We start from the raw sequence: 57671 nt of genomic DNA, 5'->3' as shown, positions 1-57671 counted from the left end.
ATAAGCAACACAAAATTGAATCGCTTTGGTTAAACTTAACCTAACACGCTCAATTTCGTTGGCGCCAAAGTTTTGCCCCACAATCGGCCCAACCGCACCAGATAGCGCAAATATCATTCCAAACGATACCGGGATCAAACGTCCCAATACCGCCCAGCCCGCTACATAGCTATCGCCAAAATCTGCAATGGCACGGGTTACCACCGCATTACCAATCGGAGTGGCCACGTTGGTGAGCATGGCGGGTGCAGCAATGGCAAAAATAACCCCAAGGTCTTGTTTAAACTCATCAAACGAGAATCGACCCAATAATTTATGTTTTATCACTACGCCACGGGCTGAGATTATAAACACCGCAATACGCGCCAAAACAGACGCAGCAGCCGCACCTTCAATACCCATTGATAAAGAAAAAATGAAGATAGGATCTAATATGGCATTAACGCCACCGCCAGCTAAGGTCGACATCATCGACAATTTTGCATCACCCACGGCGCGTAATGCACCACCAAGCGCCATGGCTAAACAAATAAACGGTAATGACGGCACTAAAATATACAAATAACTTTGCGCTAACTCCGCTGTGCGTCCCGTAGCACCCACCAACGCTAATAGTTCAGGAATAAACGCGATGACGATTGCAGCCACCAGCACACTGGTCAATAATGTCACGATGGCACTGTTTAAAAACAACCGTTTAGCGAGCTTAATATTTTTTGAACCCACCGCTTTTGACACCAATGCGCCTAGTGCAATAGATAAGCCAATGCCAATTGAAGTGGTAAAAAATGAAATAGTGCTGGCATAACCTGCGGCGGCGGCAAGTTCAACTTCGCCGAGCAGACTTAAGAAGAAAATATCGAGTAGATCAACGACAAACAGCGCCGAAATACCCACTGCAGCAGTAGAGCTCATGACCAATATATGGCGTAAAATTGAGCCCTCAACAAATTTAGCGGCGGTCATTAATATCCTTGAGTGTCAATAATAAGCAAACGCAAATGGGATGCTTCGGCAACAACCTATAGTTTTTCTAGTTCACTACCACAATGATTACAATAATCGGCATCGCTATCATGACCTTTTTTGCCACAATTACTGCACTTACGTAAATCGCGGGTTCTCACCATTTCGTTTGAGATCTCAGCAGTTAAAATGCCAGTAGGTATCGCAATTATCGAATAACCAATCAGCATGGTTAACGCAGCAATTCCCTGGCCTAACGGTGTTTGTGGCGTAATGTCACCATAGCCCACTGTTGTAATAGTGACTACGGTCCAATACATGGATTTAGGAATAGAAGTAAAACCGTTATTAGGGCCTTCTACCACATACATGACCACACTGAGTACCATGATAATGAGGCTGACCGAAAAGAAAAAGATAAACACTTTACGGCTAGACTGCATCATTGCTTTAATCAATAAGTTGCCGTCACTGAGATAGCGCAGCAGCTTTAATACTCTAAACACCCTGAATAAACGCAGTATCCTAACGGCCAACGCTACATTGGCACCGGGGAAAAATAAACCTAAATAACTAGGCAAAATGGACACCAAATCCACTAAGCCAAAAAAGCTACGTGCATAGTGTAACCGATTAAGCGAACAATAGATCCTTAATATGTACTCAACGGTAAAGATTACCGTAAAGGTCCATTCACCGATACGAATATAGTCGCCATACTGTGAATGAAACCTTTCTATCGTATCGATAAAAATCAACATTACACTCAATATAATACATATCATAAGGGCGATATCGAAATATTTGCCCTCTTTAGTTTCGGTACCAAAAATCACACTTCTGAGTTTTTGTTTCAGTGGACTGTCGGCTTTTTCTTCGAGATTCATCTTAAGATTCGCTGTATTGGGCAATAAATTGAAAATAAACTTGGTCAACTAATATCAATTAACCCTCGTTGTCGTTAAAATCTAACATTGACTGCCGAGTTTTAACATTCGAAATTAAGTCATTCTACAATAAAAATTAAAAAGGTCATTGGTTTACGGAGTTTTCATGCGAGCGTTGTACATATCATTTATAGCATTAATGTTCTGCCCGTTATTGGCCGTTGCTTCAGCAAGCCAAATAACAGCAAAAGTAGATTTAGTTGTCGTCAATAAATCCGAATCTCGCTTATCTGTTATGCGTGATGGAAAGGTCATAAAAAGTTATCTCATTGCCATGGGCGACGTTCCTAGCGGCCATAAGCTTAAAGAAGGCGATCAACGCACTCCACAAGGCCGTTATATATTAGATTACAAAAAATCTGATAGTGCATTTTACAAATCCATTCATATTTCGTATCCCAATGAAGAAGATAAATTACGCGCTGACGCATTAGGGATTAGAGCCGGCGGAATGATAATGATCCACGGTGAAAACCCTCGCTCATCACTGCCGCCAAAAGAAGCACAAAAATACAACTGGACCAATGGCTGTATCGCTGTGACCAACAAAGAAATGGATGAGTTGTGGAAAATGATTGATGCTGGTACACCTATTGAAATATGGCCATAAGCTGATTCAATTTCAACCATACCATTTTTTGCTTTGTTTCTTGGGTTATTAAATGAATTACCAACACTTACAACAAACATGGCCTGATTTTAGCCAACGCATTACTGCGTTTATGCACCGTTTAGGCCTAGATAGCTTATCACTACAGAGTGATCATGCCGCCTTACGGGTGAACGATAACCACTTAGCACAATTACTAGCAGATGAATTTAGCCAACACGGCAAAATAATTTCTAATAATATGATTAATGGCAGACCCATTTTAATCATTAAACTAATCGAGCCATTAGTTATCGGCACGATGAAAATTCAATGCGTAGAACTGCCCTTCCCATCCGACAAAGCTTATCCCGTTGAAGGCTGGGAACATATTGAATTAGTATTTCCATCACTGGCAAAAACCTGTGACGAATTAGTCGCAGAGCTTATTGAAAAAGCCCCTCAGTTGGCTAAAGTTATTGCGGGTAATACTATTGCAGGTAGTGACGAAAACAGTGATATTAAGGTAAAGCAAAGTTCACCTAAAGGCGATAACGAACGTTTAGCAAACCCAACCATCGCATTTAAAGCGAATGGCATTTGTATTAAAGTGCATCCCCACGATATTCAAACTATTATTGCCAGTGAACAGGCAAGCTCAATCTAAGGTCCGTAACGTCTTTATCTTCAAACATTATTACTGACAAATAACAAACTTAACTAGGATGAGATAATCTGATGACTAATTTTGGTTTTTAAGCATAGCGTTTAAGGGTTAATGCTCGATCAACCTCGTCATAAACGCGCTATTGGGATCTAGTTGATAATCCGCAAATGGGTCGCAGTAATCAAATTGATGTCGTTCATACAAACGTCTTGCTGAAGCAAAATAATCCATGGTTCCAGTCTCTAAACTTAACTGTTGATAACCTCGTTTATTGGCCACATCTAATATGTGCGATAACAATGCCGACGCTACACCTTGGTTTCTCGCCATTGCAGCCGTCCGCATAGACTTAATTTCGCCATGGGTTGGAGTTAGTTGTTTTATCGCTACGCACCCTAGGACTAAGTCACCTTGCTTGGCACACCAAAAAGTAATTGATGGGTGTTTTAAGCCTTCAATATCTAATGCATGAACACTCCCTGCTGGTGATGTTGCATACATGTCAGTCAAATGTGCTTGCAGTAACTCAACCACGCCAGAGCCCTGTAAATCATCAATCATAATATCCATGTGCCAAGGCTTCCTTTCGAACTATTACCGTTTATGAAATGCATTCTTATCAAGTAGCTTAATGACCAAATCGATGCGCTTATGAGCTAAATAATCATCTCTATGACTAAAACCAATAACGACAAATAACAGAAGCAACCACACAAAGTTTTGTTCTACGAATAAGTCTACTTTTGCAATATATAAAATAGCTCCAATAGTCGCCAAACACATCAGCCATTGGATTAACCAAGTATATGGTTTGGGTCTTAGTTTATCTAAATCAGCACGTAGTTGGTTATTTTTTTCCATTTCCATTGATTCAATAACATTATCTATTTGGATTTCAATCATTATTACACTTCCGTTGTAAAAAATTTCTCAATTAGGGTCTGCTGATCTTTCAAGGTTGGTTTTGCAGCGAATTGTTGTTCATTTGTACAAGGCAGAGACTTTGTGGTGTAGTTATTCTACACAAAAAGTCGATAACGCAGTAAAAATGACCAACAAACGCTGCCCGTAGGGTTCGGCTAAAAACATTTTACTCTTTGTTGAGCGAATTTAGCTTAGATTGCTAGGCAGCAATCCACTCGCCTCGATTAAAACGTTTTTATCTCGAACAAAATTCAACCAGCAAAGATCAACAGACCCTAATGTACTTTAATAAAATAAGCTTTTTATTAATACCTACATCATTAAACGTTATTCATTGCAGTAAACTAACTCAGTATAAATTACTTTTATTTTTAATAACATAACGAGTCGTTTCATCAATAAAAGAAAATAAGACATAAACCACTTTTTTGTATGTGCACCTCCATAACCAATAGAATTAATTTCATCCAAGCAAAATCCAATAAAATCATGTGCACCATGACAGGTCCAAAAAACGACCAACATCTATTCGATTAAGTCGACAAAAATGAGTTTTGGAGTGTCACATACTATCTAATTGGTTTATTCGAAAAACGTTAATAGATAAAAACCTTAAAAATGATTAGCACACATATCGCTCAATTTTAGTGACGATTTAGTTAACCAATAAGGGTCTTGGTTGCTATGTTAATGTTTTTCTTTTCCACAGAACCTTTATCAAGATTTAACAATCCAAACAAAAACAGCGTGCCAATCATCACCACAGTGGCAGATAGGTATAAGCCGATATCATAGTTTCCCAGTGCTTCAGCAAGATATCCGGTAGATACGGGTGCAATAATTTGTGCCGCACCATAAGCTAAGGTCATTGTGCCCATGAACTTAGCCGGGTTACTAGGATAAAACTTGCCCGCCATGGTCAATACTAAGCTAACACATGCGATAAAAGTGCCACCAAACAACAATGCACTTAATATAACTACAGGTAAACTGTCATTTATCGCAGGAAGAATAATGCCTACGGCCTGCAAGATATATGCGACTAATAACGCTTTTAAGTAACCCACACGACGCGCGATTTGATCCCATATTAAAGGTGCTGGAGTTGCCGCAACGCCAACCAATAGAAATGCAAATCCCCCTTGGCCTTGTAAACCTTCAACACGATCGACAATATCAACAATAAAGGTCGAACTTACAGCATAACCATAACCAGCACAAAAATAGGCCAACATCATTAGCGATTTAAAGGCTTTGCTTGGTGGGTTGTCTTTAACGTCCCCTACCGCTTTACCGCCTATGAAAGGATGTGGCATCCACAACCATGCCGGGATCGCGAATATTGCCGCCATAAACGCTAACGCTAGCCACTGTTGTTGCCAGTCTGCTGATATGGTCAGCATGGCCTCTACTAGTATTGAGGTGACAATGATGCTCAAACCCGCGCCAGAGAAGTGAATTCCCAATTCTGCACGATGATTATTGTTAACTAACCATTTTAATATCAGACCAGAGGCAATAATAAAGCCTCCAGATGCACAAACTCCGGCAATAAAGCGTAATACCGCCCAAGTAACCATATCAGTCGTCATGACCATTGCAACTGAAGTGACGACGCTCAATATAAGGTACACCCGGTGTAAGTTATATTTGTAGTTCAGGTTATGCATGCTAGCAGCAAGCAACACCCCACACATGTACCCCATAAAATTAGTGGTAGCTAACCAACCTCCACCAGATTCAGTTAGGCCTGCACCATCCTGCATTATCGGTAATAGCAAGCTATAGGAGAATCTAGCCACACCAACTGTGACAATTAAACTACAGATGCCAGCAAAATATACCCGAACCTTCGTTAGCTCTAATAACATTTCAATCACTTTCCAGTAAAATCATTAACAAAGAATACGTCAATCTGCTAGTCTTAAAAATTGAATTATTTAGAACAAAAACTTCTTATTAAGAGAACCATATGGAAATATTAACGCTAAAAACGTTTAAAGCCGTTGTTGATGAAGAAGGCATTAAAGGTGCTGCTGATAAGCTGCATACGGTTCAATCAAACATCACCAATCGGATTAAAAAACTCGAGAAAGAACTGGATACTAAGTTATTTACTATCATTGGCCGAAAGTTACAGTTAACGCCAAGTGGACAACAGCTTTGCGAGTATGCTGATCAGATTTTGCAGTTAGAATACCAAGCCTCCTCCGCCATTTTGCGTAATAAAGGAACTTACGAGTTAAGAGTCGGTATGCCAGAAACATTTGCTGCTGTTCATATGCCTTTAGCACTCAAACAGCTCAAGCTGAATCACGCTGAAATTCGAACAAAAATTCATACTGACACCAGCGAAAGACTGGTATTTTCTGTATTAAACAATAAGGTTGACTGCGCAGCTATCGGTAATGCACCTAAACATGAAAACCTTATTGTTATCCCGATAGTGAAAGAAGAACTGATTATGGTGACTCCACGAGACAGTGAACATGATCCCGTCTTGTTTGTACGAGATGAAGGCTGTGGCTATAGAAAACACGCCATTCTTTGGCAACAAAAGGCTGGTCGAGGTAATGATGAGCTCATGGTAATGAGTAGTGCTGATGGTGTTTTAGGTTGTATTGCTGCAGGTTTGGGCTACACCATTATTGGCAAGAATATGGTGGCTGGTAGTCGGTACGAAAAATCTCTAGTCATGACGCCAGTCAGCCATGGCCCAAAACATGTTCAACTATCGATTGTCTATCGAAAAGGTAGCCCATTAGAGTCAGGTATATTGACCCTTGCGAAGCTGTTAACCAAGTAATGAATTCTGACTTTTTAAGTCTAAATAACAACATACTAAATAACAGTTACTGCGATGGCTCTATCATAGAAATCAGTTAACCATTTATAAAATGCAACAGTAATCCAGATGACCATTTGTTCATGTAGTCTTACCAACAAAGTCATAATGACAGCACGGTGTCATATAGACATAACTGAATATTGTCTCAATGACACTAACAACTTTGCTGAATATAACTTTATACATATCAATCAAGAACTTAATTAGTTGGCACGCCACCTGCAATAGCTAAGTTAACTTTTGGAACTTTATCTTCGAACTTTAACTTTTAATTTATTACAGGTGTACATATGACAATTCACATTAAAAATAACATCGATTGGGTTGGACAACGTGACTGGGAAATATTGGACTTCCATGGTACTGAATATAAAACCACTAAAGGGACAAGTTATAATAGTTACCTTATTCGTGAACAAAAAAATGTCTTAATCGATACTGTTGACCATCGTTTCAGTCTGCAATTTATTCAAAACCTTGAGATGGAAATTGATCTTGATAAGATCGATTATATTGTCATTAACCACGCTGAAGAAGATCACTCAGGTGCGTTAGCGGCTTTAATGGCTAAAATCCCTAATACCCCGATTTACTGTACCGAAAATGCTATCGACTCTATCACCGGTTTACATCATCATACTGAGTGGAATTTTAATATAGTCAAAACTGGCGATACCTTAGATATCGGTAACGGTAAGCAGTTAGTGTTCATTGAAACTCCTATGCTGCACTGGCCTGACAGTATGATGACCTATTTAACTGAAGATGCGGTGTTATTTAGTAATGATGCGTTTGGGCAGCATTATTGCGATGAGCATTTGTTTAATGATGAAGTAGACCAAATTGAATTGATGGATCAGTGTTTACGTTATTACTCCAATATTTTAACCCCGTTTAGCTCACTGGTTACAGCTAAAATTAATGAAGTGCTGAGTTTTAACCTACCCGTTGATATGATTGCCACCGCCCATGGCGTAGTGTGGCGCGATAACCCAGCCCAAATCATTCACCAGTATCTGCAATGGGCGGATAACTATCAAGAAGACAGAATCACCATTTTTTATGATTCGATGTCAAATAACACCCGCATGATGGCTGATGCCATTGCGCAAGGGATCCACGATGTTGACCCTGTAGTATCCGTTAAAGTGTTTAATGTTGCTCGCCATGATAAAAATGATATCTTAGCTAACGTGTTCCGATCTAAAGGTATTTTGGTGGGTTCATCGACTATGAACAATGTCATGATGCCAAAAGTCGCAGGGATGCTAGAAGAAATCACCGGTCTACGCTTTAAAGATAAAAAAGCCGGTGCATTTGGAAGTTATGGTTGGAACGGCGGCGCGGTTGACCGTATTCACACCCGTCTTACTGATGCTGGATTTGATACCATTGTGGGCTTAAAAGCAAAATGGCGACCTGATGGTAAAGCGATGCGTGAATGCCGTGAGCATGGCCGTCAGATAGCCAAAAACTGGGCATGGCATGATTTGAGTAACGTAAAATCCATTTCACCTGCATCGCTAGCTACAAGCGCTCAAGCCACTGTACCCCCTAAGCCAGCTCCAACGTCAACGCCTCAGGTAACAAAACCTGCTTGCGCAACGGCTACAGCAATTGATGATTCACAAAATATGCTCTGTACTGTGTGTAATTGGGTTTATGAACCAATACTAGGTGAACCAAATCAAGATGTTGAACCAGGCACTCCGTGGTGCGAAGTCCCAGACTTTTTCCTTTGCCCTGATTGTGGACTTGGTAAAGAAGTTTTTGTTCCTATTGCTGCAAGGAAAGTATCATGAATGCACCCATCATCATTATTGGTAGCGGCTTTGCTTCATATCAGTTAATCAAAACCATTAGACGTACAGATCAGCATATACCGATAACCGTGTTTACCCTTGACGAGGGCCACGATTATAATAAGCCTGATTTAAGCCATGTATTTAGTAATCAACAAAGCAGTGCGGATTTAATCCGCCTCAGTGCGCAAGACTTTGCCAGCGAGAATAATATTACCCTGCATGCTTTTACCCAAGTTGACTGCATTGATAGTGAACAACAAGCGGTTTTTGTTAATGGTGTCGCCTACCCTTATGCACAACTGGTATTGGCAACAGGCGCAAAAACATTTGTCCCGCCTATGCTTGGCAATGCAACTGACAGGGTTATCACCTTAAACAGCCTGCGCGAGTTTGATAGTGCACATCAGCAACTACAAAATGCACAACGAGTGTTGGTTATTGGTGCGGGTATTATTGGTACTGAAATAGCGATGGATCTTAACCGTAGCGGTAAAAGCGTGGTAGTTGTAGATCCCAGTAGCGGTTTAATGGCCAATATGTTGCCAGATTTAGTCGCCAGTGTTTTACAAAAGAAGATGGCCAATACCGGCGTTGTATTTGAGTTTGGTCAAACAATTAGCTCCTTAGACCAAACTAATTCAGGTATTTGTGCCACGCTCAGTTCGGGCAAAACACATACAGTTGATTGTGTCATTTCAGCCGCTGGTTTAAAGGCTAATGTTGGTTTAGCACGAAAGTCAGGATTCAAAGTCAATAATGGCCTAGTGGTTAATCTGCAACTGCAAACCTCAATGAACAATGTTTATGCTCTAGGAGATTGCGCCGAAATCAACGGTAAGGTGATGTCGTATCTGCAGCCAATTATGTTAAGTGCTAATGTGTTAGCGAAAACCTTATTAGGCCAACCGACAGAGCTGAAACTTCCGGCGATGTTAGTTAAGGTAAAAACGCCACAAATGCCTATCCAATTAGGCGGTAATACCGTCATAGATGTTGCCTCTTGGCAGGTGGATATTGATGCTCTGGGTTGTTCAGTAAAAGCCTACAACGACCAAAAACAGATTATCGGTTTTGTCGTAACAGAAGGACACATGAACAATACCTTCCCGCTACTCAGAGCCTTACCAGCAAGTCTTTAGTATTTTATCGAGTAGGCTTTACTCATAAAGCCTACTCATCAATCAACTTAACCTGAATTTGAGATAAGGGATGAACTTATGCTATTTAAAATCAGCATGTTAACCAAGCTCACTTTCAAGCTTGTCATTTGTTATGCTAACAAGACGAATTGACGCGTCAATAGCTAGCCTATTGTAAGTCGATTCAACGCAGTTAGCAGGGAAAAGGACTGTTTGAAAGGCGTTTATTATCCCGAGTTCAGGTTATTTAGGAGAACATTATGTCTCATCAACGTATTCCAGCAAACTGGACAATTCAACGTTCTACACCCTTTTTTACCACTAAAAGTGTGCCTGATGCGCTACTCACTCACCACAATACCGCCGAAGGTGTATTTGGCCAATTATGTGTGATGGAAGGGGTAGTCACTTATTATGGCTTTGCCGACAGCGATGCAACAGAGCCAGAAGTGAAAGTTGTGATTAACGCAGGCCAGTTTGCTACGAGCCCACCAGAATACTGGCACCGTATTGAATTAAGCCCTGATGCCCAATTCAATATCAATTTCTGGTCAGAAAAAGATAAAACGGGCCAAGCTATGTTTAATAAAAAATCATAGAGTCGTTTCATAATACTCTACTCAAAATGCAGCTTAAGCTGCACCAAGGTTAAGTTAATAGCTGGAAGAGCATAGTGACATATACCGTGTAATATTATGCTCTTTCCTTACTAGGGATAACCAGAAAAAACACTCTAAAACAATTAGCTAACTTTTAATTATCATTAACGCTATTCATCTATGTCAAAAACTACGCTCATAAATCATTGTCATAAACGACCATCATTAATTATCGCAATTAACTAAATGCTATCTAGATCTAGCGCCATACGTTACCTGTAGCAAAAGCAGAGTGTATAACACCACTGCGTTTTGCTATTCACATTTTGATTACTGTACAAACTACTTCCAGTAATAAAGCGCATCCTCTCCAAGCTGTTGCTCAATTTCTAACAAACGATTGTATTTTGCGACCCGTTCGCTGCGACTTGCCGAACCACTTTTTAAATGGCCGCCGTCCATTGCCACTGCAAAGTCTGCTAAGAAGGTGTCTTCTGTTTCGCCAGAGCGATGGGAAATAAAGTAACGCCACCCTGCATCACGGCACATGCGCACCGCTTCAATAGATTCTGTTACTGTCCCTATTTGGTTTAATTTAATCAACGCTGAATTAGCCTCTTTATGTGCAATGCCGCGGCTAATATATTGAGTATTGGTAACGAACAAATCGTCACCGACTACTTCGATTTTATCACCAAGCCGAGCGGTAAATTGCTTAAAGCCATCAAGGTCTCGTTCTGCAAGAGGGTCTTCCCAAAGTACAATGGGGTATTTTTTTACCCATTCCTCTGCAAGGTTAATAAGGTCATTACTCTTCATAGCGCCGGTGCCAGACCATTTAAGATCATAGTTATTACACATATCAGTTGAGAATGAATTAGCGGCGCTGTCGAGTGCAATAGCAATGTCTATTCCGGGTTTATAACCTGCTTTCTCAATCGCTTGAATAATGGTTTCGATGGCATCTTCGTTACTGTTGAGATTAGGAGCAAAACCACCTTCATCTCCCACACTGGTTGCTAAGCCACGGTCTTTAAGGATGCCTTTAAGCACGTGAAATGTTTCGGCAACATAGCGTAAACCTTCCCTAAAATTAGGAGCCCCCAAAGGAACAGCCATAAACTCCTGAAAATCTACGTTATTGTCTGAGTGTTCTCCGCCATTAATAATGTTCATACAAGGAACGACTAACCGTCTGGCTCCTGTACCGCCGAGATATTGATAAAGAGGAGTATTAGCCGATTTTGCAGCGGCGCGAGCGACCGCCATCGAAATTCCTAATATGGCATTGGCGCCAAGATTGGATTTATTGACAGTACCATCCAGTGCAATCATGGTGTGGTCAATTAAGGCCTGTTTAAACGGATCCATGCCAAGCAAAACCGGAGCGAGTTTGTGATTCACATTCGCTACTGCTTTCAATACCCCTTTGCCTGCATAGCGAGTCATATCACCATCGCGTAATTCGATTGCTTCATTTTCACCCGTACTTGCACCCGAGGGAACAGATGCAACAGAAGCCGTTCCATCGCTGAGTTCGACGAATACACGAACCGTGGGATTGCCACGAGAATCGAGAATTTCCATGGCCTGAATAGTAGATATGGTAATTGACTTCATTTGTTGCCTCCATCGTAGTTTTCGCTACATGCACTAACACCTCATGATCGGGCTAAGTAATGTTGGCCAAAATAGGTTTACTACGAGCGAAACCAACGTTAGGTGTCCCAATTGAACGACTTGATACTGATTGAACCATCACCTTCACAAGCCGCATGAACGCTAGGTTTACATCGCTTAAACGATGGTAATAAAATTCAATCTAAATTTATAATAACGCACATTCATACTCGTGTGTGATTAATTTATATACACGTTTATTTTAGGCGTTTACCATTGTTCTTGATAGAGAATTGTCGCTAATAACATTCGATAATACGACAATAATATCTATTTAGAACTGCGCAATATTTGTATTTTTTGAGCGCAAAATAATTAACTTTCGCCTAATCTAAATTGCGCCAGCAGAGGATGATGATCTGATGTTTGAGTGTTGATAACGCGAGCAGACTCTAAGGTCAGTCCACGGTAAAAAAGATGATCAATTGCATAGCCCATCACGGTTGTGCGAGTGTCTTCTGTTGGTGTTACTGCTTTCAATCCTAATGTCTTCGTCATCTGGGACAACATAGACAATCTTGCTTGGCGCCATGTGTTTAAATCACCACCAAAAATTATAGGTCCTTTATGCGCTTTTAACGCGGGTAGTAACTGCTGTAACTGTTCTGCATAACTGTCTAATGAATACTCAAAGTTAATACTGTGCAAATTAGCCACCAATAAGGTTTCGCCATTAGACAAAGGGAAGTAACTTAATAGGCTCGATTTTGGAAACTGTATAAAAGGTTCGGAAGTCAAATAACCACAACTTTGACTCGCGGTAACCTGAGACAAATTCATTACTCCAAGCGGCGTATCACCTTGACGAAATGCTTGTACCATTGCCAATTGTTGATGGTTTTGTTGGCGCCACTTTTGGAACGTGTCAGAGAGCTTAACCTCTTGCAGTAACATTAATTGGTTCTGCTTGGCTAACTGGCTTAACTGCGTTTGCCAACCATCATTTTGCTGTTTATAGATATTCCAACTCGCGACAGCCAGTTGGCCATCAATATCCAATTTGGTGTCAGATGTAGCATCAACACATTGAGCAACAAACTGCTGTTGTTCACTATTAATCACTTGAGGCTCAGTCGAAAAATGCACAAACATTGGCACAACCACAACTATCGCCATGATGAATATGACGATAATAAGGCTCCCCCATTGAGCAAGCCCCAAGAGCTTACGCTTTGGTGTCAATGTGACTGTCGATGTTGGCTTTGAGCTAAAAATGGCGATAGATAAATGCCTCTATATAATGTTGAACGTATTGCTGAAAGTGAAACTTTTTGTTCAGTTAAAGTATGCAAATGGAATAAGTCTATAGTATCTATATTAAAACAAACTGTTTGATATACCCAGCCGTACAGACGGATGAAGGCAGATCATATCAATTAAAAAACTGATATGATAAACACATGTTTTTCTGTGGGATTAATATACTGGCTTGTTATGGTTGAACTTTACAAAATATTAACGCTGATCAGCGTATTAGCTTATTGGTTGATAATTGCCGGTATCACCACTCGAATTGTCTATAAACGACGCTCCATTGGTGTCTCCTTAGCTTGGATGATGCTTATCTATGTGGTTCCCATCATAGGTATTCTGCTTTATTTTATGGTTGGCGAGATGAATCTTGGCAAAAAGCGTGCTGTCAGAGCCAAAGAAATGTATGCACCCTATCGACAATGGTTTAGTCGACTTTTTACCATCCAGCAATATCGTCCCCATAATTTAAGTGATTACGCGGTGACCATAAGCCATTTATGCGAAAAACGTCTTGGGATCCCTACATTATCCAACAACCAACTCACACTTAAATCATCGACAGATGTTATTCTATCGACCCTAATCCAAGACATCCAACAAGCGCAGACCTCGATTCACATGGAGTTCTATATTTGGCATCCTGGTGGACTTGCAGATCATGTAGCTGAAGCACTTATTCAAGCTGCTCAGCGTGGAATTGTAGTAAGAATATTATTAGATGCTGCAGGAAGTAGAACATTTTTCAACAGCAAATGGCCAAAGCGGATGCGCTTAGCCGGTATCAATCTTATTTCCGCACTATCAGTCTCCCCTTTCCGGATGTTCTTCCGCCGCTTAGATTTACGGCTTCACCGTAAAATAGTCGTGATAGACAACCAAATCGGTTATACCGGTTCAATGAATCTTGTCGACCCCAAGATTTTTAACAAAAGCGCTGGTGTGGGTGAATGGATTGATGTCATGGTCAGGATCACTGGCTCCAGTGTGCCAGTGCTTAATTGCATTCTCGCCTGGGATTGGGAAACCGAAACAGACCAAAGAATGTTACCCGAACAGCCAAAGTGTCAACCGCATGAAGAAAAACCATCAGACATGATTCAAGTCATCCCTTCTGGGCCAGGTATGCCTGAAGATATGATCCAGCAAGTTTTATTACTCAGTATTTATCAAGCAAAACAAAGTATCACCATCACCAGCCCTTATTTTGTTCCCAGTGAAAACCTACTGTTTGCCTTGACTGCAGCGTCTTTGCGAGGTGTAGAGGTTAATTTAATCATACCCGACAAAAATGATTCACTGATGGTGGAATGGGCGAGTCGATCTTTCTTTGGCGAGTTACTTAATGCGGGGGTGAATATCCATCGTTTTCAGGGCGGGTTACTGCACACCAAGTCAGTAGTCATTGATCTGCACCATAGTCTCATTGGCACTGTTAACCTTGATATGCGCAGTTTGTGGCTTAACTTTGAGGTCACTCTATCTGTGGAAAATTTGGAATTTACACAGTCACTCAGTGAAGTCCAACATCAATATATGGCCAACTCGATAAAAATGGATGCACGCGAGTGGCGTAAAAGACCGTTATTTAAACGATTAGTGGAGCAGTTTTTTTACTTATTCAGCCCCCTGCTTTAACGGTTAATGTAAAAAGTAATGCGGCTTAGCCAAAGCCGCTTAGCACTCAGCAATCCTAGTTGAATCAGTTACTACTTTGCACTAAATATTATGTCACCATAATAAGATTCCGCTTGTTTACCGCTATTATCGGTGTCGGTCATAATCGCTATAATATCTATATATTGATAGGCTTTACGGTTGGCTTTTTCACTGCCTTTGTCACCAAAAACTTCAATTAAGTCTTGGTATACATTACGTTTTTCTTGGTACCACTGACCCTTTTGTGCTTTCTTTCCGCGGACAGACATCATTTTAACACTTGAGCCTGCAAATGCGTTATCCCAAACCAAGCCTTTATCTTGATTACTCGACCAAACATAGTTTAATGATTTGGTGTTCCACACCAGAAACCCACCATCAATAACGACATAAACTCGAGCCACAAAGTCGTCACCATTTTTACTTCGCTCGTTTAACTGCGGCAGCGTCTTTTCAACTAACCAACTCCAATTTAGGTAGGGCGTGGCTCTAAGGTCGATTTGCTGTTTTAACACTAACCCTGATGCGGCATTATGGCTGAGTGCTTTTAACGCCAAACGTTCTTTATATTCGCCTATGCTGTATATCGATTCACCAGAAAATATTTTCGGTTTCCAATTATCAATACCCTTCTCATTCAATGAGGTAAGATTGGTAGCTGCTGTCACAGGCAAACAGACCGTGATGCTAAAAAATAAAATAATCCATCGAAACATACCATCCACCTATTAGCTTACAAATGTAAATGAGGTCGAAATTTAAGGAATTTATTCGTTCCATCCAATATAAGACAGGTTCAATACTTTGAAAAAAGAGCCGTTTACTTGGGCTATCTGTCTTTAATTTCTCTCGAGTGACTCTTGTTGGTATATATCTACACAATTAATCTTTTATGTGCTTTATCCATGATAAATTCTGCGAAATACAATGATGAACGCCATAATAATGACAGCTATTACTAAAAACAATTATTGTGATGTCCGGACGTATTATTGAGAATTAACGTGTATTTGCTGTTAAACAATCCTATCAGCGGGATGATTCACTCCATCACCAGTAACCACATTGCCTAAATCAAATGGATTAACATCTTGTAAACAAGCTATGTTATAACCAAATTCAGTTGGGTTTGAGCGTCGTTGGTGATGAGTATAAATACCACAATGAGAACAGAAATAATGTTTCGCAGTATTGGTGTTAAATTGATAAAGCTTTAACGCGTCTTGACCTTTTACCACGCGGATCCCGTCTAATTTTACAGAACCAACAATCGCCCCTTTTCTACGACAAATTGAACAATCACAACGTCGTGGATTTTCGATGCCATTTGGCAAGGTGAGTTCAAGCTCAACGGCACCACAATGACATGTCGCTTTATGTTTCGGCTGAATGTCAGTATTTCCAACTCGCTTTATCATGAATAGATCCCTTTGCGATATCAATGCAAACATTTTGTCGTATTAAGTAAGACGTTAACTCAATAGAAGGTTGAAAACCACTAGTCTGATTCATACTAATGAGTACTAACATAATAAGACACAACAAAGCTGTAATTGATAAAGTAACAACAGCGATATTTCATTTTTTTGTTAATAATTATGTCAAACATTTATCATGATATTTTTACGTTTGTCATAGGCGCCGGAGGCTACAGATGGTATTGACTCATGATGTTCAACATCCCTAAGTAATTTCAATTAGAAATACCGATTTTCAAATGTTCGTAATTTACTCTCCTTGTGTTAATTTCATGATTACTTCATCTTCATGCTGAATTTATGCTTATAGGAATAAAATGAAAATATACATCCGCATAGGTATTCTAATCGCGACAAGCCTTACTGTTACAACAGCTGGTGCTGCGAAAATTAATAATGCCAATCAAAATCAAGTCGATCAAACACAACAAGACAATACATTATTAAAGCTTGAAGATGTATTTTCCTTAGAATATTCATCTGGCATCAACATTAGTAACGATGGCAAAGAAGTCTTTTTTGTTCGTAATTACATGGACATCAATAGCGACAAAAAGCTGAGTAATATATGGAAAGTTAATCATAAAAAGCAACTTACTCCGGTTACCGATGGCCTCAATGTTGAGTATTCACCAACATTGTCACCTGACAATACTAAGCTAGCTTATATATCAACAGCGAGTGGAACTGCCCAAGTGCACATGAACTGGTTAAATACCGGTAAATCATCACAAATTAGTCATCTAGCTCAAACACCCAATAACCTGAGCTGGTCTCCTGACGGTACTCAACTGGCTTTCACCCTATTTGTACCCACTAAACCCAAGTCGGTCGTCACGCTTCCAGGGAAACCAGAAAAGGCTAATTGGGCCGAACCTGCTATTTACGTCGATGATATGTACTATCGTACGGATGGTGTGGGGGTGAATAAGTCTGGTAAGCATCACATCTTTGTCATGTCTGCTGATGGCGGTGCACCGCGTCAACTAAGTTTTGGTCAACAAGATCACACCAGCAACCTAAGCTGGAGTAAAAATGGCCAACAGATTATCTACTCCTCGAACAATCGCGATGACAGCGATCTTGAATGGACTGACACCAATGTGTTCAGTATTGATATCAACACATTACACGTTAACCAATTAACTGACCGAACTGGGCCAGACACTTCCGCTAAAGTATCACCAGATGGGAAATTAATTGCTTATCTAGGATCAGATCAAAATAATAAAAACTACGAAAACACTGAGCTGTATGTCATGCAAATTGATGGTACCAATAAGCGTACCTTAACGGCAGATTTAGATCGCTCAGTAAATGACATAAAATGGGATAATAATAGTCAAAATATATACATAAGTTATAACGACAAGGGAGAAACCTATGTCGCCAAACAACCTTTAAATGGTAAACGGGTAATTGTTGCTAAAAACCTTGGTGGTCTTGCGTTTGGTCGACCGTACACAGGAAGCGACTTTGATGTTGCCAATGATGGTAGCATTGCTTTTACCTACTCAACACCGCAACGTCCTGCTGATGTAGCCATAACAAAAAACAATAAAACGACAGTACTCACCTCCTTAAATGAAGATGCTCTGGGCCATAAGACATTGGCTAACATTAAAGCAATTAACGTTACATCGTCATTTGACCAAAGGAACATACAAGCATGGGTGGCTTATCCACCTGGTTTTGAACAAGCTAAAAAAGCAGGGAAAAAATACCCGCTAATTCTTGAAATTCATGGTGGCCCAGTTGCCAATTATGGCCCTCATTTCGCCGCTGAAATACAATTAATGGCAGCCAGTGGCTATGTTGTGGTTTATGCCAATCCAAGGGGCAGTGACAGTTATGGTAAAGAGTTTGCCCAAACTATTTATAATAATTATCCCAGCCAAGATTACGATGATTTGATGTCAGTTGTTGACACCGTAATTGCACAAGAACCCATCAATAACGATGAATTGTATGTAACAGGAGGTTCTGGCGGAGGGGTACTGACGGCATGGATAGTTGGACACACTGATCGTTTTAAAGCTGCTGTGGTCGCCAAACCTGTCATTAATTGGGTTAGCTTTACACTAACAACAGATATACATTCATTTGTGATTAAGAATTGGTTTGAAAAAATGCCTTGGGAAGATACTGCACATTACATGAAACTCTCCCCGCTGAGTTACGTTGGTAATGTGACAACGCCGACAATGCTATTAACTGGTGAAGCCGACCTGAGGACACCAATAGCTGAAACCGAGCAATTTTACCAAGCCTTAAAATTACAAAATATTGATACTGCAATGGTGAGGATCCCCGACTCTTTCCATGGCATCTATAAAAGACCGAGTAACTTAATGAGTAAAGTTGCCCATATTTTATGGTGGTTTGAACAACATCCATAAAAACTGCATTTTAAAATAATAAAGGGATGCTAATTAGCATCCCTTTATATTTATAACTATGTCCCGTCCTGAGATAAGTTAGTATTACTGAACTTTCTCAGCAGCTAATACGCTCGCCATTGATGGCACTATTGATACTGGGTCAAGACGCATTTGAAACCAGTTTAAGCGCCAATCTAGATGCGGCCCAGTAACACGTCCTGTTGCGCCAATTTCTGCAACTTTATCACCCTGTGCGACTTTGTCTCCGACTTTTAAATACAGTTTACTCAAATGCAAAAACGTTGAGCTAACTCCATAGCCATGATCGATAATAACAGTGCCACCCGAATAAAACATATCGGGTTCTGCTAGGGTAATAACCCCATCAGCAGGAGCAACCACAACCGTACCTGTTGGACGCGCAACATCAACACCAAAATGAGGATTGCCTGGCACATCGTTATAAACACGTTGACTGCCATAAACACCTGAAATTCTGCCTGTTACAGGCCAAATAAACGATTGCATAAACGCCACTTGCTCGCTAAACAGGCCTCGGGCGGTGCGAGTCTGTTTGGCATCTTTAGCGGCCCTTGCTTGGGCGACCGGATCGGGTTTCATTATTTTTTGGCTAATACCGGTTACCCGATCGATTTTGTAATGTCTAGCCGCTATTTTTAACGGTTTAATTTCAGTTAATCCGTCTGGATAAATGACTTTAAATACTTGTTCTGGCTTAGCGTCTCTATCAAAACCTATCGCAAACTGACCGTTTGGGGTGACTTTTACCGGTTGACCATTGAGCAAAATTTTACTGCCTGCTGGCACGCCTCCTCGCACTAAAGCCCCTTGCTCAAACTGACCTTGAAATGTCACCGCAGCGACTGCGCTTGCATTTAGCCCACATAAACTGACCACCAGCATTGCCGCCGTTGAGATTGACTTTAAAATCGTATTGTTTAATAACATAATTGAAACGCATTCCTTGTTAATAGCGACAAAAAATATAAAAAAAGGGCCACCTAAAGGCAGCCCATTAATAATACGTGATTAACCTCTTACCGCAATGGCCCCTTTGCCAATACCTTCATAAGCGATAACTTTAAAGTGACTTTTAGGCTCTTTACTAGCCAATGTTTTCGCCATGTATTCTGCTAATAGCTCTACTGTGGTGTCATGGGGAATTAAGTCGCAGCAATGCTTAGGCATCGCTAATTGAAAATCACCTTGAGGCGCAACATAGTGAAAACCAAAATGAGTTTCGTCACTGATTTTAGTTTGCTTTGATAATTCAAGAGTATTAACAGGCACTAGGTCTTCTTCGGTGCCAAGGTAAATATCATTCCAACGCTCTGCCCAATATTGGTCCCATTTGGGTTCTGCGATGCCGTTTTCAAATATCGTTACTGGACTACGATGACCATGAGCAATACGTTGGCAATTACCGTCATGTTTACGTAATCCGTGGCTGTAGTGATAAAACGGGGTGTCGAGCACTTCACAGCGTAATGTCAGGCTGATGCCCTGAACATTTTCGGGTAATACTTCACGTAAGGCTTTTTTCAAAAAGTCATTCACACTTTCATAGTCAATCACTTCTGTTGGTATCAGCGCGAATGCTTGAGACGGACAGGCTAAATGTATATCACCTTTTTGACTGCTAAAATCCATCCACACTCGGTCGCCCTTTTGCTGCCAGCGCACTTCGCTACAAGCTGTAGGGATTAACAAGCGATGATCGGCAACGTCATCAATGGTGTTTTTGATGGTACGTTTTACTTTGGCAAAGTCGAGCACCATATTTTGCTCATCTAAACCGCCATCTAGTAGCACATCGACAATCCAGCTTTCGCCTACCATTCCTCGAATTGGGCAAAGATAAGAAAAATCAATAACAGTTAAATCTTTTACAAACAGTTGCATTAAAGCTCCTAGGCAGAAAAACAGTCCACCTCAGTATAAATGTATTCCAATCAGCGCATGCCAGTGGAAGGTCTATCTTACGTGATCGATATTCGTACTACTATCAACTCTTCGTCTAATATTAATCTACTATTTTCGAGCAAATAATCAAAGAGGATAAGTCATGCGTTAACATTCATAATACCGAAATAAGACCACGTTGATACCATAAAGGCTATTAACAACATTCTAAACAAAAGCTAAGCTTTGAGCGAGCGAACATTATCAATAAATGTAATAAATCAATAATGTCGCTTCAATAGACCACAATGTAAATAATATATTGATTTTCAAAAGACAACACCTACAAAAGGATGAGTGTTTTTATCGTTCATTTGGGGGGATTAGGTATTTACTTCCTAAACTCTTAGGTTGATGGTTACGTGTTGCGTGTTGTATCTTGCGAGTAAATTATGACGGTTCTTGGGATCCGCCAATAAACATCACGATTAAGGCAATAGTGAAAAAAATCTGACAACACAGTAATAAAAATAATAGAAGTGACTGCATTACACTGCTCCTTGCTAACCTATGCTGTTAAAATCTATTGTGTATGCAGATATTAGCAATCTAATACGCAAAAATTGTGCAGATTCAAAGGAGTTTTCTATACTAATAATCAAGGGCCGTGATTCTTAATGGTCGGCTAAGAGAGCATGACTTTGGTCGCCAAAGCATTAAAAAAACGACCGTCTTAATCATATTCTACTAAGTTGAAGAATTACTCTACTTTATAACCCACTCCATAAATGGAGTGTAATAACTCTTTTTGTTTACTCGCTTGGGCTAATTTATGACGTAGATTTTTCACATGACTATCAATGGTACGTGAACTAACAATACGATCGTCAACATAACAAACCTGCATTAGACTATCCCGAGAATGCACGACTCCAGGTCTTTTCATCAAAGTGTGCAATAATCTAAATTCAACGGGTGTTAATTCAACGTCTTGCTGATCGACATGACATTTAAAGCGTTCAATATTTATCTGCAAGTGCTTATAACTAATCGATTGTTCACTTTGATTACCGTGAGTATTTTCAACTCTTCTTAAAATCGTTTTAACTCGAGCGACGACTTCCCGAGCTGAAAATGGTTTACAAACATAATCGTCAGCCCCAAGCTCTAAGCCCATTAAACGGTCTATTTCATCAACCCGTGCTGTAAGCATCAATACTGGCAGCATTGAAAATTGCCTTAATTCACGACAAATTGTTAAGCCATCTTTATAGGGCAGCATAAGGTCTAAAATCATAAAGTCGATTTGTTGAGATTTTATGGTTTCAATCACATCACGACCATCATGCTGTACTAAAGTATTAAAACCTTCAAGGGTTAAAAAATCGACCAAAATCTGGGCGATTTTGGGTTCGTCTTCCACCACTAATATGGTTAATGGTTGTTGATGAACATGTTCACTCATACTCACTCCCTATGCGTAGGTAATCGAACTTCAATACAAAGTCCACCCAATAATGATGGCTTAGCTTTAATGGTGCCATCATGGGCTTCAACAATGTTTTTACAGATGGTCAAACCGAGACCAGCCCCGCTACCTCGACGAGTACGAGCACTGTCTTGGCGATATAATGGTTCAAATAAATGTTCGCATTCTTCAACACTGGCACTGGGTTTTGTATCGTTGATAGTTAATATAATCGTTTTGGCTTGCTGCGATAATTGTACGTCAATTGTTCCTGGAGAGTCAGTGTAGGCCATAGTATTCATTAACAAATTAATAAATAATTGTTCAAGGCGATGCACATCAGCAAATAAATATAAGTCTGCCTTAATCTGACTTTGTATCATTAAGCCTTTATCTTGTGCACTAGCAGCAATGCTATTAAGCGTGCTTTGTAAAGATTCACTGACGTTAACTCGTTGAAAATGATAACGCAACCCGCCAACATCTGATAAGGATAATTCATACAAATCATCGACTAAGTGTTTCATCCGTAATACTTCTTGTTCAAGTGACATTAACTGAGTGTGATCAAAGCTTCTTATCCCTGCTTTAATGGCATCAATCTCCCCACATAAAATACTTAACGGCGTCCGTAGTTCATGAGAAATATCTGCTAACCAACGATTTTTGGCACTGCGGTTTTTCGATAATGTCATTGCAAGATGATCAATATTAGCCATTAACTGGCCTAATTCATCGGCACGAGTTGGTGTAAGACGCTCATCATAATTACCTTGCGATAAATACGACACACCCAACATAACTTGTTTAACCGGAATAAGTAAAAACCGTGATAACCACCAAGCAATTGTACTGGCAAGCAGTAAACACAATAAACCAATCCACAAACTGGTCCAACGTTGTTGCTGAGAAAATGCCGTAGCCGATGATGATTCCACCTGTCGAATAGGTTTACTGTATAAATAACCCACGATGCGACTATCTAGTACCAAGGGTAAGCTTATACGGTCATCGGCATAATCAATGTCAGCCCCAGCTATAAACTGTAGATCTGCAGAATATAACCCAGTGGGTGGACCAGAATGTTGTGCATCAAGCGTTGGCCGTTGTCTAGGAGGGCCCAAACGAGACTCAGGTCCCATTGGGGGACGTTTATTGGCAGGCCTTGGTGGTCTATGTGCCCCATCATCTGGACGGTTATTTCTTGGAAACGGTGAATTTTGGGCAATGGTTTGTATTAATAACGTTTGATTAATCGATTGCCAGACCGATGTGGATTGTTGCTCTTTTTCAACTGCGTTATCGATTTGTGAACCATTGCTGTCAGCATAGAGAGTTAATAAGTCATCAGATAAGTGCTGTAAACGCTCTTGTTCTAAACCATTAATATAATCTAAAAACCCTTGGTCAAAACTCCACCTCGCTAATGATAACGTGGCAATAAGTACAATACTTGTGAGGCCAACAAAGGCCAAAAAGAGTTTTTGAGATATTTTCATAAAACACAGTATAACCAGCTATATAAACGCAAACTAGTCGCAAAAAAATAACTAATTCTAAACTCCTTAAAATCTGCACAATTACTTCACATTGTTGGGTTATATTGTAAAAATTATATTGTAATACATTACCTAGCATAGGACTGTTATCATGACCCTTAACCCAATTAGTATTGGTATACTTACCCTTAGTTTATTCACATCAGCAGCTGTTTATGCCAATCCCCATGATGGCAAGCCACCTAAAGAAGCCATTGAAGCATGCGCTAATAGTGCAGAAAACGACCAAGTTAGCTTTGAAACTCCTCGAGGTGACACAATAGAGGCTACCTGTACGTTAATGGATGGCGAACTAGTTGCGGTACCCGCTGGTGGACCAGGCGAACGACCAGAAAAATCACGCAATTAATCTTTACATAAGCGAAGGTTAATCATCATTATGATAACAATGTGATTAACGGCACAATAAATGTTGCATGGTTTGAACTGATCAGCAATTTCTTTCATAATGAAAAGCCAACACCAAGGAGCCGATATGCAAGTAAGCAGTGGTAACACCATGACGCAAATGTCATCAACTGAAAGTGCCCAAAGACCTCCTCGTCCAGACGGTCCACCTCCACCACCGCCAGGAAGTGTTCCTCCGGGGTTAGAGGATGCCGTTTTATCATTGACTGATGAAGAGCAGGAATCCACTACAGAGATGTTGGCTTCATTATCATCTGAGCAGCAAGACTCATTAAAAGCCATGTTAGATGAGTTAAAGCCAATGACTGATGGTTTGAGTGATGAAGATATTGGTAGCATCTTTTTTGAAGCACTGAGCAGTATTTATAATAGTGACAGCAGTGAAACTGCCAGCAATAGCTCGACGTCAATTCAAGTCGACACTTATGCTTAGTACGTCAGTATTTTTGTAATAAAAACAGCCAACGTTATGCGTTGGCTGTTTTATTCTGCCTTTTATAAGCTGAATATTATACTCACTATATTGTTTTGTTTTGCGTAAACACGGGTAAAAAGTCATTCAGTTCTTCCGGCAACCGTGGTTTACTAAACAAATACCCTTGTACCAAATCACAGCCATGGAGCCGCAGAAAATCTGCTTGCTCGGCTGTTTCTACGCCTTCGGCAATTATCTGTAAATTCAATGCATGCCCCAATGCAATCACTGCTTTTGCAATCGCTGTGTTATTAGGATCATGAGGGATATCCCGCACAAACGACTGATCAATTTTCAACTTATCAATGGGTAATTTTTTAATATAATTGAGTGACGAATATCCGGTACCAAAGTCGTCAATACTCAAGGCTATCCCCATCGCCCCTAATAATTTTAAGTCACGAATAATTGCATCAGGATCTTGCATCATACAAGACTCTGTTACTTCTAACTCTAAATGTTTAGCGGGCAATCCTGTTTCTAATAAAATAGATCGTACTTTATCGACAAAATCATTTCTTTGCAGTTGTAAACTGGCGACATTGACGGAAATGCGTTCAAAAGTTTTTCCTTGAGTCAGCCATTCAACCCCTTGTATACAAGCTGTTTTTAATACCCATAAACCAATATCCCAAATTAAACCAATTTTCTCAGCTAACGGAATAAACTCTCCTGGAGGGATATTACCTAAAACAGGATCTGACCAGCGAATTAACGCTTCAAATCCACAAGGTGTCAAATCAGACAATGTCAATTTTGGTTGATAAACTAAATAAAAATCTTTATTAACCAACGCTTGATGTAATGCTGTTTGCAGTTTTAATTGCACCACAGCTTGCTTAGTCATCGACTCAGTATAAAAGGCATAATTATTACGGCCATTCAATTTTGCACGATGCATCGCGGCATCTGCATTACGTAACAAGCTATCTTGGTCATCACCATCACTTGGATAAATAGCAATCCCCATACTGGCGGTCAAGCGCACCGATTGAGAGTTATCAAGTATAAATGGCCGTTCAAACACACTACGAATACGGTCAACCGATAACGTCACAGAATCAGTCCCCATAATACTGGGTATCATTACTGAAAACTCATCGCCACTTAATCGGGAGAGTACATCAAAATCAGACAAGGCATAAGACAAACGCTTAGCAAGCTCAATTAAAATCTCATCGCCTATCATATGCCCTAAACTGTCATTGATCTGTTTGAAAAAATCAATATCTAAAAAGATAATTGCCAACTGTTTTTTTGCGCGGTGGGCATGATTAACTTCTTGTTCAAGTAACGACATAAACTGCATTCTATTTGGCAGTTGGGTCAGAGGATCAAAATAAGCAAGATTTTTTAGTTTTTCTTCATTTTGTTTTTGCGCTGAAATATCGGCAAATACTGCTACATAATATTGAATGAAATTGAGCTTATCGTATACGGCACTAATAGTAATTGATTGTGGAAAGATGGCACCATGCTTTCGTCTATTCCATATTTCACCATGCCATTTACCTTGAACAAGTAATGTGTTCCACAAACGCTCAAAAAAGATCTTGGGATGACGCCCCGAATTGAGCATTCTAGGATTTTGCCCTAATACTTCTTCACGGCTATAGCCTGTAATATCTGTAAACGCTTGATTAATTTCAGTTATATTCCCTTCTCTGTCAGTAATAACCACACCTTCAACTGCATTTTGAAATACATTGGCCGCTAAAACTAACTGCTCTTCTGCCTCTTTATGCTTGGCAATATTACGGGTCATACCGATAACACCGCTTAAATCACCTTGGGCATTACGGATCGGTGATTTAATGGTTTCAATCCACACCTTATTAAAATCGATATCGACTTCTTGGCATTCTGATACCACCACAGTTTTACCTGCATTAATCGCTAAGTTATCACCTTCAAGGAATTCATCTGCGGTACGCTGATCAAAAAGCTCAATATCGGTTTTACCGACAATTTGTTGTTTTGTTTTCTGCCAAGCAAGTTCAACACTTTTATTACATACGACATATTGACCGAGAGTATCTTTAACCCAAATGTGTTCATCAAAAGCATCAATAAAAGATTGTAAATTAATATCTAGAAGCACTGAACCTTTTGCATCTACATCTAAGTCGTTTATTTGATAACGAATGGCATTGCTTAACATATTTGCTATGCGCGTTTGAATAATTGTTAACGGCTGAAACAATGGAACTTGAGAAGATTCGATATTTTTAGCACTAAAGCTGATCACTCCAATAATATGACCTTGGGGTGAACGAAGAAGTTGATGAAATATTAGGGTATCTTGCTTTGCTGATTTTTCGGAGTGATGTTGCGCAACAAGCTTCAATAAACTCGCTTCATGCAGTAATTGGGTCTTTTTGTCTATACTGTGGCTTGTACAAATAGCTTCAAAACTATTTTCAGCATTAAATTGGTAAAAAATGATAGCAAGATGAAACTCGGCAGAAATATCATTGATTTCTAGCTGCCATTCTCTTAATTTCGCTTGAGAAATAGCTTTTTTCAACATACTACCTTCCTAGATTCGTGTTTATTGAGCAATGTTCGATGCAGCAAATATTAAGCATTAGTATGTAAATTATATCAGAACCTATCCTATTAGTTGCATTTAAACAACTATCACATCAAAAATAACATATTATACCAATCCGCATTAGAATTTGCTCTTTTAGCGAAAATTATCAGTGAGGTATTCGAGGCAGCCTTTTGAAGACATAGTCGTTCTACGTTAAGAAAGGCTAACAAAGAAGCCCGCTCTGATAAATTCGCCCTTCGGGGCTGTGTCACAACCCCCATTACTGCTTCAAATGACTTTGATGTAGAAGACTACACCTACAGTCATTTTCATTGTACTGGGCCTAGTGACGCAGCCTAAAATAGATCATATTCTAATAAGGATTGGTATTAAACCCACAATAATAAAGGAGCCAACAGGCTCCTTTAAATATCATTACTATTAAATAGATAGTAATAGACTGAATGTTAACTATTTTTCAATGCTGCTATGCGTTTTTCCAATGGTGGATGGCTCATTAAAAGTTCTGTCATGGAGCGTTTGCCATTAATACCAAACGCTGACATTTGTGCTGGCATAGCACCAGATTCAGGACCTTGACGTAAACGCTCTAACGCGGCGATCATTTTTCCTTTACCAACCAGACGAGCCGAACCTTCATCAGCTTTATACTCTCGAATACGTGAAAAGTAAGCCACTATTATTGAGGCCAAAATACCAAACAACATATCCAGTACAAAAACCACCGCCATATAGGCAAACATACCTAAACCTTCGCCTTCATCATCGTTACTGGCAACAAAATTGCTAATAATTCCGGCAACAACACGTGCAGCAAAAATAACAAAGGTATTCACCACACCTTGAATTAACGTTAAGGTTACCATGTCACCATTTGCCACATGGCTGATTTCATGGGCTAATACACCTTCTATTTCATCTTGAGTCATGCCGTAGAGCAAACCTGAACTCACCGCAACTAAGGCATTATTTTTACTTGGCCCAGTGGCAAATGCGTTCAACTCTGCAGACTGATAAATAGCCACTTCTGGCATCTTAATAGCCGACTTTTCAGCTAAACGAGCAACGGTTTCAACTAACCAACGCTCGGTATGATCACGCGGTTGGGTAATAACCTCGCAACCCATGGTTTTTTTTGCCATCCATTTTGATATGGCCAAACTGATAAACGAGCCACCAAAACCAAAAATGGCAGCAAATACTAGCAATCCACTCATTGTTGAAGTATTAACTCCAAGAATAGACATCACAATTGAGGCAACCAATAAGATGGCAAAGTTGGTTGCGATCAACAAAAATATACGCTTCATTTAAGCTCCTGTAAGGCAATATGCCGATTTTTCATTACTACTATAGAGACATAATATGTCAAAAAATTAAAGTTTCAAGTGTAGTTATATTAAAAATTATTTATGACGTTTATATAGCTATGTAAAACATACAGTTGAATATTTGACAACTGGGATTAACCAAAAATTATTAAATCAAGCTCAACATGCTGCGTAATTGACAACCCTGTGTCAGCAACGATTAATCTTTGATAAACTATAAAAAAATATAACCACAAAGGATTATTCATGGCTATCAATGCATTAATGCTAAGCGCTTCACGTGTCGGCGATTCTGCTTATTTAACCCATACTGTTGAGCTTATACGCCCATTAACACAACCAGGGCAACAATGGCTGTTTATTCCTTACGCTGGTGTCAGTATGAGTTACGATGAGTATTTGACGAAAGTACAAGCAGCTCTTGAACCACTTAACATAAACATCTCTAGCATTCATCAATTTGCCGATCCCAAACAAGCGATCCAAGATACGGCAGGCATTTTAGTTGGTGGTGGCAATACATTTCAATTACTGAACGAACTGTATCGATATGACCTTATGCATTTAATCCGCGAGCAAGTCGAAAATGGCATGCCATATGTGGGATGGAGCGCAGGTTCAAACATTACCGGTTCCAGTATTCGTACTACTAACGATATGCCCATTGTTGAGCCACCCTCTTTTACCGCATTAGGTATACTACCGTTTCAATTAAATCCTCATTACACTAATTACCAAATGCCGGGTCACAATGGTGAAACTCGTGCACAACGCTTATTAGAATTTACGGTAGTCGATCCATTAACCCCAGTTATTGCAATCCAAGAAGGCAGTGCCCTATGGCGTCAAGGCGAGACACTGCAACTGATTGGCGATGAAACGGCTTACTTATTCCATGGAAAGCAACAGGAAATAGAAATTGCCGCTAATAGCGATTTGTCAGACTACCTATAATAGTTTTCTGCTATACCCCATAATGATGTGAATTGTCATTAGCACAAATAAACCCGTTATACTTAGCAAATAAGTCCAACGGGTTTATGTCCATTAGTTATTCACTAACGTATTGATTTCTTTCACTCGGGATATCGGTTAAATACTCGATAAACTCCACTTCAAACCCATTTGGGTCGATAAAATACCGACTTTTATAAGCAAGATTTTCAGCCCCCATAATGGCAACGTCAAAACCAACCAATGCTAACCTAGCAACCAATGCATCAATATTATCCACAACGTAAGCGAAATGTGCCAAACCCAATGCATTACTTTTAAGATCACGCACCTCACCCGTACCGGAATCATTTAGCGATAAATAATGGTAATCGTCGCCAAAGTGAAGCCATTTCCGTGGCGTACCATGCCAAACAGACTCGCCCCCTCCACGTACCCGCCAATGAGGAAATGCCGCTTTATAAAAAACTAATGATTCATCTAGATCGTTCACAACTAAATTTAAATGTTCTAAGCGCATATTCTATCTCCTTATTATTGATGTGACACAGCCTAATACCTCAAGTTTACTTGAGGTAAAGCGCTAATTTTGCCAAAATAATAAAAAATTTGGGGTGTATATGTCAGAAGAAGCAGTATTGAGTGTTGGCCAAGTGGCAAAACGTTGTGGAATGAATGTTTCGGCGATTCACTTTTACGAACAAAAAGGTCTGATAAAGAGCTGGCGAAATCCAGGTAATCAGCGCCGCTACCCACGAGACGTTATCAGGCGAATATCGCTCATCAAAGCCGCACAGCAATTAGGGATCTCACTCGATGAAATACGCCTAGCCTTTGCCAGCCTGCCAAATGGAAGAACTGCCACTAAACAAGATTGGATAAATTTATCTAACCTTTGGAAGCAAACCCTGACGTTGCGAATTGCCAAGATGCAAAAATTGAAAGATTCACTCGAAGGCTGCATCGGTTGTGGTTGTTTATCCATGCAAAATTGTCCACTGTATAATCCCGATGATATTCTTGGTGAACAAGGCCCCGGTCCGGTATTGTTAAATAAAATATAAAAAAGCCTAGCTTCAAAAGAAACTAGGCATCCGCAAAAAAAGCGTAAATAGGGGAGATAAAATAACGGATTAGGAACACGGCTTAAATGATAATTAACACTTAAGCCGCTAAAATAACAGCCTAACTAAGCGTATTGGTTGTGGTGATATCAATTTTACGAGGTTTCATTGCCTCTGGGATTTCACGCACTAAATCAATATTCAATAGCCCGTGTTCTAATTCCGCACCGATTACTCGTACATGATCCGCTAATTGAAAAGTACGTTCAAACCCACGCTCTGCTATGCCTTGATGAAGGTATTTCCGCTCATCACTATTAGGTGATTTATTACCTTTAACCAACAGGTTGTCGCCTTCACTCATAATATCTAATTCTGACATTGCAAAACCTGCAACAGCCATGGTGATGCGATAACGATTCTCACCTAAAAGCTCAATATTATAAGGAGGATAACCACTGTTTGTATTACTTGCAGCGGCATGTTCCGCAAGTTGTGCTAAACGATCAAAGCCGATTGCACTGCGGTAGAGAGGGGTTAAATCTGGAGAAATATTAAAATTACGCATGTTCATATCCTTGTCTAAAGCAATATGTAAAAATGACCACTTTATATATTTAGTGGTGTAATGTTTTTCACAGCCCTTTCGGCACTGTGGTAGCAAGTTTACTGAAACCTCAATCGAGCATTTCGTTAATCATTCCTGCTACAAAATTAGATATATGGACCGCCTGTAATATATCAAGTGTTGCCAGTAAATTATTTATCTAGTTGTTATTGCGCGTTAATCATCATGAATAAAATCAATAGCCAAATAATCGTTAATTTCTAGTACCATGGATTAATATTGATTTCACACTGATGACTTTTGTCACTGGTAATTTTGTTTTAAACCGTCACAATAATAGACAATAAATAAAGATAAATAAGGACACATTATGAACCCAGCAACAATGGTATTACTAATCCCTATATTGGCAATTTTAGGCAGCTTTATTGTTAGTATAATGAAGCTGAAGCAACGACAATCGCATACGACTGCAGAACAAGAAACTAACAATAAAGCACTCCACGATGAAATTAACGCCCTGCGTCAACGAATTGAAGTTCTTGAACGTGTTGTTACCGAAGATGCTTATGACCTAAAGCAAAAAATTAATAACGCTTAATCAAATGACCGACATAACAAAGCCACCGTATTGGTGGCTTTGTTGTTTAAAAAACGCTGTTAGACATTAAACTCGTTAAAGACTACTGACTAACGGCAATTGAGCGACGAAACAGTGCAAGACTGCAAACAAAAAAGATAACCCCTAATCCAATGATATTGAGTAACTCTGGCCACACAATACTAATATCGGCACCGCGAAACACAACTGCCTGAGAAAAAGCCATAAAGTGACGCGAAGGGAAAATCCATGTAAATGGTTGAATGATGTCTGGTTGGCTCTCAATCGGAGTGATCCCCCCCGAGAGTAACATCATGGGTATTATGACAATCATCAAAAGAAGTGCAAACTGTGCCATAGTACGGGCAATGGTACCGAGAAAAATCCCAATAGATGCAGCTGCAAATAAGTAGATGGTCGTACCGCCAAGTAATAACCATCGAGACCCAGCAATGGGTACATCTAATACGGTTTCGACCATGAAGAACAGTGACAACGAAAATGCAACCAACACTATCAATCCGTTAGCCCATACCTTTGACATGATAATTTGAAACGAAGTCAATGGCATCACAAGTAAATGCTCAATGGTGCCATGCTCACGTTCACGCAATAATGCTGCGCCAGTCAGTATAATAGCCAATAAGGTTACATTATCGAGCAGAGCACCGATTGAGCTAAACCACGTCATTGTTCCATTAGGGTTAAACGCCCGCCGCTGGACTAATGTCACTGGATAAGTTGTCGTTTCGTTAGAGCGATTAACAAAAAAGTTAACCTCCTTGGTTATGATGCTTTGAATATAACTGTTACCTAAGCTCGCTTGAGTCACTGCGGTAGCATCTACATCTATCTGTACACTAGGTAGGCGCCCATTACGTACGTCAGCTTCAAACCTAGGTGGAATAGTAACCACAAACATAAAGCGATCTTGATCCATTACTTGGTCAACCTCAGTAGACGAAATTTGCTCGGCTAAATTGAAATAAGGCGGATAGAAAGCGTTGGCAATGTTGCGAGAAAGCATTGAGTGGTCTTCATCAACTATGGCAATAGACGCATTATTAACTGACTCGCTGATGGCTGTTGACCGCGAATAAATCTGAGCGCTGAAGAGGAAAACGATAAGCACTACCATTACCCCGTCACCTAGAACGCTACGTAACTCTTTAGTACCGAGCCAGAAGATGTTACTCCAAGTTTTCATCAATTAAGCCTCCTGTTTTTTCAAACATACTGCAGCTAACACGACAAAGATAGGGCCGTAAATCGATAACATCATTAGGTCGCCTGTTAGGGCAAAGAAACTCAATCCTTTAGTAAATGCAGCAACACTCAAATGCATGTAATAGGTAGCCGGCCACATCATACCGATAATATATCCACCGCCTTCCAACGTTGATGTTGGCTGAACCAGTCCAGAGAAAAGCGCGGTTGGCAATAGTGACACAATCGTGGTGGCAAAAACGGCGGTAACCTGAGTTTTGGTCAGCGCTGAAACAACTAGACCAATACCTGTTGAAGCCCAAACGTAAAAAAATGCTCCTACGGTGAGGCCAAGTAGACTTCCTTTCAACGGTACTTGTAACAAAAAAACCACCAAGAAAGTCAAAATAAAAAAGTTAATCATACCAATACCGATATAAGGGATTTGCTTACCAATCAGGTATTCAAATTTATTGGTTGGCGTAACATAAAAGTTGGTAATGGTGCCGACCTCTTTCTCACGAGAAATACTCACGGCCATCAAAATGGCAGGAAAGAAAAGCAACAGCAAAGCGGGCGTTTTAGGCCCAATGGAATAAATACTCTCAAAAGAGGGGTTATAACGATAACGTGATTGGAGATCGACTTTATACAAAGCACTTGCATTAATACCAGCATCTGTCGCTAATTGTGTAAGATATCGAATATAACCGCCAGTGACATATCCCTCGATTGTGCCGGCTCTGGTAGTATTAGCGCCATCAATCCATGCAGAAATACTGGGTATCTCGCCTTTTTTTAAATCATGGCCAAAACCTGCGGGAATTTCTATCGCTAGGGTTATATCATTAGACTGAAGACGCCTTTCGAGTTCATCCTTGCTTTGTAACGCTGGCCTTTCGATAAAATAATGTGATCCTTGAAAGTTACTTATATACTGGCGACTCTCAGGTGTATGGTCAAAATCAAGCACCGCAAAAGTAAGATCCTCGATATCTAAAGATATACCATAAGCAATAACAATCAATAAAATAACACTGCCAAAAAAAGCAAAAGCCAAGCGTATCTTGTCACGCATTACCGCCATCATTTCAAGATAACTGTATGCCAACAACCTAGATAAACTAAAACCATGCTGCTTTACTTTAGTTGGCTGTGAATCAGTTAACCTTGATGATTCTCCAACTTGCATAGAATCCAAAACGGTAGGTTCTTCAGTAGTTGCTCCAATCGCTTCTTCCAGATAACTGATGAATGCCTCTTCGAGTGAGGCTGCACATTTGGCCTCTACTAGATGTTGCGGTTCATCATAAACAAGTACTTCACCAGCATGCATCAGAGAAATACGATCACAACGCAAAGCTTCATTCATAAAATGGGTAGAAATAAATATGGTCACTTTATCTCGACGTGATAACTCAACAAGTAGCTCCCAAAACTCATCGCGGGCGACGGGGTCTACACCTGAAGTAGGTTCGTCAAGAATGAGCATTTCGGGCTCGTGAATAACCGCAACAGCAAGTGAAAGACGCTGACGGATACCAAGTGGTAACGATGAAGCAAGCTCATCCATTTGATTGCGCAGCCCAAAACGGTCAACCAGTGTATTTATACGTTCTGTTGTCTTTGATGGTGAGAGATGAAACAAGCGGGCATGCAAGGTTAAGTTTTGTGAAACAGTTAATTCGCCATATAGCGAAAAAGCTTGTGACATAAACCCGACACGCTTGCGCATTTCCAGATCGTTCGCATCTACAATCTTACCGAATAAGAAAGCCTGACCTTCAGATGCAGGCAAAAGACCTGTTAGCATTTTCATCGTAGTGGTCTTGCCACAACCGTTAGAGCCAAGAAAACCAAAAATCTCGCCAGCTTGAATTTCAAAGCTAACGTTGTTGACTGCTGTAAAATCCCCGAAACGTCGCGTTAACCCCTTGGCAATAATAGCTGGTGATGCTTCCGTTTTGTTAAAAGGTGGGATAACAAGCTCTTTACCACTTCCCCGTTTTTCTTCAGGAAGCAGCCGCACAAACGTTTGTTCTAAATTTTTGGAGTTTGTTTTGATTTTTAGTTCCGCTGGTGTACCCGTATCGAGAACATGTCCAGCATCCATGGCAACCAGCCAATCAAACTCTTCGGCTTCGTCCATGTAAGCAGTAGAGACAATCACGCTCATGGTTGGCCTTTCACTACGGATCGCTTTGATTAATTGCCAAAATTGTCGTCTAGATAACGGGTCTACGCCCGTTGTTGGTTCATCCAATATCAATAGATCAGGATCATGAATAAGCGAACAGCAGAGCCCAAGCTTTTGTTTCATGCCACCAGATAACTTACCTGCTGGCCTTGATAGGAAAGCATTAAGTCCCGTTGCTTTAGTCAAGCGATCGATACGCGTTTTACGCTCAGAAGATCCTTGACCAAATAACTTGCCAAAAAAATCTAAGTTTTCGGCGACACTCAGCTCGCTATAAAGGTTCTTACCCAGACCTTGGGGCATATACGCAATACGAGGGCCAACTTCGGAGCGATGACGGGCCGAGGACATATCACCACCAAGCACCTCAAGGCTACCATGCTGCAATTTCCGAACCCCCGAAATAAGTGCTAGCAACGTCGACTTACCAACACCATCGGGACCGAGCAGGCCAACCATCATCCCAGAAGGAATGGTCAGTGACACATCTTCGATAGCATTCACTTTCTTATAGGTATGTGAAACACCCTTAATGCAGACGATAGGATAATCTTGTTGGTCCATGGTACTGCACCCACATTAGTTATTATTGACTGAGACGGGTTCGGCTTCCGGTGGTAATTTCTGAAGAAAGTCCGGCCACGGAGCAGGATTTTCTCCGGATTTAGTTGTCAGACGAATGTAAGCTACTCCACGCACCCCAGTCTTTACATCATCAATATGGCTCTTCACTAAATCTTGTGGGATACGCACCTTGACGCGAAACATAAGCTTTTCGCGTTCACTGAGAGTTTCAACCTGTTTTGGTGTAAATTGGGATTCGGGTGACACAAAACTGACTGATGCCGGAATAGCAAAATCTAAGATATCCAGTTTAATTCGAGCCTCAGCACCGATGGCAATATTATTAGCCTGGGCTGACGGTAAAAAGACTTCCATATACACATCGGCAAGGTTCACTACAGTCAGAACTTTACCACCACTCCCTAGGACTTCTCCGGGTTCGGCAAGTCGATAAATAACTCTACCAATAACAGGTGATTTGAGAACGCAATCGTCGATTTGAGTCTGGATCTCTGTAGTACTAGCTCTTACAGCGTCAACCATACGTTCTCGGTACACAAGTCCTGCTTTGGCGGCCACTAAGGCTGCTTTGGCAACGGCAACCTGACTTACACGAGTATCATAGGTTTCTTTGCTGATGTGATTATTTTTTATCAGTTCCTGTGCGCGATACAACTCTTGTTCAGCCAATACCAGTTCAGCCTTTGCCTGCTCTATGGCTGCCAAAGCTGATGCAACTTGGCTTTCAGCGCTGGCGACGTTTGCCTCTGCACCGATTAGCTGAGCTCGCAATTGATCAGTATTGATTTTAGCGACAACCTGTTCAGTTTGAACAAGGTCTCCCTCTTTCGCTAAAATGGTATCGACTCGCCCAGCTATTTTAGTTGATATATCAACCTCTACAGCTTCAATTCTTCCGTTACCGGAGGCGAATCCAGCAGCCAATGGTTGTACTTGAAAATATTGCCATAGAGCCCAACATGCAGCGATGACAATTACTAAAAGGCCACCATATATTGCTTTCTTCATAGTGTTATTCATTGTCTAAAAATCCTTCTTTCTGTAACAATAACCATTGTTTCAAAGCCGGAAACCAACTGCGCGTCGTCTTCAGCTAAAAGTATCCAATATCTTCCACTAAGTTGAATCAACTATCTTCATTATATGCCTATTAAATGACTATATTGGACCGTTGAACAATTAAATAATCGGCCAAGAAAGCCTAGATATGCAAAAATCTGTTATACATAAAATGAGGAGAGATAACAATGCGGTGTAATTGACCAAGCACCAATCAAAACGGAAAAACCATCCGGTGCGAGATTGTAAAACTGTCATCCTCACAGATAAATCCAGATATAATTTGTCGATGTTTTTATTTTACTCGCAATATCTGCAATTGATAATAATTTTACTCAGTAGCTAGCTTTAATCAAACCTAACACTACTAAAACAGTAAATAAGATCATAAACCTAACTAAATTTTGTAACAACGAGTTCAGTTAAACTTTGATATAGATCTCATTATTAGCTTAAAGCGATCAAGTAACTAGAATTAACACGAGCTAAACAGAACTATCTTATTCAACTTGATTAAGCATTTTACCCAACAACCTATCTAAAAGTTCTATCTCATAAACCGAAAAATTTACCAGTAAGCCACGCTGTATTTCTAACCATTCTATTACTCCATTTTCGATACGTTTCTTCCATACACCAGTAAACCAGTCCATGTGAGCAGATTTATCGTTAATAAAAGCAACACCTAATATCGTGCCATCACCCTCTAGTCGTTTCATTAATCCTATTACTTGCCTAGAAGGCGCAGAACTCACGCTGAACTATGTGGCAACACTTGAAGCAAACCATTCGGATAGATATGCTCTTGTTATCATAGATGGCGCGGGGTGGTATACGGATGATATAGCCAAAGACTTCAATAATTTATCGGTCCTAAATTACCACCCTATTCTCTAGAGCTAAATCCAATAGAACAGGCATGGCAATGGCTAAGACAGCACTGTTTAGCCAATAGGTGTTTTGAAGGTTATAACGATATTGTTGAGCAGTATTGCAGTGCTTGGAATACGTTTATTCAGTGCAAGGACAGAGTAAAAAGTTTGTGTACAAGAGACTGGGCTAATATGGGCAAAGTCTAATGCGGATTGGTATTATGTTCAGATAAACCAAGCCCTAATTTCAACGATGAACAGACGTAAAAAAGCCCGCTATATAATAGCGGGCTGTCTCACGACTCTTTCAAGTCAATTAGGCGCCTGGAAATGACCTACTCTCACATGGGGAGACCCCACACTACCATCGGCGATACTGTGTTTCACTTCTGAGTTCGGAATGGGATCAGGTGGTGCCACAACTCTATGGTTTCCAGACAAATTTTGCTTATCTAACGCATTCTTCTTCTTGATGCATTAAATAATAATTCGGAAAGCTGATTATGCTTTATTAAAGCGTACTTGAGTCTCTCACACTGTCTAAGCGCTCTATTCTAACACTAAGGTCATGCTCCCTTTAGTACGACCTCCATGGAAGGAGGAAGTGCTAGAAAATGTCGGGAACATTTTCAGTAAAACCCATCTGGGTTGTATGGTTAAGCCTCACGGGTCATTAGTACAAGTTAGCTCAACGCCTCACAACGCTTACACACCTTGCCTATCAACGTAGTAGTCTCCTACGGCCCTTTAGAGAGCTTAAAGCTCTAGGGATGACTCATCTTAGGACTCGCTTCCCGCTTAGATGCTTTCAGCGGTTATCGATTCCGAACGTAGCTACCGGGCAATGCTATTGGCATAACAACCCGAACACCAGCGGTTCGTCCACTCCGGTCCTCTCGTACTAGGAGCAGCTTCCTTCAATCATCCAACGCCCACGGCAGATAGGGACCGAACTGTCTCACGACGTTCTGAACCCAGCTCGCGTACCACTTTAAATGGCGAACAGCCATACCCTTGGGACCGACTTCAGCCCCAGGATGTGATGAGCCGACATCGAGGTGCCAAACACCGCCGTCGATATGAACTCTTGGGCGGTATCAGCCTGTTATCCCCGGAGTACCTTTTATCCGTTGAGCGATGGCCCTTCCATTCAGAACCACCGGATCACTATGACCTACTTTCGTACCTGCTCGACGTGTATGTCTCGCAGTTAAGCTGGCTTATGCCATTGCACTAACCGTACGATGTCCGACCGTACTTAGCCAACCTTCGTGCTCCTCCGTTACTCTTTGGGAGGAGACCGCCCCAGTCAAACTACCCACCAGGCACTGTCCCGAACCCCGATAAGGGGCCGCGGTTAGAACATCAAAACTACAAGGGTGGTATTTCAAGATTGACTCCACTCTGACTAGCGTCAAAGTTTCAAAGTCTCCCACCTATCCTACACATGTAGGTTCAATGTTCAGTGCCAAGCTATAGTAAAGGTTCACGGGGTCTTTCCGTCTAGCCGCGGGTATACGGCATCTTCACCGCAATTTCAACTTCACTGAGTCTCGGCTGGAGACAGCGTGGCCATCATTACGCCATTCGTGCAGGTCGGAACTTACCCGACAAGGAATTTCGCTACCTTAGGACCGTTATAGTTACGGCCGCCGTTTACCGGGGCTTCGATCATGAGCTTCTCCGAAGATAACCCAATCAATTAACCTTCCGGCACCGGGCAGGCGTCATACCGTATACGTCATCTTGCGATTTTGCACATTACTGTGTTTTTGATAAACAGTTGCAGCCACCTGGTATCTGCGACTGCCGTCAGCTTAGGGAGCAAGTCCCATCACCGACAGCAGCGTACCTTCTCCCGAAGTTACGGTACCATTTTGCCTAGTTCCTTCAGCCGAGTTCTCTCAAGCGCCTTGGTATTCTCTACCCGACCACCTGTGTCGGTTTGGGGTACGATTTCTACTAACCTGAAGCTTAGAAGATTTTCCTGGAAGCATGGCATCAACTACTTCATCACCTTAGTGACTCGTCATCAGCTCTCAACCTGTACATTTAAGTACGTATTCCCGGATTTGCCTAAGAATACAGCCTACTACCTTAAACGCGGACTACCAACGCCGCGCTAGCCTAGCCTTCTCCGTCTCTCCATCGCAGTTAGCAGAAGTACAGAATATTAATCTGTTTTCCCATCGATTACGCCTTTCGGCCTCACCTTAGGGGTCGACTCACCCTGCCCCGATTAACGTTGGACAGGAACCCTTGGTCTTTCGGCGAGGGAGTTTTTCACTCCCTTTATCGTTACTCATGTCAGCATTCGCACTTCTGATACGTCCAGTGTGGGTTACCCCTTCACCTTCAACCGCTTACAGAACGCTCCTCTACCGCGCACACCTAATGGCATGCACCCGTAGCTTCGGTGGTATGTTTAGCCCCGTTAAATCTTCCGCGCAGGCCGACTCGACTAGTGAGCTATTACGCTTTCTTTAAATGATGGCTGCTTCTAAGCCAACATCCTAGCTGTCTAAGCCTTCCCACATCGTTTCCCACTTAACATACACTTTGGGACCTTAGCTGACGGTCTGGGTTGTTTCCCTTTTGACAACGGACGTTAGCACCCGCTGTCTGTCTCCCGAGTAGTACTCATTGGTATTCGGAGTTTGCAAAGGGTTGGTAAGTCGGGATGACCCCCTAGCCTTAACAGTGCTCTACCCCCAATGGTATTCGCTCGAGGCGCTACCTAAATAGCTTTCGAGGAGAACCAGATATCTCCGAGTTTGATTGGCCTTTCACCCCCAGCCACAAGTCATCCGCTCATTTTTCAACATAAGTCGGTTCGGTCCTCCAGTTGATGTTACTCAACCTTCAACCTGCCCATGGCTAGATCACTCGGTTTCGGGTCTACGCCTTGCAACTAAACGCGCAGTTAACACTCGGTTTCCCTACGGCTCCGCTATTCGCTTAACCTCGCTACAAAACGTAAGTCGCTGACCCATTATACAAAAGGTACGCAGTCACGGTCTCAAGAACCGCTCCCACTGCTTGTACGTACACGGTTTCAGGTTCTATTTCACTCCCCTCACAGGGGTTCTTTTCGCCTTTCCCTCACGGTACTGGTTCACTATCGGTCAGTCAGGAGTATTTAGCCTTGGAGGATGGTCCCCCCATATTCAAACAGGATGTCACGTGTCCCGCCTTACTCGTTTTCATCTATGGTTAGTTTTCATGTACGGGGCTATCACCCTGTGCCGCTGTGCTTTCCAACACATTCCACTAACACCCCATAGACTTAAGGGCTAATCCCCGTTCGCTCGCCGCTACTAGGGGAATCTCGGTTGATTTCTTTTCCTCCGGGTACTTAGATGTTTCAGTTCCCCGGGTTTGCCTCACTACACTATGTATTCATGTAGTGATAACAGCTTATGCTGCTGGGTTTCCCCATTCGGATATCGTTAGCTCAAATGCTTATTACTAGCTCGCCAACGCTTTTCGCAAGTTATTACGTCCTTCATCGCCTCTGACTGCCAAGGCATCCACCGTATACGCTTAGTCACTTAACCATACAACCCAAATGAGTCTTTCTTTTTTCGCTTGTTACTCATCACGCTGTCGTTATTGTGAATCTCATTCGTCAGTCATGTAGCGCTGCTACACTCCTTCCTCATTCGCTTCACGGCTTAGACACCGTTTCGATTAACTGCGCTTACCTTTTGAATGAACAAATGATAAGAAAAACAGGGTCGTATTATGACCAGCTGGTTTTTACTTGTCTCACCTCCAGGGTAGGAAGTGGACTCGCCTTAGTTTTTAGAATATTCAAGACACTTAAACAGTGTTTTGAGAACTCAAGATACTGATGCTTTCGCATCAGTATTATTTTTCGCACTAACGTAATCACACAAACGACAACGAATTATCATCTATGCGCCTTTAGTTAGTACTATCAGCTTTCCAAATTGTTAAAGAGCGGGCTTAAAAAAGCCAAAGATAAAATTTCATTTATCTTTGGCATCTCTAACCTATGCATATGCTTATCGTCATGATAAGTGTAAATGGTGGAGCTATGCGGGATCGAACCGCAGACCTCCTGCGTGCAAGGCAGGCGCTCTCCCAGCTGAGCTATAGCCCCATTTACATGCAGTGAGATTAATATCAAGTAACCAATCATAAGATTGGCGAAGCCAAATCGAATTTTAACAAGTTAATTCAATGCGACGTTTAGTTCACTAAACGAGTATTTAATTAACGCAGATAAAATGAAGATTTGGTGGGTCAGAGTGGACTTGAACCACCGACCTCACCCTTATCAGGGGTGCGCTCTAACCAGCTGAGCTACAGACCCATTCTTTTTGGTCTTTTAATCCTTACTCGGCGTTACTTTCTTCGTTTCTCAGTCATGTGCTAAAAGCACACTCCCTGCGAGACTCATCAAGTGCCTTGATTAAGAATCAAAATCCTCAAAAATACCTTTCGATATCTTTCTCTTTCTTTCTATCAAGTAATCTGTGTGAACACTCACATGCATCGCTGCACTTTTAGGTATTGAGTTAGTCGTATAGGTAAGGAGGTGATCCAGCCCCAGGTTCCCCTAGGGCTACCTTGTTACGACTTCACCCCAGTCATGAACCACAAAGTGGTGAGCGTTCTCCCGAAGGTTAAACTACCCACTTCTTTTGCAGCCCACTCCCATGGTGTGACGGGCGGTGTGTACAAGGCCCGGGAACGTATTCACCGTAGCATTCTGATCTACGATTACTAGCGATTCCGACTTCATGGAGTCGAGTTGCAGACTCCAATCCGGACTACGACGTACTTTGTGAGATTAGCTCCACCTCGCGGCTTTGCAACCCTCTGTATACGCCATTGTAGCACGTGTGTAGCCCTACTCGTAAGGGCCATGATGACTTGACGTCGTCCCCACCTTCCTCCGGTTTATCACCGGCAGTCTCCCTAGAGTTCCCACCATTACGTGCTGGCAAATAAGGATAGGGGTTGCGCTCGTTGCGGGACTTAACCCAACATTTCACAACACGAGCTGACGACAGCCATGCAGCACCTGTCTCACAGTTCCCGAAGGCACACCAGAATCTCTTCCGGCTTCTGTGGATGTCAAGAGTAGGTAAGGTTCTTCGCGTTGCATCGAATTAAACCACATGCTCCACCGCTTGTGCGGGCCCCCGTCAATTCATTTGAGTTTTAACCTTGCGGCCGTACTCCCCAGGCGGTCTACTTAATGCGTTAGCTTGGGAGCCCAGTGACTAAGTCACCAAACTCCGAGTAGACATCGTTTACGGCGTGGACTACCAGGGTATCTAATCCTGTTTGCTCCCCACGCTTTCGTACATGAGCGTCAGTCTTTGTCCAGGGGGCCGCCTTCGCCACCGGTATTCCTTCAGATCTCTACGCATTTCACCGCTACACCTGAAATTCTACCCCCCTCTACAAGACTCTAGTTCACCAGTTCTAAATGCAATTCCCAGGTTGAGCCCGGGGATTTCACATCTAGCTTAATGAACCGCCTGCGTACGCTTTACGCCCAGTAATTCCGATTAACGCTCGGACCCCTCGTATTACCGCGGCTGCTGGCACGAAGTTAGCCGGTCCTTCTTCTGTAGGTAACGTCACAGCAGCGTGCTATTAACACGCTACCTTTCCTCCCTACTGAAAGTGCTTTACAACCCGAAGGCCTTCTTCACACACGCGGCATGGCTGCATCAGGGTTTCCCCCATTGTGCAATATTCCCCACTGCTGCCTCCCGTAGGAGTCTGGGCCGTGTCTCAGTCCCAGTGTGGCTGATCATCCTCTCAGAACAGCTAGGGATCGTCGCCTTGGTGAGCCATTACCTCACCAACTAGCTAATCCCACCTAGGTTCATCCAATCGCGAAAGGCCCGAAGGTCCCCTCCTTTCCCCCGTAGGGCGTATGCGGTATTAGCAGTCGTTTCCAACTGTTATCCCCCTCGACTGGGCAGATCCCTAGGCATTACTCACCCGTCCGCCGCTCGTCAGCAAAGTAGCAAGCTACTTTCTGTTACCGCTCGACTTGCATGTGTTAGGCCTGCCGCCAGCGTTCAATCTGAGCCATGATCAAACTCTTCAATTAAAGTTTTTTGAAATACTCTGTTAGGAATATCTCGGCTCAATGAATTCTGATTTACACCTTATAAACTCGGAAGAATCTATAAAATGCTTGTTACATATTGCTATGAACATTCATCGTTGCATTGAGTTGAAATTTTTTGATTACTTAAAGCAGTTAAACTGATTTAAGTAATTGTCGAATAACTCAATACCTGTGAATGTCCACACAGATTACTTGATAAATTGTTAAAGAGCGGACCTGGTAACTAGCGTTAGACGCCGTGTTCCGTGTCAGTGGGGTGTATTATAGGGAAAACATTTTATAGCGCAAGAGCTTTCTGTTTTTTTATTACGAATTCAACCCAACTGCGCACATTTTAAACTCAAAGCCACATTTGAGGATGTTTTTGCTGGCTTTATGAACAAAAACGGCTTACTAGAAACAATGTTGATTTTATTTTTTGTATTCTTATATGCCTTATTATGCGGTTCACCGAGTTATAAGTACGTAATTTGCCCCATTAAGGCTAAAATATTGCTGAAACAAGGTTAAATCGATGTTAACTCAACAAAGTCTTATTGTAAAACCCAATATAGCCATTTCGGACTGAACATATCTGCTTATCTTAAGAGCATTTATTATGAATGGATAACAAGGGCTACTTATATATGGGAAGGACATGTTAAAACGAAGTATCGAAGGAACGAAGTAAAACCAAAGGCTAGTTTATCTGTAAGTCGATGTTCATATATAAGTGGGCTAATGCTTACACATGAACTGACAGTAAACCAAGAATTATTACCCGTGTTGCGATTATTGTGTCAGTAATTGACTCAATTGACTTGGCACATCAGCAATACTGTCAACCACCGCGCTGGCAAGTGCAATACCTGCTTCATCTACCACTTTACCTGAGCGAACTAAAATAGCAGTGTTAATACCAGCAGCTTTCGCAGCACGCATATCATCAGCCTTGTCACCCACCATCACTGACTGACTCATGTCAATTTTTAAAAACTCAGCCGCTGAAGTTAACATGCCTGGTTTTGGTTTACGGCAATCACAGTCTTGCTTATATTCGCCTAAACCTTTTTCTGGATGATGTGGACAATAGTAAATACCATCAAGCTCGACGCCTTTATCTGCAAAGTTCCAATCCATCCATTCAGTTAAATGATGAAAATCATCCTCACTGTAAATGCCACGCGCAATCCCAGATTGGTTAGTGACGACAATTAATAGGTAGCCCATTTGCTTTAGCGCTAAGCAAGCTTCAAATACACCGTTTATATATTCAAACTCGTCCACGGTATGGACATAACCATTGTCAATATTGATGACACCGTCACGATCTAAAAATACTGCTTTATTCAACCTTACACTCCTTAAACGCTTTCTTGCTTTGATTATCCCATTGAGATGATTTTGGTGCCAGTCAATCTGTATATTTTTGTATATTTGTTTAAATGGCCACTTTTTCTGACGTTAATCAGCTCAATTGCATAGGTTTCACTTTATAAAGCTGCTGCTAAGCGTTACCCTTGCTCGAATAAATTAGTAATGACAATATAATACATGAACAATATACCTCCTATTATTCATAAAACTCGCACTCAACTTGTCGTTGAGGCGCTAAGAGAACGGATTCTTTCTGGTGACATACAAGGAGGAGAACCGCTAAGACAATCTGCAATTGCAGAACAATTGAATGTAAGTCGCATTCCTGTCCGTGAGGCTTTAGTACAATTAGAAGCTGAAGGCCTGATCAATTTCGAGCCACATAAAGGTGCAACTGCAACCTTGTTGTCTGTTGAACAAGTTACCGAGTTATTTGAATTACGCGCAATGATTGAATCAGATTTATTGGCTAAAGCTATTCCAAATTTAACTGATGATGCTCTTATTGAAGCAGAAGCAATTTTGGTTCAACTTGAATTAGCGTTTAAACTGAAAGAATCCGTTGCCAGTTGGAGTGAACTGAATACTCGCTTCCATACTCGTTTATATGCAGCGGCTAATCGCCCCCATACAATGGATGTTGTTAACGGTTTAAACACTAATTGCGATAGATATATTCGTCTACAGCTCCTTTTTACTGGCGGGATCCCTGTCGCAGAAAGAGAGCATAGAGTGTTGCTCGAATTGTGTAAAAATCGAGATATCGAAAAAGCAACGCAATTGTTGCGTGAGCATATATTGCATGCCTCAGCTTCGATAAAAAAACTGGTAGAACAAAAAGTTAAGTAATAAAAACAATAGCAAATCTTAGTAACGACTATTTAAGTCCATATTTTCAAAAACTTGCCATCAAGAGCTTCTCAGTTTAATTTGAAAGCCAAACTATTGATGTTGAAATTAAATTTTATTAACTATTGAAACGTATTGAGAGAATTCTTATGCAGTATGCACATATTACCGGTTGGGGTAAGTCTGTTCCACCCGCAACATTAACCAATGAAGATTTAGCCACATTCATGGAAACAACCGATGAATGGATTAAGACACGTACTGGCATCAGTAAGCGTAATATTAGTCATGTTAATACTTCTGAAATGGCATCGGTAGCCGCTAAGCATGCACTTGCTGCTGCAGGGATTGATGGCTGTGAACTGGATTTAATTATTTTAGCAACCGCTAGTCCTGATACTTTAATCCCCAATATTGCATCAAAAGTACAAGCCGATATTGGTGCAACATGTGGTGCATTTGACATTAACGCCGCTTGCAGTGGATTTTTGTATGGCGTTGGTTTAGCCAGTTCAATGATTAAAAGTGGTCAAAGTAAAAAAATTCTCATTATTGGTGCTGAACGTTTATCGTTTTACTTAGACTGGTCCCGCCGCGAAACAGCTGTTTTATTTGGTGACGGAGCGGGTGCAGTGGTCCTTGAAGCTAGCAATCAACCTGGTGGCGTATTAGGTTATGAGATAAATAATGATCCAGAAGGTCGTGACATTTTAAAGTCTGACTTTGGTTCCAAGATGGATAGATTGGATACAGACTCATTAGATTTTTATATCCACATTAATGGTCAAGATGTGTTTAAACGTGCTATTCATGGCATGGGTAGTTTAAGCAATACAGTATTAGAAAAATGCGGAATGAGTATCGATGATGTCGATTTTGTTATACCGCACCAAGCAAATGAACGAATTATTGATACATTAATAAGCCGGATGAAAATTCCGAAAGAAAAAGCTTTCGTTAATATCGCTGACTATGGCAATACATCTGCTGCAACTATCCCGATTGCGATTTGTGATGCATTATCACAGGGTAAAATTGTCCCTGGACAAACGATTTTATCATGTGCATTTGGTGCAGGATTAACCTCTGCAGCTGTACTATTTAAATGGGGAGAAAGAATAACCCCTATCTCAGTAAGTGATGCAAATTTACCACCTTGTGATAAAACCGCACTTGAATTGATTAAACCTGCAGTTGACTATTTTTTCAATAAAGCTAATAACCCAAAATAAGCTTTATTCAGTATCTAATAAAAAGCCAGTCTCGATGATTGGCTTTTTTATTTGCTAAGCAGACACCTTGATTAAGTCTTTAACATATAATTTTTTAATATCGCCCATCGCTGCCACTTGAGCCAACAATAATTCAGCACATGATAGTGCATCGACAAGCGCATTGTGCGCCGAATAAACAGGTAAATGATATCGTTCTCGACTCGCCCCTAATCGTAGCGAACCTTCCTTTAATACAGGTTGTTGCATTAAACAACGTTTCTTTTCTATTGCTAGCGTATCAATAAACACTAACGGAATAGATTGACCAAAGCAGCGTATTAACTGCTGTTGAATAAACTGTATATCTAACGGTGCATGATGAGCCACCAAAATATAGCCTTTAGTTTGTGATAAAAACCAGTCAATGGCCTCGTCTAACGTTAATGCCATATTCAATTGATTATCAACAATACCGTGAACCGTCGCGCTATGACCGACACTACCGTTAATTGCAATCATCATATGTTGTGCTTTCTCTAGTGGAATAACGCCCTTGATAATCGGTACCATGCCAATACTAATGACTTGATCATTGATGGGATCCAATCCTGTCATTTCTAAATCGATTGCCATGAGTGGCGCATCGAAAAATGGTTTTGTTAATGCTGGAGTGATTGCTTCTAAATAAGAATTGAGTGACGAAGGTAAAGTGGTAATTTTGTTACGCCACAACACGACTTTTATCCACCACAAATTAGACACTAAAAACTCCTCATAAACTTAAGTTTTATACCAGCTTGTGCATCATGGACCACTTTAAAAGCATCACGCAGTTGATGACGCATTAATGAAGAAAGATGTTGTGGTTTTAAAAAATTATTAACAGGTAAATTATTGGTCGCTTGGTAACCTTGATTAGCTAAACGCATATGCGCAATAAACTCATGGGCATCCGCCAAGTTAAGGGCATCTTTACGATTCATAATATTCGAGTCCATCAATACTCTAATTCGTTTGGCAGTATTCACCTCTTTTATCCCTGCACTTAACGCATACACTCTAGCAATGTCATTAATTAACGCACTGCCCTTATGCTTTAAATCCATGCCTTTAACTTCTGTTCCATCACGCTCAAGAACAAACTTTCTAAAAAATCCCAGTGGTGGAGATTCTGTAAGCGAATTACCCGCCATGCCAGCCAGAAAGATATCGTTATTTTTTGTTGAGGCTAAAACATCATCTTGAAGTTCACTAAATAAATTCTGTGGCCCAAATACTGATCGCATATCGAAAAAAATACTGGCATGCATTAAGGCTTTTGGTTCTGGGGTATTAACCCATTTTGAAAACAGCCCTTTCCATTTCACCAGTGATAATCGCCATTTAGGATTTTGCGCCATAATGTCGCCGGGACAATAAATATAACCACATTCATCTAATCCCTTACAGACTGCTTTGGTTAAGGTTTCAAAATAAGCAGCAGCGAATTCATCAGGCTCGTGAGCAAGTAATAAACCATTGTCTTGATCCGAACAGGCCACTTGATCTTGGCGACCTTGGGAACCAAAAGCCAACCAACAAAACGCCATCGGAGCCTGTCCTAAAATCTGTTGGTTCAGCTCAATAAGACGACGAGTTAATGCATCGGTTACTGAGGTTAATACCCGACCAATCTCTTCTGCTCTGGCATCGGCACTAATTAGGTTTTGTAATAGTAATGGGATCTGTTTACTCACTTGAATAAGTTTTTCTATGTTACCTTGTCGCCCTATTTCGCCAATAAGCAAAAGTGGCTGAGAGCTTTGAGAGCGTAATATATCAGTGCTAGTGATCATCCCTAACGCATGACTACCATCAACTACTGGTAAGTGGTGAATATTATGCTCGCTCATCGCCAACATTGTTTCGAACACTAACGCATTAGCGTGAGTTGTCACTGGATTGATTGTCATAGCTTGACTCACCAGTGTATTAACATCTAATCCTTCAGCAATGACACGATTACGTAAGTCCCGGTCAGTCAATATACCGGTTAATTTTCGGTTATCGGTAACTAACACCGATGACACTCTGTGCTCACGCATCATTTTAGCTGCATCCATCACACTGGCATGCGCATCAATCATAATGGGCTGAGATGACATAATTGAAGTAATACGACTAGTTGCAGTCAAGTCTTTAGCAGTAAATTTAGCTTCATTGCGCAAGCGTTTAGCAAAAGCACGGGCAAAAAACTGATCAAAGCTTCGATGCTCGGAACGCAATTTGGCAAACACGGATTGTGGTAAATGATAAACTAAACTGTCTTCAAGAATGGCTACTTTATTAACCACTTTCTCACCAGATAATAAGGTGGAAAATCCAAAACATTCGCCTTCTGCGACTCTATCAACCAGCACCCCTTCGGGATCGCGCACTTCAAATGCGCCACTACGTACAATGTATAATTTAGGATTGTCTTTATCAAACTCAACAAATGCAGAGGCTTTACTGTAATAACCAACTGTAATCAATTTTGCGCACCGTTGGATCACATCAACGGGTAATGAATCAAACGGTGAATGAGCCGCTAAAAACTGCTCTACTGGTTGTAACTCGCTGGCATCCATTAATCATTTCCCTATTGTGCATAAGCGAACAATATCACTATAGCAAAGCGTTTCGCTTATCTGCTATAGGACTAAAGCCCAACAAAAAGAGCGCCTAAGCGCTCTTTTTAAACAGTGTTGATTACAGCAGTTTAATGATCGTGTGCTTCACCTGACCCTTTAGGGAAACGAATCGACTCAACCATCGCGACTATTTCGTCAGGAATTTTAGTAGTGACTTTACTGACAGCAAAAGCGACACCAAAGTTAACCATCATTCCCACCATACCAATACCTTCAGGTGAAATACCGAAGAACCAATTTTCAGCTGAGTTGGCTGCCGGATTAATAAACTTGAAGTACATAATATAACTAGCAGTAAATAATAACCCGATCACCATGCCCGAAATAGCACCTTCTTTATTCATGGTTCTAGAGAAAATGCCCATAATAATAGCAGGGAATAACGAGGCTGCAGCAAGACCAAATGCAATGGCCACCACCGCCGCTACAAATCCAGGAGGATTAATACCAAAGTAACCCGCCATAACAACCCCAAAACCTGCGGCTATTCGTGCATACATTAACTCTTTCTTATCCGAAATATCCGGCATAAGATTTTTCTTGAGTAAATCATGCGACACAGACGTTGAAATAACCAATAGTAGACCAGCTGATGTAGACAGTGCAGCGGCTAAACCACCCGCAGCCACTAATGCAATAACCCATGCTGGAAGGTTAGCAATTTCAGGCGTAGCAAGAACCATAATATCTCGGTCAATGTTCATCTCATTTTTATCACCATTGGTGTAAAAAATCTTGCCATCGTTGTTCTTATCTTCCCACTTAATTAACCCTGTTTTTTCCCAGTTTTTAATCCAAGTTGGCGCAGTTTCATAAGGCACGCCAGTCGATTCTGGTCCATTGATGGTTTCAATCATATTAACGCGAGAGAATGCAGACAATGCAGGAATAGTGGTATACATAATAGCAATAAACACTAATGCCCAGCCCGCTGAAATACGTGCATCTTTTACTCTAGGAACAGTAAAGAAACGTACAATTACATGAGGCAAGCCCGCTGTACCAAACATTAAAGCACCGGTAATAAAGAACACATCAATCATCGATTTGGAGCCTTCGGTATATTGGGAGAACCCAAGCTCTGCCGATAACCCATCGAGTTTATCGAGTAAGAACACTCCCGTACCATTACCTGCGGCATCAATCATCTCAGCGCCAAAACCAATTTGCGGTAATATATGACCCGTCATCATTACAGAGATGAAGATAGCAGGAACCATAAATGCAAAAATAAGTACGCAGTATTGTGCTACCTGTGTGTAAGTAATCCCTTTCATGCCACCTAATACAGCATAAAAGAACACCACTGCCATACCAATGTACACGCCTGTTTCAACGTCAACTTCTAAGAAGCGAGAAAATACCACGCCAACACCACGCATTTGCCCTGCAATGTAAGTAAAACAAATAAAGATGGCACAAATAACAGCTACAGTTCGTGCTGTCTGTGAGTAGTAACGATCACCAATAAAATCTGGTACCGTAAATTTACCAAATTTGCGTAAATAAGGTGCCATACATAAGGCTAATAGTACGTAACCGCCCGTCCAACCCATTAGATAAACTGAGCCATCATAACCGGTAAAAGATACAATACCGGCTAATGATATAAACGAAGCTGCTGACATCCAGTCGGCTGCAGTTGCCATACCGTTCAAAACAGGGTGAACGCCACCACCTGCAACGTAAAACTCTTTAGTTGAACCTGCACGAGACCAAATGGCGATCCCGATGTACAGCGCAAAAGTCGCGCCGACAATTATATATGTTAATGTTTGAACATCCATTTTTAGTGCTCCTTAGTCTTCCTGAACATTGTATTTTTTGTCTAATGTATTAGCTTTCGCTACATAAACAAAAATCAGCGCCACGAATACATACATTGCACCCTGCTGCGCAAACCAGAAACCCAGTTTGAATCCCATAAAGGTAATTTCGTTTAACACATCTACTAATAAAATACCGCAGCCAAATGACACTGCAGCCCAAATTGCAAGCAAGCTAAGTACTAAACGTAAATTCTCACGCCAGTAACCCGCTGCCTTATCGTTATTTTCAAAACTCATTGTGACTCCCCATAAGTTATTTTTTCTAAAGTCATAGTTAATTTAGCAACTCAGGGGGGCACCACAATCAAGACCTTAGTCGTACTTAATTAACAAACGTTAACGTAAAACATAAAATACTATATAAAACAGGATGTTAAAAATAACAAATTAAAAATAACTTGTTGTTTCTTCAATTGAATTAGACCAAGGTCGAACAAGATTTCGCCATTAAAAGATTGGGATCTGCATCACAAAAGATAAAAAGGGATATTTGCGAGTAAAAAATTTCCGTTTGCGTTGAAATCTGTACTATTTCCAGAGATAAGTACTTAGATAGAAGTAAATTTTTTAGAATACAAATAATTAAGGATATTTTTTGACGTTGCCACGGATTAATCAACAACACCTATTATTCTCGATTCTTTTAGGAGTAATCGGATTTATCATCAATTGTCATCCAATACAATTTTTCGCCAACATCCAATTTGTATTAGGTAACACGGTCACTGTCATTGCAGCCGTTTGGATCCTTGGTACGCATTTTTGACAGCCATGATGGCATCTACAGAATTAATGTTGATATAAGATAGCCCGCATGTGTATTTGTTTTTGGGGATTGAAGCATTATTTTTAGGTTATGCTAATAAGAAGCTCACTGAACTGGCTTATATAATCGTCGTTTTGCTGAACGTAAATTTGGTGAATTAGTGGATTTTTGTTTGCGCAGCAAACAGAGCATAACGGTTGTATTGCTTGATTTAGATTTCTTTAAAAAGGTGAATGACAATTATGGTCATTTAGCTGGAGATGAGTGTTTACGGAACGTGTCGCAATTATTACAGAAATATTTTAAACGTGACATTGATATTGCGGCCCGTTACAGCGGTGAGGAATTTTTGCTTATTCTGCCTTTGTCCAACATCTTACATATTGAACATCATCTCGATGGCTTTAGAGAAACACTGTCACAATTGACATTCACATCACCCGAAGATAAACAGTCATTTAATGTAACTGTCAGTATTGGTGTTATTACGGCAAAAGCTGATTATGAAGCTGAACTCGATAAGTGAATTAAAGTCGCGGATGAGAACCTCTACCAAGCAAAGCAAAGCAACAAGGACATAACCAAACTATTATTAATACCATTAGCGACTAATATTGAGTGGTTTACTGTCTCATGGTGTCTCAGATTGATGTCCAAGAGTAAACTCATCAATTCGAGACATCATATATGGATAAAATGGATTCCATTTCTGACGCAGCATGTCATTCCCCGATATACTAAATATACCTCGTTCGCCTTGATAAATAGCTCTACCTATTTGGATTTTTTCGGAATTATCATCGAGCAATGGCCCATAAAGCGTATCTTCAATCGGAAAGTTTAACGCCACATGGGATAAAGAATACACATCTTTAGGCCAATTTAAATTTAATGCTAATACATCATCCGTTTTCGACTTATCAGTTAGCTCCCTCACCTGCACCTGATTATCATGTTGTGGATCATTCTCAACTAAGCTTAAGCGGTACGGCAACAGTTCAGGTAACCAAAAGGGAGCAAAAGATGCCAAAGGATCCTGAAACAGCAGTTGGTTGTTACTCCGTGTCCGATTCACGTCAAATAACACTAATTGATGATCTTTTTTTACTGGTAATCTTTGATATAACAAATCGACCACAGCCAGCGATGAAACAGTATCATCGACGACAGACTGAAACGTTAATATTGCAGGTATAGCATTAAATTGTTGTGCTGTTAATGATGCTAATAGAGTCTGATTACGTTGTGTTAATTGGTAAACAACATCGCCAGCATTAACTGCAAAAGATTGATATTTGAAAGGATCGTATTCAGTTTGAATGCTATTCCAATACAACTTATCTTGTCCAAGTAGCTTACCTAACTGTGCTTGCCAGTAAGCGCCTGCAGCAATAGGCGCTAGACCAATGGCTGGCGATAACATTATTATGCCATCAAAGCTCGTAGGTTTATCTAAGCTGATATTCTCTAGCTCATGATTTAACGCTAATGCCGCTCCAGTAGAAAATCCCACCACATAAATCGGTTTATTAGGTAGTTGTGCAGAGAGATGCGCTACAGCAAGTGATACCGCCCCAGCAAGATCAGGCCAGTTAATATCGGTTAATCCTGAAGGAATAGTTCCATGTCCAGGTAAACGTAACCCTAATACATGCGCCTGGTGCTGATAATGTTGAGCTATATGCGATAACATATAAGGTGAGTCAGACATACCGTGCAGTAATAATAAGCCAAACTCTGCTTGTGGGTTTGGCCATTCGAATGAACGGTTCCAATTTTGCTGCCATAACCCTGGATCAGACAGGCTATTACGTTCATAACGATTAATAGGAGATGCTATTTCAGGTTGATATTGACGGTAAATTTGCTGCTCTACTTCAGCAAATAGTTTATCTTCTAATTGTAAATATTGATTAAAATCAGTTAAGCCTGACTGTTGATGATATTCAGAGGTAAGATGTGTTGTGTGCCACAATGATAAATTAGGCCGTGCATTAAGCAGCCAAACGGCGGTGATAATCAACGCTAAAGCGATACCCAAGGCACCATAAAATGCGGCAAATAAAAAATGTTTAGTCGACCCAATCACAATTGCGCGCATAATAACCTTAGAAATAGAGATCAAATATAAACAAAGAACATAGGGTAACATTTACCGCCGAACCGCTAGGTATTCACCATTCATAATGATACTGGAAGTAACATGTCATCTGATTTATTTAGCCATATATGGGGACCAATGAATCCCGATATCATTTTTTATTTACCTACGCCTCCAGAACTATCAACACATTGGCAAGCCAGTCATCCCGATGCCATCACCCAACTGGTCACATTGAATGGTAATCACTGGCGTAAAATTGTCACCATTATGGCAAAGGTTTGTTGTTTAGATCACGATATGAATGCCAACAAAGGGATTGGTTGGAAACAGATCCGTGACCAATTATTTAATGAGCCTCATGATCAACAAACCGATAAACACATCAACATTCCATCACGCTTGCATTGCCAATTACGTATTGTTAATTCAAATGTTTATCATCATAACGAGGTTGTATTTACTCCTGAATCTTGGCATATTTTATGTGGCAAAGAAGTCCAGCAACTAATGGGCATAACGGAGCCTCAGCAGTATACATCACTAGATGAAAAGCAAAAAATACGTCACCAGCACACTGTGCTACTGACGCCATATTTAGATTATCGACAATATGCTAATACGTTAATAGAACTAACCCGGCAACACATCGCTTCAAGCAAAGTGTAATGTGTTAATCGTAAATCGTCGGAATAGGTTCACGTTTATGCTGAGTGCGTTTATAGATACTCACCAGTTTATCTTCAACAAACTTAGCGACATCTTTACCTTCTAAGAAGTCATCAATTTGATCATAGGTCAGTCCTAACGCGACTTCGTCTTCAAGTTGTGGCTTATTGTCTTCTAAATCGGCTGTTGGAGCTTTTTTTACTAATAAATCGGGAGCGCCCAAATACGCTGCTAACTGGCGAACTTGACGTTTATTCAAACCAAATAACGGTGCTAAATCGCAAGCCCCATCACCCCATTTAGTAAAGAACCCAGTGATACTTTCTGCACTATGATCGGTTCCCACAACAAGGCCACCCATAGCACCAGCAATATCATATTGGACTATCATGCGCATTCTGGCTTTTACATTACCCTTGAGAAAATCAATCTTGGCAGTATCCGTTGATGCCAATCCTACATCATTGAGGCCCGCTAGCGTGGCATTATGAATACCAATAACACCATCATGAACATTTACAGTCACCTGTTTTGAAGGCTGAATAAACTGACAGGCTAGCTGAGCTTCAGCTTCATCTTGCTGAACATGATAAGGTAAGCGCACCGCAATAAACTGATACTCATCACTGGCTTTTTCTTGATTAAGGCTATTGACTGCTAGTTGGCATAAACGTCCGGCAAGAGATGAATCAACACCACCACTAATCCCCAATACTAAGGTTTTACTGTGAGCCTCAGATAATTTAGCTTTAATAAAAGCAACACGGCGCTGAATTTCAAACTCAGGCTCAATGGCTTTGAGTACATGCATCTCTCTTAAGATTTGTCCTTTCACGTTTCGCTCCTGATTGCTTATTAATATTCTGACTTTCGATGCCTATTCTATAAAAATCTACACAAAAAAAAACGATAATGATGCTTCATTATCGTTTTTTTTTATCGACGATAGATTATCGTTCCCAATATGACTCTTCTAAACTGTCTTCCCGCTCAGGTAAACCGCGAGACAGACGCGGGCTGTGTTGAGCTAACACCTCGTATGCAACGCGATTAGCGTATTTGCACAACTGTGAAAATGACGAATAACATAAACCGTCTCGTTTGTGCTTACTTGAGCCGGGTATATTGGTTTTATGAAAAGTATTAGCTGATAAATCATGCAACAGCGCAGACAAGGCTCCATCTCCAGCGCCATTAGTATTACGGATTAATTCCGGCCCGCCCATATATGGCGCAATATGAGCATACACTTTTATCGGAATGTCGCAATCTGCTTGTAATTTAGGTCGCGAAAACTCATAGCGATTAAACTCAGGAATGGTACCAGGTAACAAAGTATGACTTGTTTCGCGTTTTTCATTATCATCGGTATAGCCTGCGGTATAAAGCCCAATAGGTCCTGCCGTAGTTAATACCATATCACACCATTCAAGCGCAGCTTCGCTGGCCAGTAATGGATCTTTAAAACCGGTTAATGCTTCACCTTCGTCTTCATTCATCGCTAAAATAGTGACGTGATCATTAATAAAGTTTTGCCACCATTGCGGATCTTCTTGAATCAAAAAACGCGTGCCTAAAGTTAATACCACTGGCACATCTGCTTCTTTAGCGTAATTAATCGCCGTCATTGCCGCATCGGTAATACCATCACCTTCGCTTGCTCGCATCAGGTAAGCGGTTAACACTAACGCAGAACTGCCCTGCACCACCTCTTTATCAATATACTCAGGTGTCAGCTTATCCATAGAGCCTTTACTAATAGCAAATGTGCGTTCGCCACAGTCTGAAATCAGTGTAAAGCAGCGACCGATAGGGCCATCAACAGGTTGTAAAAAGTTAAGGTCAACTTTAGATGAAGTATGACATAAATAGCAGTATGCGTAGCTACCCACCATAATGTGTTGACTCATGACCCCAAAAAGCACTGAGCGATCGTCGGCTAAAATAGAATAATTATGTACTGTGTTGCCAATAGTGCCACCAGCAAACTCGTCACTGATCATGTCATTGGACTTTAGTTCATTGTATAGATTGTGGGCAAGTTCATCATTGATAAGAGTCGAGTTACCCTTAGGTAATCCGTAGCGCTGAAGTAGGTCATCCTCAACTTTTGCTTCAATATCCACCAGCGTCTGATCGATCCCACAAATATAGGTTGAAATAGGTTGTGGTTGTTGAGTAAGTTGAGCCAATAAAGGATCACGACGGTTTACAGGGAAATAGTGTTTAGACTTACGTTGACCAGGAAACTTCATATTGGGCTCTCATAGCTTGGCATCCATGCAAGTGTGGAAATAATTACCACTGGCACTCTTTCAACGTTGAAAAAATGAT

Annotated in this window: 46 protein-coding genes, 2 tRNA genes, 3 rRNA genes and 1 pseudogene (1 of these 52 only partly in view); 18 read left to right on the top strand and 34 right to left on the bottom strand. The window is 41.0% G+C overall.

Annotation, left to right across the window (positions count from 1 at the left end; genetic code table 11):
• Nucleotides 1–966, bottom strand: the 5' portion of a protein-coding gene (locus tag FH971_RS08090; RefSeq protein ID WP_140233957.1) for an MATE family efflux transporter. Its footprint begins 525 nt before the window's first position; 966 of the gene's 1491 nt are visible here — the first part of the coding sequence; its start codon is at nt 964–966; its stop codon lies off the left edge, out of view.
• 56 nt (nt 967–1022) lie between these two features.
• A complete protein-coding gene (locus tag FH971_RS08085) occupies nt 1023–1853 on the bottom strand; it encodes an ion transporter (protein ID WP_137221169.1) in 831 nt (276 codons plus the stop codon).
• A gap of 199 nt (nt 1854–2052) precedes the next feature.
• Here FH971_RS08085 and FH971_RS08080 point away from each other — a divergent pair, with 199 nt between their 5' ends.
• The gene (locus FH971_RS08080; protein WP_240778492.1) at nt 2053–2523 is read left to right on the top strand and encodes a L,D-transpeptidase family protein; all 471 of its coding nucleotides are present in this window, start codon (nt 2053–2055) and stop codon (nt 2521–2523) included.
• A gap of 52 nt (nt 2524–2575) precedes the next feature.
• Entirely contained in the window at nt 2576–3169 is a 594-nt protein-coding gene (locus tag FH971_RS08075) for a VOC family protein (RefSeq protein WP_140233955.1), read from the top strand.
• Nucleotides 3170–3277: 108 nt separating this feature from the next.
• On the opposite strand, the gene FH971_RS08070 is transcribed toward FH971_RS08075, so the two are convergent.
• From FH971_RS08070 to FH971_RS08060, 3 genes are all read right to left on the bottom strand, one after another.
• The gene (locus FH971_RS08070) at nt 3278–3739 is read right to left on the bottom strand and encodes a GNAT family N-acetyltransferase (RefSeq protein ID WP_140233954.1); all 462 of its coding nucleotides are present in this window, start codon (nt 3737–3739) and stop codon (nt 3278–3280) included.
• Between the two features lie 24 nt (nt 3740–3763).
• Nucleotides 3764–4072, bottom strand: a complete 309-nt coding sequence (locus FH971_RS08065) for a hypothetical protein (RefSeq protein ID WP_140233953.1) — start codon at nt 4070–4072, stop codon at nt 3764–3766.
• 680 nt (nt 4073–4752) lie between these two features.
• Nucleotides 4753–5964 carry a YbfB/YjiJ family MFS transporter gene (locus FH971_RS08060; RefSeq protein ID WP_140233952.1) on the bottom strand — a complete coding sequence of 404 codons (1212 nt, stop codon included), beginning with the start codon at nt 5962–5964 and terminating at the stop codon, nt 4753–4755.
• 101 nt (nt 5965–6065) lie between these two features.
• On the opposite strand from FH971_RS08060, the gene FH971_RS08055 reads away from it, so the two are divergent.
• The 4 genes from FH971_RS08055 (at nt 6066) to FH971_RS08040 (ending at nt 10484) form a co-directional block, all read left to right on the top strand.
• Nucleotides 6066–6899 (top strand): LysR family transcriptional regulator, encoded by an 834-nt coding sequence (locus FH971_RS08055; RefSeq protein WP_140233951.1) that lies wholly within the window; start codon nt 6066–6068, stop codon nt 6897–6899.
• A 332-nt stretch (nt 6900–7231) separates the two neighbouring features.
• Nucleotides 7232–8743: an anaerobic nitric oxide reductase flavorubredoxin gene (gene norV / locus FH971_RS08050; RefSeq protein WP_140233950.1), complete on the top strand. Its 1512-nt coding sequence runs from the start codon at nt 7232–7234 to the stop codon at nt 8741–8743.
• A complete protein-coding gene (norW, locus tag FH971_RS08045; protein WP_140233949.1) occupies nt 8740–9885 on the top strand; it encodes an NADH:flavorubredoxin reductase NorW in 1146 nt (381 codons plus the stop codon). The genes norV and norW overlap by 4 nt, the downstream gene beginning before the upstream one ends.
• A 260-nt stretch (nt 9886–10145) precedes the next feature.
• A complete protein-coding gene (locus tag FH971_RS08040; RefSeq protein ID WP_137221185.1) occupies nt 10146–10484 on the top strand; it encodes a TehB family protein in 339 nt (112 codons plus the stop codon).
• 342 nt (nt 10485–10826) lie between these two features.
• Here FH971_RS08040 and eno read toward each other — a convergent pair whose 3' ends face one another.
• Together eno and FH971_RS08030 are read right to left on the bottom strand one after the other, a co-directional pair.
• Nucleotides 10827–12104, bottom strand: a complete 1278-nt coding sequence (eno, locus tag FH971_RS08035) for a phosphopyruvate hydratase (protein ID WP_137221187.1) — start codon at nt 12102–12104, stop codon at nt 10827–10829.
• Nucleotides 12105–12479: 375 nt separating this feature from the next.
• On the bottom strand, nt 12480–13346 hold the full coding sequence (locus tag FH971_RS08030; protein WP_137221188.1) for an endonuclease/exonuclease/phosphatase family protein: 867 nt from the start codon (nt 13344–13346) through the stop codon (nt 12480–12482).
• A 252-nt stretch (nt 13347–13598) separates the two neighbouring features.
• Between FH971_RS08030 and cls the strand changes: the two genes are divergently transcribed.
• The gene (cls, locus tag FH971_RS08025) at nt 13599–15053 is read left to right on the top strand and encodes a cardiolipin synthase (RefSeq protein WP_137221190.1); all 1455 of its coding nucleotides are present in this window, start codon (nt 13599–13601) and stop codon (nt 15051–15053) included.
• 71 nt (nt 15054–15124) lie between these two features.
• Here the strand turns inward: cls and FH971_RS08020 are convergent, their stop codons facing one another.
• Nucleotides 15125–15790, bottom strand: a complete 666-nt coding sequence (locus FH971_RS08020; RefSeq protein ID WP_140233948.1) for a DUF3047 domain-containing protein — start codon at nt 15788–15790, stop codon at nt 15125–15127.
• 300 nt (nt 15791–16090) lie between these two features.
• The gene (locus FH971_RS08015) at nt 16091–16492 is read right to left on the bottom strand and encodes a GFA family protein (protein ID WP_140233947.1); all 402 of its coding nucleotides are present in this window, start codon (nt 16490–16492) and stop codon (nt 16091–16093) included.
• Nucleotides 16493–16869: 377 nt separating this feature from the next.
• Here FH971_RS08015 and FH971_RS08010 point away from each other — a divergent pair, with 377 nt between their 5' ends.
• The gene (locus FH971_RS08010; RefSeq protein WP_140233946.1) at nt 16870–18951 is read left to right on the top strand and encodes a S9 family peptidase; all 2082 of its coding nucleotides are present in this window, start codon (nt 16870–16872) and stop codon (nt 18949–18951) included.
• 84 nt (nt 18952–19035) lie between these two features.
• Here the strand turns inward: FH971_RS08010 and FH971_RS08005 are convergent, their stop codons facing one another.
• The 4 genes from FH971_RS08005 to FH971_RS07990 form a co-directional block, all read right to left on the bottom strand.
• Nucleotides 19036–19857: a M23 family metallopeptidase gene (locus FH971_RS08005; protein ID WP_240778491.1), complete on the bottom strand. Its 822-nt coding sequence runs from the start codon at nt 19855–19857 to the stop codon at nt 19036–19038.
• A gap of 126 nt (nt 19858–19983) precedes the next feature.
• Entirely contained in the window at nt 19984–20856 is an 873-nt protein-coding gene (locus FH971_RS08000) for a 6-carboxytetrahydropterin synthase (protein ID WP_137221200.1), read from the bottom strand.
• Nucleotides 20857–21616: 760 nt separating this feature from the next.
• On the bottom strand, nt 21617–22321 hold the full coding sequence (locus tag FH971_RS07995) for a response regulator (RefSeq protein ID WP_137221202.1): 705 nt from the start codon (nt 22319–22321) through the stop codon (nt 21617–21619).
• 2 nt (nt 22322–22323) lie between these two features.
• Nucleotides 22324–23823 carry an ATP-binding protein gene (locus tag FH971_RS07990; protein ID WP_140233944.1) on the bottom strand — a complete coding sequence of 500 codons (1500 nt, stop codon included), beginning with the start codon at nt 23821–23823 and terminating at the stop codon, nt 22324–22326.
• 151 nt (nt 23824–23974) lie between these two features.
• Here FH971_RS07990 and FH971_RS07985 point away from each other — a divergent pair, with 151 nt between their 5' ends.
• The gene (locus FH971_RS07985) at nt 23975–24232 is read left to right on the top strand and encodes a hypothetical protein (protein WP_137221205.1); all 258 of its coding nucleotides are present in this window, start codon (nt 23975–23977) and stop codon (nt 24230–24232) included.
• 126 nt (nt 24233–24358) lie between these two features.
• Entirely contained in the window at nt 24359–24724 is a 366-nt protein-coding gene (locus FH971_RS07980) for a hypothetical protein (protein ID WP_140233943.1), read from the top strand.
• Nucleotides 24725–24809: 85 nt separating this feature from the next.
• Here FH971_RS07980 and FH971_RS07975 read toward each other — a convergent pair whose 3' ends face one another.
• A complete protein-coding gene (locus FH971_RS07975; RefSeq protein ID WP_140233942.1) occupies nt 24810–27296 on the bottom strand; it encodes a putative bifunctional diguanylate cyclase/phosphodiesterase in 2487 nt (828 codons plus the stop codon).
• A gap of 473 nt (nt 27297–27769) precedes the next feature.
• Complete coding sequence (gene htpX / locus FH971_RS07970; protein ID WP_137221212.1) at nt 27770–28633, bottom strand: protease HtpX; 864 nt, start codon at nt 28631–28633, stop codon at nt 27770–27772.
• Nucleotides 28634–28900: 267 nt separating this feature from the next.
• On the opposite strand from htpX, the gene pepE reads away from it, so the two are divergent.
• Entirely contained in the window at nt 28901–29608 is a 708-nt protein-coding gene (pepE, locus tag FH971_RS07965; protein WP_140233941.1) for a dipeptidase PepE, read from the top strand.
• Between the two features lie 97 nt (nt 29609–29705).
• Here the strand turns inward: pepE and FH971_RS07960 are convergent, their stop codons facing one another.
• Complete coding sequence (locus FH971_RS07960; protein ID WP_140233940.1) at nt 29706–30128, bottom strand: VOC family protein; 423 nt, start codon at nt 30126–30128, stop codon at nt 29706–29708.
• A gap of 100 nt (nt 30129–30228) precedes the next feature.
• Here FH971_RS07960 and soxR point away from each other — a divergent pair, with 100 nt between their 5' ends.
• A complete protein-coding gene (gene soxR / locus FH971_RS07955) occupies nt 30229–30672 on the top strand; it encodes a redox-sensitive transcriptional activator SoxR (RefSeq protein WP_140233939.1) in 444 nt (147 codons plus the stop codon).
• A gap of 121 nt (nt 30673–30793) precedes the next feature.
• Here the strand turns inward: soxR and FH971_RS07950 are convergent, their stop codons facing one another.
• The gene (locus FH971_RS07950) at nt 30794–31240 is read right to left on the bottom strand and encodes an Hsp20 family protein (RefSeq protein WP_137221220.1); all 447 of its coding nucleotides are present in this window, start codon (nt 31238–31240) and stop codon (nt 30794–30796) included.
• Between the two features lie 370 nt (nt 31241–31610).
• On the opposite strand from FH971_RS07950, the gene FH971_RS07945 reads away from it, so the two are divergent.
• On the top strand, nt 31611–31841 hold the full coding sequence (locus tag FH971_RS07945) for a phage shock protein B (protein ID WP_137221222.1): 231 nt from the start codon (nt 31611–31613) through the stop codon (nt 31839–31841).
• Between the two features lie 82 nt (nt 31842–31923).
• On the opposite strand, the gene FH971_RS07940 is transcribed toward FH971_RS07945, so the two are convergent.
• From FH971_RS07940 to FH971_RS07925, 4 genes are all read right to left on the bottom strand, one after another.
• Nucleotides 31924–33048, bottom strand: a complete 1125-nt coding sequence (locus FH971_RS07940) for an ABC transporter permease (RefSeq protein ID WP_140233938.1) — start codon at nt 33046–33048, stop codon at nt 31924–31926.
• Nucleotides 33049–33051: 3 nt separating this feature from the next.
• The gene (gene rbbA / locus FH971_RS07935; protein ID WP_140233937.1) at nt 33052–35808 is read right to left on the bottom strand and encodes a ribosome-associated ATPase/putative transporter RbbA; all 2757 of its coding nucleotides are present in this window, start codon (nt 35806–35808) and stop codon (nt 33052–33054) included.
• A 15-nt stretch (nt 35809–35823) separates the two neighbouring features.
• Nucleotides 35824–36753: an HlyD family secretion protein gene (locus FH971_RS07930; protein ID WP_240778459.1), complete on the bottom strand. Its 930-nt coding sequence runs from the start codon at nt 36751–36753 to the stop codon at nt 35824–35826.
• 635 nt (nt 36754–37388) lie between these two features.
• Nucleotides 37389–37607 carry a hypothetical protein gene (locus FH971_RS07925; RefSeq protein WP_140233935.1) on the bottom strand — a complete coding sequence of 73 codons (219 nt, stop codon included), beginning with the start codon at nt 37605–37607 and terminating at the stop codon, nt 37389–37391.
• 76 nt (nt 37608–37683) lie between these two features.
• Between FH971_RS07925 and FH971_RS07920 the strand changes: the two are divergent.
• Nucleotides 37684–37967: pseudogene (locus FH971_RS07920) on the top strand (transposase); the annotation flags it as partial.
• Between the two features lie 115 nt (nt 37968–38082).
• Here the strand turns inward: FH971_RS07920 and rrf are convergent.
• The 6 genes from rrf to gmhB all read right to left on the bottom strand — a co-directional run bounded on the left by rrf (nt 38083) and on the right by gmhB (nt 45213).
• Nucleotides 38083–38198 (bottom strand): 5S ribosomal RNA (gene rrf, locus FH971_RS07915).
• 214 nt (nt 38199–38412) lie between these two features.
• A 23S ribosomal RNA gene (locus tag FH971_RS07910) occupies nt 38413–41317 on the bottom strand.
• Nucleotides 41318–41810: 493 nt separating this feature from the next.
• Nucleotides 41811–41886: transfer RNA gene (locus tag FH971_RS07905), tRNA-Ala, on the bottom strand.
• A 136-nt stretch (nt 41887–42022) separates the two neighbouring features.
• Nucleotides 42023–42099: transfer RNA gene (locus FH971_RS07900), tRNA-Ile, on the bottom strand.
• Between the two features lie 218 nt (nt 42100–42317).
• A 16S ribosomal RNA gene (locus FH971_RS07895) occupies nt 42318–43860 on the bottom strand.
• The 16S, 23S and 5S rRNA genes sit together here with 2 tRNA genes alongside, the layout of an rRNA operon.
• 792 nt (nt 43861–44652) lie before the next feature.
• Entirely contained in the window at nt 44653–45213 is a 561-nt protein-coding gene (gmhB, locus tag FH971_RS07890) for a D-glycero-beta-D-manno-heptose 1,7-bisphosphate 7-phosphatase (protein WP_137221234.1), read from the bottom strand.
• A gap of 201 nt (nt 45214–45414) precedes the next feature.
• On the opposite strand from gmhB, the gene FH971_RS07885 reads away from it, so the two are divergent.
• Both FH971_RS07885 and FH971_RS07880 read left to right on the top strand, forming a co-directional pair.
• Nucleotides 45415–46086: a GntR family transcriptional regulator gene (locus FH971_RS07885; protein ID WP_137221236.1), complete on the top strand. Its 672-nt coding sequence runs from the start codon at nt 45415–45417 to the stop codon at nt 46084–46086.
• Nucleotides 46087–46235: 149 nt separating this feature from the next.
• Nucleotides 46236–47318, top strand: coding sequence for a ketoacyl-ACP synthase III (locus FH971_RS07880; protein ID WP_140233934.1), 1083 nt, complete (start codon nt 46236–46238; stop codon nt 47316–47318).
• Nucleotides 47319–47372: 54 nt separating this feature from the next.
• On the opposite strand, the gene FH971_RS07875 is transcribed toward FH971_RS07880, so the two are convergent.
• The 4 genes from FH971_RS07875 to FH971_RS07860 form a co-directional block, all read right to left on the bottom strand.
• Nucleotides 47373–48062 (bottom strand): exonuclease domain-containing protein, encoded by a 690-nt coding sequence (locus FH971_RS07875; protein WP_137221240.1) that lies wholly within the window; start codon nt 48060–48062, stop codon nt 47373–47375.
• Nucleotides 48062–49909, bottom strand: a complete 1848-nt coding sequence (locus FH971_RS07870; protein WP_140233933.1) for a DUF294 nucleotidyltransferase-like domain-containing protein — start codon at nt 49907–49909, stop codon at nt 48062–48064. Before FH971_RS07870 ends, FH971_RS07875 begins: the two co-directional genes overlap by 1 nt.
• A 131-nt stretch (nt 49910–50040) precedes the next feature.
• Nucleotides 50041–51759 (bottom strand): sodium:solute symporter family protein, encoded by a 1719-nt coding sequence (locus FH971_RS07865; RefSeq protein ID WP_137221244.1) that lies wholly within the window; start codon nt 51757–51759, stop codon nt 50041–50043.
• A gap of 12 nt (nt 51760–51771) precedes the next feature.
• Entirely contained in the window at nt 51772–52038 is a 267-nt protein-coding gene (locus FH971_RS07860; protein WP_011637017.1) for a DUF4212 domain-containing protein, read from the bottom strand.
• Between the two features lie 701 nt (nt 52039–52739).
• Between FH971_RS07860 and FH971_RS07855 the strand changes: the two genes are divergently transcribed.
• Nucleotides 52740–53093, top strand: coding sequence for a GGDEF domain-containing protein (locus FH971_RS07855; RefSeq protein ID WP_240778458.1), 354 nt, complete (start codon nt 52740–52742; stop codon nt 53091–53093).
• Between the two features lie 105 nt (nt 53094–53198).
• On the opposite strand, the gene FH971_RS07850 is transcribed toward FH971_RS07855, so the two are convergent.
• Entirely contained in the window at nt 53199–54668 is a 1470-nt protein-coding gene (locus tag FH971_RS07850; RefSeq protein ID WP_140233931.1) for an alpha/beta hydrolase, read from the bottom strand.
• Between the two features lie 102 nt (nt 54669–54770).
• Here FH971_RS07850 and FH971_RS07845 point away from each other — a divergent pair, with 102 nt between their 5' ends.
• On the top strand, nt 54771–55337 hold the full coding sequence (locus FH971_RS07845; RefSeq protein ID WP_240778457.1) for a DUF6942 family protein: 567 nt from the start codon (nt 54771–54773) through the stop codon (nt 55335–55337).
• Nucleotides 55338–55341: 4 nt separating this feature from the next.
• On the opposite strand, the gene nadE is transcribed toward FH971_RS07845, so the two are convergent.
• Complete coding sequence (gene nadE / locus FH971_RS07840; RefSeq protein ID WP_137221248.1) at nt 55342–56172, bottom strand: ammonia-dependent NAD(+) synthetase; 831 nt, start codon at nt 56170–56172, stop codon at nt 55342–55344.
• 115 nt (nt 56173–56287) lie between these two features.
• Complete coding sequence (locus FH971_RS07835; RefSeq protein ID WP_140233930.1) at nt 56288–57592, bottom strand: inosine/guanosine kinase; 1305 nt, start codon at nt 57590–57592, stop codon at nt 56288–56290.
• Between the last annotated feature and the right edge of the window lie 79 nt (nt 57593–57671).

Source organism: Shewanella polaris, from assembly GCF_006385555.1.
GTDB lineage: Bacteria > Pseudomonadota > Gammaproteobacteria > Enterobacterales > Shewanellaceae > Shewanella > Shewanella polaris.
Note: the sequence above shows the minus strand (reverse complement) of the source record. Positions and strands in the feature narration are given on the sequence as shown.

Excerpts from the sequence above, each read along its gene's own strand:
- FH971_RS08085 (WP_137221169.1), bottom strand. The coding sequence starts at position 1,853 with ATGAATCTCGAAGAAAAAGCCGACAGTCCACTGAAACAAAAACTCAGA.
- FH971_RS08080 (WP_240778492.1), top strand. The coding sequence starts at position 2,053 with ATGTTCTGCCCGTTATTGGCCGTTGCTTCAGCAAGCCAAATAACAGCA.
- FH971_RS08075 (WP_140233955.1), top strand. The coding sequence starts at position 2,576 with ATGAATTACCAACACTTACAACAAACATGGCCTGATTTTAGCCAACGC.
- FH971_RS08070 (WP_140233954.1), bottom strand. The coding sequence starts at position 3,739 with ATGGATATTATGATTGATGATTTACAGGGCTCTGGCGTGGTTGAGTTA.
- FH971_RS08065 (WP_140233953.1), bottom strand. The coding sequence starts at position 4,072 with ATGATTGAAATCCAAATAGATAATGTTATTGAATCAATGGAAATGGAA.
- FH971_RS08060 (WP_140233952.1), bottom strand. The coding sequence starts at position 5,964 with ATGTTATTAGAGCTAACGAAGGTTCGGGTATATTTTGCTGGCATCTGT.
- FH971_RS08055 (WP_140233951.1), top strand. The coding sequence starts at position 6,066 with ATGGAAATATTAACGCTAAAAACGTTTAAAGCCGTTGTTGATGAAGAA.
- norV (WP_140233950.1), top strand. The coding sequence starts at position 7,232 with ATGACAATTCACATTAAAAATAACATCGATTGGGTTGGACAACGTGAC.
- norW (WP_140233949.1), top strand. The coding sequence starts at position 8,740 with ATGAATGCACCCATCATCATTATTGGTAGCGGCTTTGCTTCATATCAG.
- FH971_RS08040 (WP_137221185.1), top strand. The coding sequence starts at position 10,146 with ATGTCTCATCAACGTATTCCAGCAAACTGGACAATTCAACGTTCTACA.
- eno (WP_137221187.1), bottom strand. The coding sequence starts at position 12,104 with ATGAAGTCAATTACCATATCTACTATTCAGGCCATGGAAATTCTCGAT.
- cls (WP_137221190.1), top strand. The coding sequence starts at position 13,599 with ATGGTTGAACTTTACAAAATATTAACGCTGATCAGCGTATTAGCTTAT.
- FH971_RS08020 (WP_140233948.1), bottom strand. The coding sequence starts at position 15,790 with ATGTTTCGATGGATTATTTTATTTTTTAGCATCACGGTCTGTTTGCCT.
- FH971_RS08015 (WP_140233947.1), bottom strand. The coding sequence starts at position 16,492 with ATGATAAAGCGAGTTGGAAATACTGACATTCAGCCGAAACATAAAGCG.
- FH971_RS08010 (WP_140233946.1), top strand. The coding sequence starts at position 16,870 with ATGAAAATATACATCCGCATAGGTATTCTAATCGCGACAAGCCTTACT.
- FH971_RS08005 (WP_240778491.1), bottom strand. The coding sequence starts at position 19,857 with ATGCTGGTGGTCAGTTTATGTGGGCTAAATGCAAGCGCAGTCGCTGCG.
- FH971_RS08000 (WP_137221200.1), bottom strand. The coding sequence starts at position 20,856 with ATGCAACTGTTTGTAAAAGATTTAACTGTTATTGATTTTTCTTATCTT.
- FH971_RS07995 (WP_137221202.1), bottom strand. The coding sequence starts at position 22,321 with ATGAGTGAACATGTTCATCAACAACCATTAACCATATTAGTGGTGGAA.
- FH971_RS07990 (WP_140233944.1), bottom strand. The coding sequence starts at position 23,823 with ATGAAAATATCTCAAAAACTCTTTTTGGCCTTTGTTGGCCTCACAAGT.
- FH971_RS07985 (WP_137221205.1), top strand. The coding sequence starts at position 23,975 with ATGACCCTTAACCCAATTAGTATTGGTATACTTACCCTTAGTTTATTC.
- FH971_RS07980 (WP_140233943.1), top strand. The coding sequence starts at position 24,359 with ATGCAAGTAAGCAGTGGTAACACCATGACGCAAATGTCATCAACTGAA.
- FH971_RS07975 (WP_140233942.1), bottom strand. The coding sequence starts at position 27,296 with ATGTTGAAAAAAGCTATTTCTCAAGCGAAATTAAGAGAATGGCAGCTA.
- htpX (WP_137221212.1), bottom strand. The coding sequence starts at position 28,633 with ATGAAGCGTATATTTTTGTTGATCGCAACCAACTTTGCCATCTTATTG.
- pepE (WP_140233941.1), top strand. The coding sequence starts at position 28,901 with ATGGCTATCAATGCATTAATGCTAAGCGCTTCACGTGTCGGCGATTCT.
- FH971_RS07960 (WP_140233940.1), bottom strand. The coding sequence starts at position 30,128 with ATGCGCTTAGAACATTTAAATTTAGTTGTGAACGATCTAGATGAATCA.
- soxR (WP_140233939.1), top strand. The coding sequence starts at position 30,229 with ATGTCAGAAGAAGCAGTATTGAGTGTTGGCCAAGTGGCAAAACGTTGT.
- FH971_RS07950 (WP_137221220.1), bottom strand. The coding sequence starts at position 31,240 with ATGCGTAATTTTAATATTTCTCCAGATTTAACCCCTCTCTACCGCAGT.
- FH971_RS07945 (WP_137221222.1), top strand. The coding sequence starts at position 31,611 with ATGAACCCAGCAACAATGGTATTACTAATCCCTATATTGGCAATTTTA.
- FH971_RS07940 (WP_140233938.1), bottom strand. The coding sequence starts at position 33,048 with ATGAAAACTTGGAGTAACATCTTCTGGCTCGGTACTAAAGAGTTACGT.
- rbbA (WP_140233937.1), bottom strand. The coding sequence starts at position 35,808 with ATGGACCAACAAGATTATCCTATCGTCTGCATTAAGGGTGTTTCACAT.
- FH971_RS07925 (WP_140233935.1), bottom strand. The coding sequence starts at position 37,607 with ATGAAACGACTAGAGGGTGATGGCACGATATTAGGTGTTGCTTTTATT.
- FH971_RS07885 (WP_137221236.1), top strand. The coding sequence starts at position 45,415 with ATGAACAATATACCTCCTATTATTCATAAAACTCGCACTCAACTTGTC.
- FH971_RS07880 (WP_140233934.1), top strand. The coding sequence starts at position 46,236 with ATGCAGTATGCACATATTACCGGTTGGGGTAAGTCTGTTCCACCCGCA.
- FH971_RS07870 (WP_140233933.1), bottom strand. The coding sequence starts at position 49,909 with ATGGATGCCAGCGAGTTACAACCAGTAGAGCAGTTTTTAGCGGCTCAT.
- FH971_RS07865 (WP_137221244.1), bottom strand. The coding sequence starts at position 51,759 with ATGGATGTTCAAACATTAACATATATAATTGTCGGCGCGACTTTTGCG.
- FH971_RS07860 (WP_011637017.1), bottom strand. The coding sequence starts at position 52,038 with ATGAGTTTTGAAAATAACGATAAGGCAGCGGGTTACTGGCGTGAGAAT.
- FH971_RS07850 (WP_140233931.1), bottom strand. The coding sequence starts at position 54,668 with ATGCGCGCAATTGTGATTGGGTCGACTAAACATTTTTTATTTGCCGCA.
- FH971_RS07845 (WP_240778457.1), top strand. The coding sequence starts at position 54,771 with ATGTCATCTGATTTATTTAGCCATATATGGGGACCAATGAATCCCGAT.
- FH971_RS07835 (WP_140233930.1), bottom strand. The coding sequence starts at position 57,592 with ATGAAGTTTCCTGGTCAACGTAAGTCTAAACACTATTTCCCTGTAAAC.